The 56853-nt window shown below is 53.5% G+C and carries 51 protein-coding genes, 1 tRNA gene and 3 pseudogenes (1 of these 55 only partly in view); 32 read left to right on the forward strand and 23 right to left on the reverse strand.

Annotated features, from left to right (window positions below):
* Nucleotides 1-173: 173 nt before the first annotated feature.
* A complete protein-coding gene (gene pgl, locus FHR87_RS11335) occupies nucleotides 174-887 on the reverse strand; it encodes a 6-phosphogluconolactonase (RefSeq protein WP_183166846.1) in 714 nt (237 codons plus the stop codon).
* Between the two features lie 289 nt (nucleotides 888-1176).
* Between pgl and FHR87_RS11340 the strand changes: the two genes are divergently transcribed.
* The 3 genes from FHR87_RS11340 to FHR87_RS11350 all read left to right on the forward strand — a co-directional run bounded on the left by FHR87_RS11340 (nucleotide 1177) and on the right by FHR87_RS11350 (nucleotide 3801).
* Complete coding sequence (locus FHR87_RS11340) at nucleotides 1177-1872, forward strand: glutathione binding-like protein (RefSeq protein ID WP_183166847.1); 696 nt, start codon at nucleotides 1177-1179, stop codon at nucleotides 1870-1872.
* 138 nt (nucleotides 1873-2010) lie between these two features.
* Nucleotides 2011-3003: a L,D-transpeptidase family protein gene (locus FHR87_RS11345; protein ID WP_183166848.1), complete on the forward strand. Its 993-nt coding sequence runs from the start codon at nucleotides 2011-2013 to the stop codon at nucleotides 3001-3003.
* A 267-nt stretch (nucleotides 3004-3270) separates the two neighbouring features.
* Nucleotides 3271-3801 (forward strand): flavodoxin, encoded by a 531-nt coding sequence (locus FHR87_RS11350; protein WP_183166849.1) that lies wholly within the window; start codon nucleotides 3271-3273, stop codon nucleotides 3799-3801.
* A gap of 93 nt (nucleotides 3802-3894) precedes the next feature.
* Here FHR87_RS11350 and cspD read toward each other — a convergent pair whose 3' ends face one another.
* Nucleotides 3895-4149 (reverse strand): cold shock domain-containing protein CspD, encoded by a 255-nt coding sequence (gene cspD, locus FHR87_RS11355; RefSeq protein WP_183166850.1) that lies wholly within the window; start codon nucleotides 4147-4149, stop codon nucleotides 3895-3897.
* Between the two features lie 242 nt (nucleotides 4150-4391).
* Between cspD and clpS the strand changes: the two genes are divergently transcribed.
* Complete coding sequence (clpS, locus tag FHR87_RS11360; RefSeq protein ID WP_183166851.1) at nucleotides 4392-4757, forward strand: ATP-dependent Clp protease adapter ClpS; 366 nt, start codon at nucleotides 4392-4394, stop codon at nucleotides 4755-4757.
* A gap of 29 nt (nucleotides 4758-4786) precedes the next feature.
* Complete coding sequence (gene clpA, locus FHR87_RS11365) at nucleotides 4787-7057, forward strand: ATP-dependent Clp protease ATP-binding subunit ClpA (protein ID WP_183166852.1); 2271 nt, start codon at nucleotides 4787-4789, stop codon at nucleotides 7055-7057.
* A 55-nt stretch (nucleotides 7058-7112) separates the two neighbouring features.
* On the opposite strand, the gene infA is transcribed toward clpA, so the two are convergent.
* From infA to trxB, 4 genes are all read right to left on the reverse strand, one after another.
* Nucleotides 7113-7331, reverse strand: a complete 219-nt coding sequence (gene infA / locus FHR87_RS11370; protein WP_002553999.1) for a translation initiation factor IF-1 — start codon at nucleotides 7329-7331, stop codon at nucleotides 7113-7115.
* Between the two features lie 99 nt (nucleotides 7332-7430).
* A complete protein-coding gene (locus tag FHR87_RS11375) occupies nucleotides 7431-8138 on the reverse strand; it encodes an arginyltransferase (RefSeq protein ID WP_183166853.1) in 708 nt (235 codons plus the stop codon).
* Nucleotides 8139-8263: 125 nt separating this feature from the next.
* Nucleotides 8264-8947: a leucyl/phenylalanyl-tRNA--protein transferase gene (gene aat, locus FHR87_RS11380; protein WP_183166931.1), complete on the reverse strand. Its 684-nt coding sequence runs from the start codon at nucleotides 8945-8947 to the stop codon at nucleotides 8264-8266.
* A 7-nt stretch (nucleotides 8948-8954) separates the two neighbouring features.
* Nucleotides 8955-9923 carry a thioredoxin-disulfide reductase gene (gene trxB / locus FHR87_RS11385; RefSeq protein ID WP_183166854.1) on the reverse strand — a complete coding sequence of 323 codons (969 nt, stop codon included), beginning with the start codon at nucleotides 9921-9923 and terminating at the stop codon, nucleotides 8955-8957.
* Between the two features lie 202 nt (nucleotides 9924-10125).
* Here trxB and FHR87_RS11390 point away from each other — a divergent pair, with 202 nt between their 5' ends.
* From FHR87_RS11390 to FHR87_RS11415, 6 genes are all read left to right on the forward strand, one after another.
* Nucleotides 10126-12639 (forward strand): DNA translocase FtsK, encoded by a 2514-nt coding sequence (locus tag FHR87_RS11390; protein WP_183166855.1) that lies wholly within the window; start codon nucleotides 10126-10128, stop codon nucleotides 12637-12639.
* 15 nt (nucleotides 12640-12654) lie between these two features.
* Nucleotides 12655-13281 (forward strand): outer membrane lipoprotein periplasmic chaperone LolA, encoded by a 627-nt coding sequence (gene lolA / locus FHR87_RS11395; RefSeq protein WP_183166856.1) that lies wholly within the window; start codon nucleotides 12655-12657, stop codon nucleotides 13279-13281.
* A gap of 51 nt (nucleotides 13282-13332) precedes the next feature.
* The gene (locus tag FHR87_RS11400) at nucleotides 13333-14658 is read left to right on the forward strand and encodes a replication-associated recombination protein A (RefSeq protein WP_183166857.1); all 1326 of its coding nucleotides are present in this window, start codon (nucleotides 13333-13335) and stop codon (nucleotides 14656-14658) included.
* A 233-nt stretch (nucleotides 14659-14891) separates the two neighbouring features.
* Nucleotides 14892-16172 (forward strand): serine--tRNA ligase, encoded by a 1281-nt coding sequence (gene serS / locus FHR87_RS11405; protein ID WP_183166858.1) that lies wholly within the window; start codon nucleotides 14892-14894, stop codon nucleotides 16170-16172.
* A 94-nt stretch (nucleotides 16173-16266) separates the two neighbouring features.
* The gene (gene cysG, locus FHR87_RS11410) at nucleotides 16267-17673 is read left to right on the forward strand and encodes a siroheme synthase CysG (RefSeq protein ID WP_183166859.1); all 1407 of its coding nucleotides are present in this window, start codon (nucleotides 16267-16269) and stop codon (nucleotides 17671-17673) included.
* 228 nt (nucleotides 17674-17901) lie between these two features.
* Nucleotides 17902-18501 carry a hypothetical protein gene (locus tag FHR87_RS11415; RefSeq protein WP_183166860.1) on the forward strand — a complete coding sequence of 200 codons (600 nt, stop codon included), beginning with the start codon at nucleotides 17902-17904 and terminating at the stop codon, nucleotides 18499-18501.
* A 47-nt stretch (nucleotides 18502-18548) separates the two neighbouring features.
* On the opposite strand, the pseudogene FHR87_RS11420 reads toward FHR87_RS11415, so the two are convergent.
* Both FHR87_RS11420 and FHR87_RS11425 read right to left on the reverse strand, forming a co-directional pair.
* Nucleotides 18549-18824 (reverse strand): annotated as a pseudogene (locus FHR87_RS11420) (termination factor Rho); the annotation flags it as partial.
* 98 nt (nucleotides 18825-18922) lie between these two features.
* Nucleotides 18923-19069 (reverse strand): hypothetical protein, encoded by a 147-nt coding sequence (locus FHR87_RS11425; protein WP_183166861.1) that lies wholly within the window; start codon nucleotides 19067-19069, stop codon nucleotides 18923-18925.
* A gap of 176 nt (nucleotides 19070-19245) precedes the next feature.
* Between FHR87_RS11425 and FHR87_RS11430 the strand changes: the two are divergent.
* Nucleotides 19246-19344, forward strand: a pseudogene (locus FHR87_RS11430) (IS66 family transposase); the annotation flags it as partial.
* Between the two features lie 74 nt (nucleotides 19345-19418).
* Nucleotides 19419-19676: a DUF2789 family protein gene (locus FHR87_RS11435; RefSeq protein ID WP_183166862.1), complete on the forward strand. Its 258-nt coding sequence runs from the start codon at nucleotides 19419-19421 to the stop codon at nucleotides 19674-19676.
* Nucleotides 19677-20030: 354 nt separating this feature from the next.
* Here FHR87_RS11435 and FHR87_RS11440 read toward each other — a convergent pair whose 3' ends face one another.
* Nucleotides 20031-21722, reverse strand: coding sequence for a cation:proton antiporter domain-containing protein (locus FHR87_RS11440; protein WP_183166863.1), 1692 nt, complete (start codon nucleotides 21720-21722; stop codon nucleotides 20031-20033).
* Between the two features lie 206 nt (nucleotides 21723-21928).
* On the opposite strand from FHR87_RS11440, the gene acuR reads away from it, so the two are divergent.
* The 3 genes from acuR to FHR87_RS11455 all read left to right on the forward strand — a co-directional run bounded on the left by acuR (nucleotide 21929) and on the right by FHR87_RS11455 (nucleotide 24906).
* The gene (gene acuR, locus FHR87_RS11445; protein ID WP_183166864.1) at nucleotides 21929-22561 is read left to right on the forward strand and encodes an acrylate utilization transcriptional regulator AcuR; all 633 of its coding nucleotides are present in this window, start codon (nucleotides 21929-21931) and stop codon (nucleotides 22559-22561) included.
* 48 nt (nucleotides 22562-22609) lie between these two features.
* Entirely contained in the window at nucleotides 22610-23593 is a 984-nt protein-coding gene (gene acuI / locus FHR87_RS11450; protein ID WP_183166865.1) for an acrylyl-CoA reductase (NADPH), read from the forward strand.
* 338 nt (nucleotides 23594-23931) lie between these two features.
* Nucleotides 23932-24906, forward strand: coding sequence for a L,D-transpeptidase family protein (locus FHR87_RS11455; protein ID WP_183166866.1), 975 nt, complete (start codon nucleotides 23932-23934; stop codon nucleotides 24904-24906).
* A gap of 80 nt (nucleotides 24907-24986) precedes the next feature.
* Here the strand turns inward: FHR87_RS11455 and FHR87_RS11460 are convergent, their stop codons facing one another.
* Nucleotides 24987-25247, reverse strand: a complete 261-nt coding sequence (locus tag FHR87_RS11460) for an Lpp/OprI family alanine-zipper lipoprotein (protein WP_183166867.1) — start codon at nucleotides 25245-25247, stop codon at nucleotides 24987-24989.
* A gap of 432 nt (nucleotides 25248-25679) precedes the next feature.
* Here FHR87_RS11460 and FHR87_RS11465 point away from each other — a divergent pair, with 432 nt between their 5' ends.
* Nucleotides 25680-25955 carry a GNAT family N-acetyltransferase gene (locus tag FHR87_RS11465; RefSeq protein WP_246336015.1) on the forward strand — a complete coding sequence of 92 codons (276 nt, stop codon included), beginning with the start codon at nucleotides 25680-25682 and terminating at the stop codon, nucleotides 25953-25955.
* A gap of 50 nt (nucleotides 25956-26005) precedes the next feature.
* Here FHR87_RS11465 and FHR87_RS11470 read toward each other — a convergent pair whose 3' ends face one another.
* Nucleotides 26006-27082: a 3-deoxy-7-phosphoheptulonate synthase gene (locus tag FHR87_RS11470; RefSeq protein ID WP_183166868.1), complete on the reverse strand. Its 1077-nt coding sequence runs from the start codon at nucleotides 27080-27082 to the stop codon at nucleotides 26006-26008.
* A 375-nt stretch (nucleotides 27083-27457) separates the two neighbouring features.
* Between FHR87_RS11470 and cysB the strand changes: the two genes are divergently transcribed.
* Complete coding sequence (gene cysB / locus FHR87_RS11475; protein WP_183166869.1) at nucleotides 27458-28432, forward strand: HTH-type transcriptional regulator CysB; 975 nt, start codon at nucleotides 27458-27460, stop codon at nucleotides 28430-28432.
* Between the two features lie 91 nt (nucleotides 28433-28523).
* Here the strand turns inward: cysB and zipA are convergent, their stop codons facing one another.
* From zipA to FHR87_RS11490, 3 genes are all read right to left on the reverse strand, one after another.
* Nucleotides 28524-29363 (reverse strand): cell division protein ZipA, encoded by an 840-nt coding sequence (gene zipA, locus FHR87_RS11480; protein WP_183166870.1) that lies wholly within the window; start codon nucleotides 29361-29363, stop codon nucleotides 28524-28526.
* Between the two features lie 181 nt (nucleotides 29364-29544).
* Entirely contained in the window at nucleotides 29545-33036 is a 3492-nt protein-coding gene (smc, locus tag FHR87_RS11485; protein WP_183166871.1) for a chromosome segregation protein SMC, read from the reverse strand.
* Nucleotides 33037-33219: 183 nt separating this feature from the next.
* Nucleotides 33220-33747, reverse strand: a complete 528-nt coding sequence (locus FHR87_RS11490; RefSeq protein WP_183166872.1) for a hypothetical protein — start codon at nucleotides 33745-33747, stop codon at nucleotides 33220-33222.
* 126 nt (nucleotides 33748-33873) lie between these two features.
* Between FHR87_RS11490 and FHR87_RS11495 the strand changes: the two genes are divergently transcribed.
* The 3 genes from FHR87_RS11495 to FHR87_RS11505 all read left to right on the forward strand — a co-directional run bounded on the left by FHR87_RS11495 (nucleotide 33874) and on the right by FHR87_RS11505 (nucleotide 37367).
* On the forward strand, nucleotides 33874-34368 hold the full coding sequence (locus FHR87_RS11495; protein WP_183166873.1) for an LEA/WHy family protein: 495 nt from the start codon (nucleotides 33874-33876) through the stop codon (nucleotides 34366-34368).
* A 5-nt stretch (nucleotides 34369-34373) separates the two neighbouring features.
* On the forward strand, nucleotides 34374-34574 hold the full coding sequence (locus FHR87_RS19220) for an SEC-C metal-binding domain-containing protein (RefSeq protein WP_183166933.1): 201 nt from the start codon (nucleotides 34374-34376) through the stop codon (nucleotides 34572-34574).
* A gap of 243 nt (nucleotides 34575-34817) precedes the next feature.
* The gene (locus FHR87_RS11505; RefSeq protein WP_183166874.1) at nucleotides 34818-37367 is read left to right on the forward strand and encodes a penicillin acylase family protein; all 2550 of its coding nucleotides are present in this window, start codon (nucleotides 34818-34820) and stop codon (nucleotides 37365-37367) included.
* A gap of 10 nt (nucleotides 37368-37377) precedes the next feature.
* Here FHR87_RS11505 and tsaA read toward each other — a convergent pair whose 3' ends face one another.
* On the reverse strand, nucleotides 37378-38082 hold the full coding sequence (gene tsaA, locus FHR87_RS11510; RefSeq protein WP_183166875.1) for a tRNA (N6-threonylcarbamoyladenosine(37)-N6)-methyltransferase TrmO: 705 nt from the start codon (nucleotides 38080-38082) through the stop codon (nucleotides 37378-37380).
* 79 nt (nucleotides 38083-38161) lie between these two features.
* Nucleotides 38162-39511 (reverse strand): 30S ribosomal protein S12 methylthiotransferase RimO, encoded by a 1350-nt coding sequence (gene rimO / locus FHR87_RS11515; protein ID WP_183166876.1) that lies wholly within the window; start codon nucleotides 39509-39511, stop codon nucleotides 38162-38164.
* Nucleotides 39512-40263: 752 nt separating this feature from the next.
* Between rimO and FHR87_RS11520 the strand changes: the two genes are divergently transcribed.
* The 6 genes from FHR87_RS11520 (at nucleotide 40264) to FHR87_RS11545 (ending at nucleotide 45159) form a co-directional block, all read left to right on the forward strand.
* Nucleotides 40264-40530 (forward strand): phage holin family protein, encoded by a 267-nt coding sequence (locus tag FHR87_RS11520; protein WP_183166877.1) that lies wholly within the window; start codon nucleotides 40264-40266, stop codon nucleotides 40528-40530.
* Between the two features lie 463 nt (nucleotides 40531-40993).
* On the forward strand, nucleotides 40994-41869 hold the full coding sequence (locus FHR87_RS11525) for a YihY/virulence factor BrkB family protein (protein WP_183166878.1): 876 nt from the start codon (nucleotides 40994-40996) through the stop codon (nucleotides 41867-41869).
* A 147-nt stretch (nucleotides 41870-42016) separates the two neighbouring features.
* Nucleotides 42017-43132 carry an N-acetylglucosaminyl phosphatidylglycerol synthase gene (locus FHR87_RS11530; RefSeq protein WP_183166879.1) on the forward strand — a complete coding sequence of 372 codons (1116 nt, stop codon included), beginning with the start codon at nucleotides 42017-42019 and terminating at the stop codon, nucleotides 43130-43132.
* The gene (locus FHR87_RS11535) at nucleotides 43125-43889 is read left to right on the forward strand and encodes an N-acetylglucosaminyl phosphatidylglycerol deacetylase (protein ID WP_183166880.1); all 765 of its coding nucleotides are present in this window, start codon (nucleotides 43125-43127) and stop codon (nucleotides 43887-43889) included. The genes FHR87_RS11530 and FHR87_RS11535 overlap by 8 nt, the downstream gene beginning before the upstream one ends.
* Nucleotides 43886-44878 (forward strand): glucosaminyl phosphatidylglycerol flippase, encoded by a 993-nt coding sequence (locus tag FHR87_RS11540; protein WP_183166881.1) that lies wholly within the window; start codon nucleotides 43886-43888, stop codon nucleotides 44876-44878. Before FHR87_RS11535 ends, FHR87_RS11540 begins: the two co-directional genes overlap by 4 nt.
* 89 nt (nucleotides 44879-44967) lie before the next feature.
* Nucleotides 44968-45159 (forward strand): CsbD family protein, encoded by a 192-nt coding sequence (locus FHR87_RS11545; RefSeq protein ID WP_183166882.1) that lies wholly within the window; start codon nucleotides 44968-44970, stop codon nucleotides 45157-45159.
* A gap of 102 nt (nucleotides 45160-45261) precedes the next feature.
* Here the strand turns inward: FHR87_RS11545 and fdxA are convergent, their stop codons facing one another.
* A complete protein-coding gene (gene fdxA, locus FHR87_RS11550; protein WP_183166883.1) occupies nucleotides 45262-45585 on the reverse strand; it encodes a ferredoxin FdxA in 324 nt (107 codons plus the stop codon).
* Between the two features lie 119 nt (nucleotides 45586-45704).
* Complete coding sequence (gene mutS / locus FHR87_RS11555; protein ID WP_183166884.1) at nucleotides 45705-48290, reverse strand: DNA mismatch repair protein MutS; 2586 nt, start codon at nucleotides 48288-48290, stop codon at nucleotides 45705-45707.
* Nucleotides 48291-48790: 500 nt separating this feature from the next.
* Between mutS and gacA the strand changes: the two genes are divergently transcribed.
* The 5 genes and pseudogenes from gacA to FHR87_RS11580 form a co-directional block, all read left to right on the forward strand.
* Entirely contained in the window at nucleotides 48791-49435 is a 645-nt protein-coding gene (gacA, locus tag FHR87_RS11560) for a response regulator transcription factor GacA (protein ID WP_183166934.1), read from the forward strand.
* Between the two features lie 3 nt (nucleotides 49436-49438).
* Entirely contained in the window at nucleotides 49439-51262 is a 1824-nt protein-coding gene (uvrC, locus tag FHR87_RS11565) for an excinuclease ABC subunit UvrC (RefSeq protein WP_183166885.1), read from the forward strand.
* Between the two features lie 30 nt (nucleotides 51263-51292).
* Nucleotides 51293-51844, forward strand: a complete 552-nt coding sequence (pgsA, locus tag FHR87_RS11570; RefSeq protein ID WP_183166886.1) for a CDP-diacylglycerol--glycerol-3-phosphate 3-phosphatidyltransferase — start codon at nucleotides 51293-51295, stop codon at nucleotides 51842-51844.
* A gap of 64 nt (nucleotides 51845-51908) precedes the next feature.
* A tRNA-Gly gene (locus tag FHR87_RS11575) sits at nucleotides 51909-51984 on the forward strand.
* Nucleotides 51985-52210: 226 nt separating this feature from the next.
* A pseudogene (locus FHR87_RS11580) lies at nucleotides 52211-52381 on the forward strand (Arm DNA-binding domain-containing protein); the annotation flags it as partial.
* A 54-nt stretch (nucleotides 52382-52435) separates the two neighbouring features.
* On the opposite strand, the gene FHR87_RS11585 reads toward FHR87_RS11580, so the two are convergent.
* From FHR87_RS11585 to FHR87_RS11605, 5 genes are all read right to left on the reverse strand, one after another.
* Nucleotides 52436-52903, reverse strand: coding sequence for an SDR family NAD(P)-dependent oxidoreductase (locus tag FHR87_RS11585; protein WP_246336016.1), 468 nt, complete (start codon nucleotides 52901-52903; stop codon nucleotides 52436-52438).
* A 208-nt stretch (nucleotides 52904-53111) separates the two neighbouring features.
* Nucleotides 53112-53396: a hypothetical protein gene (locus FHR87_RS11590; protein WP_221189823.1), complete on the reverse strand. Its 285-nt coding sequence runs from the start codon at nucleotides 53394-53396 to the stop codon at nucleotides 53112-53114.
* Between the two features lie 85 nt (nucleotides 53397-53481).
* The gene (locus FHR87_RS11595) at nucleotides 53482-55020 is read right to left on the reverse strand and encodes a methyltransferase regulatory domain-containing protein (protein WP_183166888.1); all 1539 of its coding nucleotides are present in this window, start codon (nucleotides 55018-55020) and stop codon (nucleotides 53482-53484) included.
* A gap of 218 nt (nucleotides 55021-55238) precedes the next feature.
* A complete protein-coding gene (locus FHR87_RS11600; protein ID WP_183166889.1) occupies nucleotides 55239-56672 on the reverse strand; it encodes an NTP/NDP exchange transporter in 1434 nt (477 codons plus the stop codon).
* Nucleotides 56669-56853: the end of an oxidoreductase gene (locus tag FHR87_RS11605; protein WP_420826739.1), read on the reverse strand. 805 nt of this gene lie beyond the right edge of the window; 185 of the gene's 990 nt are visible here — the last part of the coding sequence; its start codon lies beyond the right edge, outside the window — the gene reads right to left on this strand; its stop codon occupies nucleotides 56669-56671. Before FHR87_RS11605 ends, FHR87_RS11600 begins: the two co-directional genes overlap by 4 nt.

Below are 56853 nucleotides of genomic sequence, written 5' to 3' on the forward strand. Positions count from 1 at the left end.
AAGGCTTCGCGCATGCTGAAGTGGTGCAGGCTTTGGCGGTGATCGTGCAGGGCTTTCCAGGAGGGCAGGCCGGTGACGTCGAGCGGATTCTGGTAGTAACTCATGGAGAAGGGCTTCCTTTGTTCGTCTTGTTATCGGTGTTGCACGACTAACGCTTGGCAAGGGTGGCTACGTCAAGGGCACCAGTAGATTTCCAGAGGCTGATCCAGAAACGCACGAATGGGCATTTGCAGGGGATCGCTACGCAGGGCCTGACGCAAGGTTTCCAGCTTGGCGCTGCCCTGGATGGCCAGATAGCGGCGACGTGCCGAAGCCAGAACAGGATAGCTCAGGCTAATGCGCTCATAGGGTGCAACTGGTGCTCGCATCGGTACGCAGGAATCCAGGCATTGGCTGTCGAGTGCAGCGGCCAAGCCGGGATTGCCGGGAAACAGAGATGCGGTATGTCCATCTTCACCCATGCCTAGCACTACCACGTCGATAGGACGGCGTAGCTCGTTTATCGACTGTCCGGACAGTCGGGCAGCTTCTTCATGAGTGGGCGCTTCACGATAGAGGCCGACGAAGGTTGCCGCTGCTGCTTGGTTGCGCAGCAGGTATTGACGCACCAATGCTTCGTTGCTGTCTGCTTGGTCGACTGGCACCCGGCGCTCGTCGACCAGACCGATCTGGACGTGGCTCCAATCCAGAGGGCGACTGGATAGAGCTTCGAAGAAGGCGATAGGACTGCGTCCACCGGAAACCAGCAGACTGGCAACACCACTTGCTTCGATAGCAGCGCTCAGGGTGCCGGCTACGTCATCGGCCAGCTGCGTCGCTAGCCGAGTGGCGTCGGTCAATTCGTGGGTGCATATTTCTTTGGGCAGATCGAGATCGGAAATCGTCATGCCGAAGCCTCTTGCAGTGGAAGCTGCCTGATTATTGTTAACGAGAGAACTGCTGCCTAATAAAACATTGATGAAACGTTTCATCAAGTTTTTGTTATTTGTTTGGACTGAAAGCTTCATTACCGATGAGCCTATTGGCGATGCTGTGGGCAATAGGAAATGCTCATATTGATAGGGCGATAAATGGTCGGTTGTGCTCGATAGTGTGACTATTCGAAGAAGGGATGTTCTACGCTTTTCAGGATCGAATCTGCGTATTACCCACCGACTGATCGAACAGGTGAATGCCATGCTCAAGCTTTTCTACTGGACGACACCCAATGGCCACAAGCCGGTCCTCTTTCTCGAAGAAACCGGACTTCCTTATGAAGTGGTTCCAGTCAATATTTCCAAAGGAGAACAGTTCAATCCTGATTTTCTGAAGATAGCGCCCAATAATCGAATTCCCGCATTAGTCGATCTTGAGCCGATTGGAGGCAAAGAGCCGCTATCTTTGTTCGAATCTGGCGCAATTCTATTGTATTTGGCCGAAAAGACCGGACAGTTCATTTCCGGCAATATTTACCAGCGTGCCGAAGTGCTGCAATGGCTCTTTTGGCAAATGGGTGGCCTCGGACCGATGGCGGGACAGAATCATCACTTTGTGCAATATGCGCCGGAGAAGATTCCTTACGCGATCAAGCGCTACGTAGATGAAACCAATCGGCTCTATGGCGTGCTGGATCGGCGCCTGGCGGATCGCGAATTCGTTGCCGGTGGTGACTACAGTATTGCCGACATGGCGATCTATCCTTGGATTGTGCCTTATCAAAGTCAGCAACAGGATCTCAACGATTTTCCTCACCTGAAGCGTTGGTTTGAAACCATCAAGGTGCGGCCAGCAACTGTCCGAGCTTATGACCTGGCTAACCGAGTCAACCAGAATTCTACGGTATCACCAGAGTCCAGATCGATCTTGTTCGGACAAACGTCTCGTCGGAAGTAAAGCGTCTCAATGGGTAAAATTTAGACGCAGTTGGCTTAATGCAGGCGAATACCTCAACCCAACAGCTCTAGCGCAGTAAAATGGATCATCGAAAACCGTTTGTAGAAATTATCCGTGATCCATCGTGGAGTTTGCTTGATGAGTAGCCTTTCAGCAGGAGTTCAAGTGATATCGCCTCGTATCGCTGCACTTTCTTCCATCCTGCTACTAGTCGGAACATGTCTGGCCGGTCAGGTCGCTGCGCTGGAACTGCCGCTGCCGCCGCCGGGCGAGGATTTAGTCGGCACAGCCCAGGTCATCGATGCCAAGTATGAGGATACGTTCGCTTCGCTCGGCGAAGTCTACGATCTGGGCTATACGGAGATGCTGGCGGCCAACCCCAAGGTCGATCCCTGGCTGCCGGGCGTCGGCACCAAGATCCTGATACCGACGCGCTTCATTCTGCCTTCCGGGCCTCGTGAAGGCGTGGTAATCAATCTGGCCGAGTATCGCCTCTATTATTTTCCCAAGGACAAACCGGTGGTTTACACCTATCCGATCGGTATAGGTCGCGAAGGTTGGGAATCACCGGTTTCGACTACTAGGATTGCCGGTAAGGTCGCCAATCCGGCTTGGTATCCACCAGAATCGATCCGTGCAGAGCATGCCGCCGATGGCGATCCTTTACCAAAGATCGTCCCGCCAGGGCCGGATAATCCGTTGGGGCCATTCAAGTTGCAGCTGGGGTTGGCTGGTTATCTGATCCATGGTTCCAATAAACGCTTTGGTATCGGTACGCAAACCAGTCATGGTTGCTTTCGTTTGTATAACTTTGATATCGAAGAATTGTTCGGCCTGATTCCCGTTGGTACGCCGGTGCGCATCGTCAACGAGCCTTACAAGTATGGACGTAGTCAAAATCTGCTTTATCTGGAAGCACATGCACCACTGAACCGTGCCAACGATCCCTCTCAGACGGATCTGCAGAATCAGGCGGTCAATGCCTTGCTCAAACGCAGCGAGGCTGACCACAACCTATATGTGAATCTGGAGAAGGTTCGCGAAGCGGTGAATGCCGAAACAGGTGTTCCGGCGGAAGTCGCACAGCCGACGGAATACATCGATGTCCAGGCCAGTGAGTATCCGCACTGACGGATACCATTGAGAGTGTATGAAGCGGTTTTCTGTGCGCGACTATTACCGCTTCCGCCAGTGGTTTCGGTATTGTTGCCGAGACGAAGCGATTGATCCTTGCTGGCGAAGCGGGCGTGGCGCTATGTGGCGGCACTAAAATGAGATGAGCTAACGCGACGTATTGGCCGAGTCCAATATTCATATCGGTTGCAGTATTATTTCTGGCCACGCTTGTTCGTCTTCCGAGGCAATGCGTTTCGTTACCCCCTCACAAGGAAACTAGGTATGTCAAATATTGGTATCTTCTACGGCAGTAGTTCTGGCGTAACAGGAAAAGTGGCCGAGAAGCTCGCTGAGTTGTTGGGTGAAGATCGTTGCGATCTTTACAATATGGAAGAAGATTTTGTCGATTTCGACGACATGCTGAAATACGACCACCTGTTGTTCGGTTGTTCCACTTGGGGATCGGGCGAAGTGCAGAACGATTGGCGCGATCCGTTACTGGATCTGGATAACGAAAAACCGGATTTTTCAGGCAAGACTATCGCTTTGTTTGGCGCAGGCGACTACAAGGCGCATGGTGAGCAGTTTGTCAGTGCACTTGGCGTGCTGTACGACAAGTTTAAAGCTCGCGGAGCAACTCTGGTCGGAGCTTTTCCGACCGATGGTTATACTTACGAATACTCTTTTGCTGTACGTGATGAGAAATTCGTCGGGTTGCCTTTCGACAAAATAAATGAAGCGGGCAAAACCAAGGAACGCCTTGAGCGTTGGGTTGCCATCCTCAAGGAAGAGTTTCTGCCTGCAGGCGAATAGGACGATATGAGCCTGGTGCCATCCTGATCACTTGAACAATGGCAGCCGGCCAAGATCGGCTGCCATTGCCAAAGTGAATACCGTATGTTGTCTCTAGACATCCACCATGCTTCTTTGCGAAACGGCGGGAGTTTCTCTAGTACTCTCTGCCGAACATATATTCGTCGCATGCAGACCCTTGGGTCCCTGCAGAATATCGAACATGACCGCCTGCCCAGCTTTCAGAGTCCGGTAGCCGTCCATCTGAATAGCTGAATAATGGGCGAACAGGTCTTCATCCCCGCCATCTGCTACTATGAACCCATAGCCCTTGGCGTTGTTGAACCACTTGACCTTACCGCTAAGCATGCTGTTATCCCTCTGCAAAAGACCCCATTGCTGGGGTGGTATCCACTGAATTATCAAGTTATGAAGCATGTCCGCCTGTTGGACATGACCTCCAGATTGAGGTGCCCTGGATGGTTACTATGTTTGTATCATCATGTTACTTTCAGTCAAGGCTTCTTGTCGGGTTTATCTAGCCCACCTTACATTACATTGAATATTTCATATTCGACCCCATAATTCCTGTGATGGAAAATACTGTAGCGATGCGTGCGATTTTGCCGATTCGACTAATATGCAACCAAGATCGCCCCGATGCAGACGAGGATAGCGACGGTTCTGGAGTGGCTTTGCAAGAGGCCAAGCCAGACCTTCAGGCACCTCCTCTGTATCGTGTTGTCATGTTTAATGATGATTACACGCCTATGGACTTCGTGATCGAAGTACTGGAAGGTATCTTCAACCACGACAAAGAAGTGGCTACAAAGATCATGTTGACTGTTCACACTCAAGGTAAGGCGGTCTGTGGCCTGTTCACCCGCGATGTTGCTGAAACCAAGGCAATGCAAGCGAATCAGTATGCGAGGGAGTGCCAGCATCCGTTGTTATGCGAAATTGAGAAGGATGGTTGACCCGACTGCTTGGGTAAGAGGTGAAGGTTATGTTGAACCGTGAGCTCGAAGTCACTCTGAATTTGGCTTTCAAAGAGGCACGTACCAAGCGCCATGAATTCATGACGGTTGAACACCTCTTGTTGGCTCTACTCGACAATGAAGCAGCTGCAACAGTCTTGCGTGCCTGTGGTGCGAGCTTGGATAAGCTACGCCATGACCTGCAGGAATTTATTGAATCTACAACTCCATTGATTCCTCAACATGATGAGGAGCGGGAAACCCAGCCGACTCTTGGGTTCCAGCGCGTTCTACAGCGTGCGGTATTTCATGTTCAGAGTTCCGGCAAGCGGGAAGTTACCGGAGCCAATGTGCTGGTCGCGATCTTCAGTGAACAGGAAAGCCAGGCTGTCTTTCTGTTGAAACAGCAGAATGTTGCCCGGATTGATGTCGTCAACTATATCGCCCATGGAATTTCCAAGGTTCCTGGACAATCCAGCAACTCTGACAACGAGCCTGATGTGCAGGAAGAGGAAAACAATGAAGCCGCTTCCGCAAATCAACCGCTCGATACCTATGCCAGTAATCTGAACGAGCAGGCCCGCCAGGGGCGTATCGACCCGTTGGTTGGTCGCGAGCGTGAAGTCGAACGCGTTACCCAGGTACTTGCCCGTCGTCGCAAGAATAACCCGCTGTTGGTTGGCGAGGCTGGGGTAGGGAAAACAGCTATTGCCGAAGGGTTGGCCAAGCGAATAGTCGATAAGCAGGTCCCGGAGTTGCTTGCGGAAAGCGTAGTCTATTCTCTGGATATGGGGGCCTTGCTAGCAGGCACCAAATATCGTGGCGACTTCGAAAAACGTTTTAAAGCTCTCTTGAATGAGCTGCGCAAGCGTCCACACGCAATTCTTTTCATCGATGAAATACACACGATCATTGGTGCTGGAGCTGCTTCAGGTGGAGTTATGGATGCATCCAACTTGCTCAAGCCGCTACTCTCTTCTGGTGAAATCCGCTGCATAGGTTCCACTACCTTTCAAGAATACAGAGGCATTTTCGAAAAAGATCGTGCCTTGGCTCGTCGCTTCCAGAAAATCGACGTAGTCGAACCTTCGGTAGAAGATACTATTGGTATTTTGAGAGGGTTGAAGTCTCGTTTCGAGCAGCATCATGGTATCGAATATAGTGATGAATCCTTGCAGGCTGCAGCAGAACTGGCTTCTCGGTATATCAATGACCGACACATGCCAGACAAGGCCATTGATGTAATCGACGAAGCTGGTGCTTTCCAGCGTCTGTTGCCAGCGGCGGATCGGGCCAAGTGTATCGATGTATCCCAAGTCGAGGATATCGTAGCGAAAATTGCGCGTATCCCACCAAAACACGTCAATAGTTCAGATAAGGAACTGCTGCGTAATCTGGAGCGTGATCTCAAACTCACAGTCTTTGGCCAGGACGAAGCAATCGACTCTCTTGCAACTGCAATTAAATTGTCGAGAGCAGGGCTCAAGGCTCCGGATAAGCCAGTTGGGTCCTTTTTGTTTGCCGGTCCTACCGGCGTTGGCAAGACCGAGGCTGCACGCCAGCTTTCCAAGGCCCTTGGGGTGGAGCTGATTCGCTTCGATATGTCCGAGTATATGGAGCGTCATACAGTGTCGCGCCTGATTGGTGCTCCTCCTGGATACGTTGGTTTCGACCAAGGGGGATTGCTGACCGAAGCTGTTACCAAGACACCCCATTGTGTTCTTCTGCTCGATGAAATCGAAAAGGCACACCCGGAAGTCTTCAATTTGCTTTTACAGGTCATGGATCACGGCACTTTGACCGATAACAACGGACGTAAGGCTGATTTTCGTAACATCATCCTGATCATGACCACCAATGCGGGCGCTGAAATCGCATCACGTGCTTCAATAGGTTTTACTAAGCAGGATCACAGCACGGATGCGATGGAGGTAATCAAGAAGAGCTTTACGCCAGAGTTCCGCAATCGGTTGGATGCTGTCATCCAGTTTGGTCGTTTGAGTCATGAGGTGATCAAGAGCATTGTCGACAAGTTTCTTGTTGAGCTGCAGGCTCAGCTTGAAGACAAGCATGTAATGCTGGAGGTGACCAACGTGGCGCGAGGATGGCTGGCCGAGCGAGGTTATGATGCCCAGATGGGAGCTCGTCCAATGGCTCGATTGATTCAGGAAAAGATCAAGCGGCCTTTGGCTGAAGAAATACTGTTTGGCGATCTTTCAGAGCATGGTGGAGTGGTACACATCGATATTAAGGACGATGATCTGGTTTTCGATTTTGAAACAGCTACTGAAATGGCCTGATATGACAAGCCCAATAAAAAGCCCAGCATATGCTGGGCTTTTTATTATCTGCAAATCAGCGTGCACGATAGGTTATGCGCCCCTTGCTCAAATCGTAGGGGGTCAACTCCACCCGAACCTTATCACCAGTAAGAATTCGAATATAGTTCTTGCGCATCTTTCCAGAAATATGTGCAGTAACGACGTGCCCATTTTCCAACTCCACACGAAACATGGTGTTGGGTAGGGTGTCGACGACAGTACCTTCCATTTCGAAGCTGTCTTCTTTCGACATGCAGTAGGGTCCTCGGTATCGAATGATTATCCAAGCTTACTTTCAGGGCTTGAAAAACGCGCAGTATTTTGCCTGATTATAAAAGCCAAGGCCAATTTTTCAGGTCAGCTTGATCCAGCGCTGATTGATCAAAAGTTCAATAGGGCGATATTCGGTCTTGTAGTTCATCTTGCGGCAATTTTTGATCCAGTATCCTAGGTATACAGCTTTCAAGCGGAGGCGTGCGGCTTCGCGGACTTGCCAGAGAATAGCGTAGCGACCAAGGCTGCGACGCTCCTCGTCAGGATCGTAAAAGGTATAAACTGCTGAGAGCCCATTCGGCAGAACATCGGTTACCGAAACAGCAAGCAGTTTTCCTTCATGGCGAAACTCATAAAAGAAGGAAAATGGCAGTTCTCTGACCAAAAAGGTATTGAATTGATCCTTGCTGGGGGGGTACATATCGCCATCAGCATGCCGCTTCTCGATATAGTAGGCATAGAGCGAATAATATTCTTCAGTGAATACTGGGCGTACAGCTTTCACCTGAAGATCGGTGTTTCGCTTGAGAATGCGTTTTTGCTGACGATTGAGAACAAGGCTGGCCGAGGGGATCCTGGCTGGAATACAAGCAGTGCAGCTTTGGCAATGAGGCCGATAAAGGTGATCGCCACTTCGCCGAAAACCTATTTCGGAAAGATTTGCATAGACATTTGTATCCATGGGTTGGCTAGGATCCAGAAATAGGGTCGTAGCTTGCTCGTCCGGCAAGTAGCTGCAGACATGCGGCTGTGTCGCATAAAATTTGAGGCGAGCCAGTGAAGTCATGGTCAACCCTCGAACCTTTTCCAAAGCAGTTTAAGCCAGCTGGCAGATGACGACTAGAGAAAGCCTGCCATGCCCGTATTGGCGTCGACATGATAAGTCGGATTCGATCGTAATAAGCATTTCATTCAACGAAGCTTCCAGTTGCTTTCTCCGGGTTTTCCCAGATATTCATTCAGTACACACTTGAATTGACCGCGCGAAATCGAGCGAGCTCCGAAGCTAGTCAGATGCTGCGTATGCATCTGACAATCGACCAGCATAAAACCTCTCGCCTTTAGGTATTCAATCAGGGCTACGAATCCAACTTTTGACGCATCGTTAGCTCGGCTGAACATCGATTCGCCAAAAAAAAGCTGCCCCATCGCCAAACCATACAAGCCTCCGACAAGGCGATCTTCTTGCCAAACTTCGACGGAATGCGCTATCCCCATTTCGTGTAGTTGCTGATAGGCGACTTGCATTGCGTCGGTTATCCAGGTTCCATTGGTATAGTTACGTGGTCCCGCGCATTCGCAAATGACTTCGCTGAATGACTGATCAAAACTGACTTGGTAGCTTCCGCTGCGAATACGCTTGCTCAGGCTGCGAGAGATATGCAATTCGTCAAGGCCCAAGACAGTTCGAGGGTCTGGAGACCACCACATCAACGGCTGTCCTTCCTGATACCAAGGAAAGCAGCCGTGCCGGTAAGCAGCAATGAGTCGCTCTGGAGACAGATCACCGCCGGCTGCAAGCAGGCCATTGGGTTCGGCCAAGGCTGCTTCCAGCGGTGGAAAATGTAGGTCGTTGCATTTTAACCAAGTTAGCATAGGATTTTCAGGATAAGGAGTGCGGAAGAATGCCATCCAAGTAGCGCTCTGCATCCAATGCCGCCATGCATCCAGCACCCGCAGAGGTAATAGCCTGGCGGTAGACATGATCGGCTATATCACCTGCGGCAAACACGCCTTCTATGCTGGTACCGGTGGCGTTGCCTTCGCTGCCCCCTTTTATCTTGAGGTAGCCATCCTTCATTTCAAGCTGATTGTGGAACAATTCGCTATTCGGTTTGTGCCCAATGGCAATGAATACACCGGTCAGCTCGAGTTTCTGTTCCTGTCCATGCCCAGTGCTTTTCAGACGAATTCCAGTGACGCCGCTGGCGTCGCCAAGTACTTCTTCGAGCGTATGGTTCCAGTGCACGCGTATATTGCCACTAGCAACTTTCTCGCGAAGCTTGTCCTGCAGAATTTTTTCGGCGCGCAGTTTGTCACGGCGATGTACCAGGTGGACTTCCTTGGCTATGTTCGCCAGATACAAAGCTTCTTCGACAGCTGTATTGCCGCCACCAATGACAGCGACGATCTGATTGCGATAAAAGAATCCGTCGCAAGTAGCGCAGGCTGAAACACCTCGTCCTGCGAAAACCTCTTCCGATGGCAGGCCCAAATATTGTGCGGATGCGCCGGTGGCAATGATCAGTGCGTCACAAGTATAGGTAGCGCTATCGCCTTCGAGGACGAAAGGGCGTTGCTGCAGCTTGGCTGTATGGATGTGATCGTGAACGATTTCTGTAGCGAAGCGCTCGGCGTGCGCCTGCATGCGCTCCATTAGGCCCGGTCCAGTCAGCCCCTCGGTGTCGCCAGGCCAATTATCCACTTCCGTTGTAGTTGTCAGTTGGCCGCCGGGCTGGATGCCGGTAATGACTACCGGTTTGAGATTGGCGCGAGCTGCGTAGACGGCAGCAGTATAGCCGGCGGGGCCCGAACCGAGGATGATCAGTCGAGAATGCTTGACTTCATTCATTGAAAAAGCCTCATAACCATTTGTCGCAAACTGATGGAACTTGCCCTGATCGAGCATTCGTCAAACTTGCCGGGTATGCTACACCGAAGCCTGGTAAACCCCTAATTGCAGGGAACCGACCTGACGTAAAATCGACAACCTCGTACAATACCTAGTCCCGGACAGTAGATCTGAAGCGTCGAAGACGCAGGAAGCACGTGTTTTGAAGAAGTCCTCTCCCAGTACATCCGTGTCGGCACTCGACTGGCAGCAGCAATTGCAGTATCGCCTGAAAGAAGGAGCGCTGATCATTCTGAGCGCTTTGTGCGCTTACCTCTGGATGGCTTTGCTATCCTACGACCCGGCTGATCCTGGCTGGACTCATACTGGCAAGGCCGATCAGGTTCACAATGCTGCTGGGCGGACAGGGGCATGGTTCGCGGATATTCTTTTCATGGCTCTGGGATATTTCGCTTATCTCTTCCCTATATTGCTGATGTTCAAAGCTTGGCAGATGTTTCGTATTCGCCATCAGTCATGGCAGTGGAATGGCTGGCTGTATTCCTGGCGGCTGGTCGGACTGATATTTCTGATTCTTTCCGGAACTGCGTTGGCCACCATTCATTTTGGCTCCACTAGTCCGCATATGTCTGCGTCGGCAGGTGGGGCTCTGGGAGAGAGCCTCGGTCGATTAGCGGAAAATGCTTTCAATATTCAAGGCAGCACTTTGCTGTTCATCACGTTGTTTCTGTTCGGGTTGACAGTCTTTTCCGATATTTCCTGGTTCAAAGTGATGGATATGACCGGGAAATTTACGCTTGATCTTTGCGAGCTGGTTTTTGGGTTTTTCAGCCGCTGGCGTTTGGCCAGGAGCGAACGCAGGCAACTGCTTGCAAAATTGAAAGCTGCCGATGTGGCGATAGACGACGAACCTCTTCCTGTCGTTTCCAGACAAGAACGTGGTCGAGCCAGGAAGCCTGTGGTCGAGACCTTTGATGAAGAGAATTTCGCTTTCTTCGAAGATGAAGAGCTGTTGCCATTGCCACCGGCCAAACCTGTACCAGAACGCGAACTACCGCGTCCTGCTCCAATCATTCAGCCGCCGGCGGCTACCGTTGTTGCTCCTGTCGTACCGAAGCCTGTCGAAGTGTCCATGCCGGTTGAGACATCCAGGCCGGTCGCGGCTATCAAGAATTTCTGGAATAAAAAGCCATCAGCGCCATCTATCGATATAGATATCGAAGGTGCTTTACCACCTCTTTCACTGCTTGATCCCGCTGAAAAACAGCAGAAGCAGTATTCGCCTGAAGTATTGGAGAACATGTCCCGTCTGCTCGAAATCAAGCTCAAGGAGTTTGGTGTCGAGGTTATAGTGGAAAGCGTTCATCCAGGTCCGGTTATTACCCGTTTCGAGATCCAGCCGGCACCAGGCGTCAAGGTTAGCCGTATTTCCAACCTGGCCAAGGATCTGGCACGTTCTCTTGCAGTAATCAGTGTTCGGGTCGTGGAAGTTATTCCTGGTAAAACCACTGTAGGTATCGAAATCCCTAATGAGGATCGGCAGATTGTTCATTTCTCGGAGGTTCTATCTTCCGAAGCCTATGACGAAGCAAAGTCTTCTATCACGATAGCTCTGGGCCATGATATTGGTGGCCAGCCAATCATCACCGATCTGGCCAAGATGCCGCATCTGCTTGTTGCCGGCACGACCGGTTCGGGCAAGTCGGTAGGGGTCAACGCTATGATTCTTTCGATCCTGTTCAAGTCGACGCCGGAAGAGGCCAGGCTGATCATGATCGACCCCAAGATGCTGGAGTTATCCATTTACGAAGGTATCCCGCATTTGCTCTGTCCGGTGGTCACCGATATGAAAGAGGCGGCCAATGCCTTGCGTTGGAGCGTCGCCGAGATGGAACGGCGCTACAAACTGATGGCGGCAATGGGAGTGCGCAACCTTACCGGATTCAACCGCAAAGTGAGCGAGGCGGAAGAGGCAGGACAGCCTTTGACCGACCCTCTGTACCGGCGCGAAAGTATGGATGACGAGGCGCCGTTGCTGAAGCAATTACCGACTATTGTGGTGATCGTCGATGAATTTGCCGACATGATGATGATTGTCGGGAAAAAAGTGGAAGAGCTTATCGCACGTATTGCCCAGAAAGCGCGGGCCGCTGGGATCCATCTGATTTTGGCCACCCAGCGACCTTCTGTGGATGTCATTACTGGTCTGATCAAGGCCAACATTCCTACTCGGATTGCCTTCCAGGTTTCAAGCAAGATCGACTCGCGGACGATTCTGGATCAAGGCGGGGCAGAACAATTGCTTGGGCATGGTGACATGTTGTATTTACCGCCAGGAACCGGTCTGCCGATTCGAGTTCATGGCGCCTTCGTTTCGGATGATGAAGTGCACCGAGTCGTCGAGGCCTGGAAAGCCCGCGGCGCACCGGACTATATCGAAGATATCCTGTCCAGCGCGGATGAATCCTCCGGCGGCTTCGATAGTGGTGGCAGCGATGGTGGAGAGGGTAGTGAAGAAGATCCTCTGTATGACGAAGCAGTACGTTTCGTTACCGAAAGTCGCCGTGCCTCCATCTCGGCGGTGCAACGCAAACTCAAGATCGGTTACAACCGGGCCGCGCGGATGATCGAGGCCATGGAAGTGGCTGGTGTGGTGACCTCGATGAATACCAACGGCTCGCGTGAAGTCATTGCGCCGGCTCCTATGCGAGACTGATTCGTGAAAAACCCTATGTTCCTGCTACGTTTGCTGCTGTTGCCAGTATTGTTGTCGATTGCTTCGCTGGGGCATGCCCAGCAGGCAGGATCCGTCGAGCGCCTTACTCAATTGTTGAGCCAGGCCGAAACCATGACTGGGCGCTTTTCCCAGCTATCGCTCGACGGTAGCGGTACTCGATTGCAGGAAACTTCCGGTGAGCTTGTTCTGAAGCGTCCTGGTCAGTTTCGCTGGCATACCGATAAACCAATGGAACAGTTGCTGGTTTCCAATGGCGAAAAAGTCTGGTTGTTCGATCCCGATCTCGAACAAGTTACTATCCGCAAGCTGGATCAGCGTCAGACCCATACGCCTGCCCTGTTGCTTTCGGGCGATGTATCCACGATCAGCCAGAATTTCAGCGTAAGTCACAAGCAGACAGGCGAAGTAATTGAATTCACCTTGAAGCCCAAGGCCAAGGATACGTTGTTCGATAGCCTGCACCTGACATTCCGCAACGGCGTGGTCAACGATATGCAACTGATCGATGGCGTCGGCCAGCGAACCAATATCCTGTTTTCCGGCATAAAGATGAATCAGAAGCTCAAGGCCGATACCTTTACTTTCAATATTCCACCCGGTACCGATGTGATTTCCGAATAATGGATTTCGATAATTCCTGATTGGCTCATTTTGCGAAGCGTTTTGGCTCCCATGGACCTCTTTCCTCAAGACCCTGTTACCCAACCGCTTGCCGCACGCTTACGCCCACTCAGTCTCGATGAATATTTAGGCCAGGATCATCTGCTGGCGCCAGGCAGGCCGCTACGTGAAGCCTTGCAGCAGGGTGTGTTGCATTCCATGGTTTTCTGGGGACCACCAGGCGTTGGAAAAACAACCCTGGCTCGCTTGTTGGCTGGTATTTCGAATGCACACTTCGAGACGCTTTCTGCTGTATTGGCCGGTGTCAAAGAGATTCGTCAATCTGTAGATATCGCCAAGCAACAGGCGGCTCAGTTTGGTCGGCAGACCATTCTGTTTATCGACGAGGTCCATCGTTTCAACAAGTCACAGCAAGATGCCTTCTTGCCCTATGTCGAGGATGGCACTCTGATTTTTATCGGTGCTACCACCGAAAATCCTTCTTTCGAATTGAATAATGCCTTGCTCTCGCGGGTACGTGTATATGTCCTGAAGGACTTGGATGAAAATGCGTTGCGCAAGCTTACCCTCCGTGCTCTGACCGATCCAAAGGGCTTGGGCGAGCAGAACCTGAAATTGCCGGAAGAGGGTTTGCGCGTATTACTGGCTGCCGCCGATGGTGATGGCCGGCGATTGCTCAACCTCTTGGAAAACGCTGCCGATCTGACGGAAAAAAATAGTGAAATCAGTGTGGATCTGCTCAGGGATCTGCTTGGCAACACCCGCCGCCGCTTCGATAAGGGAGGCGAAGCTTTCTATGATCAGATTTCCGCTTTGCACAAGTCTGTACGGGGCTCTGATCCGGACGCCTCGCTCTACTGGTATGCCCGGATGCTGGATGGTGGCTGTGACCCGCTTTATCTGGCCCGCCGCGTGGTACGAATGGCCAGTGAGGATATCGGCAACGCTGATCCGCGGGCACTTGGTCTTTGTCTGAATGCCTGGGATGTACAGGAGCGCCTTGGAAGTCCTGAGGGTGAGCTGGCGGTTGCCCAGGCGATTGTCTACCTCGCTTGTGCGCCGAAAAGCAATGCGGTCTACAAAGCTTTCAAGGCTGCTCGGCAGGATGTTGCCAGCAGTGGTTCGCTGGATGTGCCTTTGCATTTGCGCAATGCACCGACCGTGCTGATGAAAGAGTTAGGTTACGGTGAGCAATACCGCTATGCCCACGATGAACCGGAAGCCTACGCTGCCGGCGAAGATTACTTTCCCGAAGCATTGATGCCGCGCAGGTATTATCTGCCGACGCCGCGGGGGCTCGAATTGAAAATTCGTGAAAAACTGGAGCATCTGGCAGTACTTGATCAGGCCAGTCCCAGGCAGCGAAAGAAACCCTGATAAGTGGCTTATTAGACGCCTTTACTACATTTTCGAGCTTTTCCTTGGACGCTTCCTGCACTTGCTGGAAAGTGCAGAGGTTCTGACAGCGTTTGGCTATCTTGCTTGGTGTCAGCGTGGGGGCTGGTCCATTGGCTCCATTTGATACCTTCCCGGTTGTGAAAGCCGGTCGCAATCCAAGTAAACTTTCATCTACATTTTCCTAATCCAAGCTCAATAGAACGAGAATCCTCATGCTTGATCCAAAACTGGTACGTACCCAGCCAGAGGCCGTGGCGCAGCGCCTCGCCACTCGTGGTTATCAGCTGGACGTGACGCGTATCGAAGCGTTGGAGTCGCAGCGTAAAACCGTGCAGACACGTACCGAGCAGCTTCAGGCCGAGCGCAATGCTCGCTCCAAAAGTATTGGCCAGGCCAAACAGCGAGGTGAAGACATTGCCCCGCTACTTGCTGAAGTGGATCGCATGGGTTCTGAACTGGATTCGGCCAAACGTGAGCTGGAATCCATCCAGGCGGAGCTGGATGCGCTGTTGCTGGAAATTCCCAATCTACCTCATGAATCGGTACCCGTCGGCAAGGATGAAGAGGAAAACCAAGAGGTTCGCCGCTGGGGTACGCCGCGTCGTTTCGAGTTCGAGGTCAAGGATCATGTTGCCCTTGGTGAGCAGCATGGCTGGCTCGATTTCGAAACTGCCGCCAGGCTTTCTGGTGCGCGCTTCGCGTTGCTGCGCGGTCCGATCGCCCGTTTGCATCGGGCGCTTGCCCAATTCATGCTCGACCTGCATATACGCGAGCATGGTTATGAGGAAGTCTACACGCCGTATCTGGTACAGGCTGCAGCGCTTCAAGGAACAGGTCAGCTGCCGAAGTTCGAGGAAGATCTGTTCAAGATCAGCCGGGAAAAGGAGGCCGATCTTTACCTGATTCCAACGGCTGAAGTTTCACTGACCAATATCATCGCGGGCCAGATTCTCGATGCGAAGCAGCTACCCATGAAGTTTGTGGCCCACACTCCTTGTTTTCGTAGCGAGGCGGGGGCTTCCGGACGGGATACTCGTGGCATGATTCGCCAGCATCAATTCGATAAAGTCGAGATGGTGCAAATCGTTGAACCGGACAAATCTTTCGCTGCGCTCGAAAGTTTAACAGCCAACGCCGAGCGGATTCTCCAGGCACTGGAGTTGCCTTATCGGGTTCTGGCTCTTTGTACCGGTGACATGGGGTTCGGCGCTACCAAGACCTATGATCTGGAAGTCTGGGTTCCGAGCCAGGATAAGTATCGCGAAATTTCTTCCTGCTCCAATTGCAGTGACTTCCAGGCGCGGCGTATGCAAGCGCGTTACCGTAATCCAGAGACCGGTAAACCGGAGCTGGTGCATACCCTCAATGGCTCGGGCCTGGCCGTTGGTCGGGCACTGGTCGCAGTGTTGGAAAACTACCAGCAAGCCGATGGCAGCATCCTGGTGCCGCAGGCCTTGCAGCCTTACATGAACAATCTGGATGTTATCGGCTGATAGCCGAAAAGGGCTGCTGAACACAGCATCGACAATCCTGGCCGGACACAGCTGTCTTACAGCTTTTCTGGCCCCAGCCAGCCAGCGAACTTCCATGAATTACCTTCCGCTTTTTCATAATCTGCAAGGACGTACCGTTTTGATCGTTGGCGGTGGCGAGATTGCTTTGCGCAAGGCGCGGCTCCTGGGCGATGCCGGTGCAGTACTGCGTGTAGTCGCACTCGAAATCGATCGGGAACTGGTGGGACTTGTAGCCTTGCAGAAGGGAGAATGTCGGCAGCGAGAGTACGCTCCTCAGGATCTTACCGGATGTACCTTGGTTATTGCGGCTACCAATGATCATTCGTTGAATCGCCAGCTTTATGAAGATGCGACTGCTCTTTGTATTCCGATAAACGTAGTGGATGCACCAGCCTTGTGCACTGTAATTTTCCCCGCCATCGTCGATCGTTCCCCATTGTTGATCGCCGTTTCCAGTGGCGGTGAAGCGCCGGTATTGGCTCGACTGATCCGGGCCAGAATTGAAAGCTGGATTCCAGCGGCCTATGGCCAGTTGGCTGTACTGGCGAGTAAATTCCGGGCTCAAGTAAAAGCTTCGCTGTCCAATGTTCAGCAACGGCGAATTTTCTGGGAAGAGGTTTTTCAAGGCAATATTGCCGAGCGTGTCCTAGCCGGACGGCAAGCTGAAGCTGAGCGTCTGTTGGTAGAGAAGCTTACTGGAGCTGGTGTGCAGCATGCCGGCGAGGTGTACTTGGTTGGTGCCGGGCCCGGTGATCCTGACCTGCTGACGTTCCGGGCCCTGCGACTTATGCAGCAAGCTGATGTAGTGCTCTATGATCGATTGGTGGCACCAGCCATCATCGAATTATGCCGTCGCGATGCGCAGCGAATCTATGTTGGCAAGCGTCGTGCCGATCACGCCTTGCCGCAGGAGCAGATCAATCAGCAATTGGTTTGCCTGGCTCTGGAAGGCAAGCGGGTTTTGCGCCTCAAGGGTGGCGACCCTTTCATTTTCGGAAGAGGTGGCGAGGAAATCGAAACGCTGGCTGCCCACGGCATCCCATTCCAGGTCGTGCCAGGCATCACAGCAGCCAGTGGTTGCGCTGCTTATGCTGGTATTCCACTGACTCATCGGGATTATGCGCAGTCGGTGCGCTTCGTCGCCGGACATTTGAAGGATGGTAGCTGCGATCTGCCTTGGAACGATCTGAGTACGCCTGGGCAGACTCTGGTCTTCTATATGGGGCTGGTAGGACTGCCTTTGATCTGTCGTCAATTGATTGCCCATGGCCGTGCTGCCGCCACTCCCGCCGCTCTTGTGCAGCAAGGTACTACCACCAGTCAACGAGTCTTCAGCAGCACACTCGCGGATCTTCCCGAACTGATCGGCAAGCATGACGTACGTGCTCCGACGTTATTGATCATCGGTGAGGTCGTCAGCTTGCGCGATAAACTCGCCTGGTTCGAAGGAGTGCGCTCATCCGCTTCTTTGGGAGAATGACCAAGCGCTTTTTGAGGTCACTTGAGCGCTTCGCCAGTTGTTGATATCGAATGCCCAGACGACAGAGCTTGATCAAAGCATCAACTAACTTAAAAGCACTGCTGTCCGATCTACTAAGGGCAAGGCCAAAATGGCAAGAAATACGAAGGTGAATTTAGCTTGGCCTACCCTGATATTGATCTGATTTTTCAGGTGCAGCGCACTTGATTTCGAGTTTATGGGAGGGCTATGAGTGAGTTCGCCACGTTTTGGATGGCCAATTGGCTGGGTTTTTTCCTTTTTATTTTGATATTGGCGATAGCAGGGTATCTATACAAAGCATCTCGAGAAGCATCAACGAGGTCGATCAAGGATTATCACGCCTTTAAGGATACGTATCGGCGCGATTTCTCTGCGCTTGGCACGAAAGTCAAGAGTCTCGAAGAGAAAAGCGAGAGTTATCAAGACGACCAAAAACGTATAGAAAGACAAATTGCCGAGCTACAAACATCCATTGAGGATTTGGCTATACGCTTTGCAGCCGATGAAAAAGGTTATCGAAGCCTCAAGGTCGGCGTTAAAGAGCACGTTACCGAGCTGAAAACGCTCATTGAAGTCCTTGGCTCAGAAGTGGATAAATCATACGAGCGTTTCAACAAACTCAGCGATGCGCTTGAAGATGTTGAAGTGACTATTCGAAGCCCTGATTTTGCGCAGGTTGAAAGCTGGAAGTTGGTCAATAGCGCGCTTGATAGCCATGGCCTTCACCTACAGAATATCGACAAGCTTGTGCGGGATATATCTCGACGGGTACCTTTGATTATGTCGGAGCATGAGCATAACGAGTGAATACGGTATTAAAAGCTCGGTCGCTATGTTTTATTTTATCAGTCATTTTTGTTTTGCGTTTGCGCTGCAGTATTTGGCGAGTGCCCATGTTTGGTTGCTGAGGCGCGCTGGACAGAATCCTTGCGATCAGCACTTTTAGCCGCATCACTCTTTTGAGTGCCAGAGCCGTTTTTTTCTCCACCCCCCGATTGTTTGTTAACCGTAGCCCAAGCGCGTGCTTCAGCTTCATTTTTCGAAATGCCTTTGGCTTCATAACTTTCTTCAATGTGTTCGGCTTGGCGTTTCTGTTTATCGCTATAAGCTGATTTATCTCCACGTGGCATGGTGGTTTCCTCTCTCAATCATTTCTCTTACTTCTCTAACGATAACAGTGCCGTGCCTGCCACTGAAGGGCAGCGGCAGGTGCAGGCGTCACTGACCGCTACGGTGAAATAGGATCACTGGCTGGAAAAGTATCTTCCAAGGCTTTATCGAGCTGATCTTCCGTGTCCTTTTCTGGTTTTCGCTCAAGGTTTTTCTTTTCTTTTTCGCTTGGTTTATGCGTCTTCCGCTTGCTGCTGTCGTTCATGCTGTCCCCCTCAATAGAATGAACCTGATCTTTAGGCCATTGATCATGGTTCAGAGTTCGAGGAAAAGTGCGATTAGCTCCGCCAAACCGTTCAGGCGGCTTGTAAACCCAATGACAAATGAAGCAATAGTGCCGATGGGATGAAGATTTTGTGGGAATGAAAAAAGAAGAACCTTTGGAACCGGTTCGAACGCTACGTGGAAGTCGGACACTTGTCGATCGACAACAACCGTGTCGAGAGTGCCATCAGACGCTTCGTCAACTGGCTACTCAGCGAATGGAGGTTATGAGCGCTGATTAGATATGGATGGTGTAACGATCCCTTCGTGATAACGATGAAGGAATAATTATGGAACTTCTAAATAAAAACCTCGGTACGCCGTTCGATCAACTTGGATTGGATTCCGACGCAGTTAGTATCGACACTTTTATTAGTAGCCATGTGACATTACAGAACGATATGAAAATATCGGAAGCTCCATTCTGGGCTGAAGCGCAAGCAGCTTTGCTGGAGGGCGATCTGGATGAAGACGCTGAATGGGCGCCTGTAGTGGATGATTTAAATGTACGCTTGCATGAGGTGCCTGCTTCTGTAAAGCATGTATAAGCTAGAGCAATGGCAAGAGTTTAGTGCGATACGGTTACTGGATCGAAATGGCTATTTGTAGCAGTTCGGTTTTCGTGTGCCCTGTTAATGGGGGAGATAATCTGTGAAAAATAGCTCACAGATTAAGCGTAAGCGCAGAGCATCTGACAGCGATTTCAAGCCGTGCAGATGCTCAAGGGGTAAAACCTGAAAATCCCCTGGTTCTGCGGGGACAGACAGTAGTTCGATGTCGAATCCAGCGATCTTGCCTTTGCTTGTCGGCTTTTACAACTGCACCAAGCCAAGGGAGGTTTTGTAATATTCCCTTTGCTCGGCATATAGCCGCACTTGTAAGAGCTATTGCGACACTACGCTTCAGGAAGCAAAACGCTCCAGAATATAGCTTCGCATGCTGCGAGCCAGCTCGTCATCGTCGAAAAAGACCTTGCCGATCGCCGATTTCTTGAAGATCTGCGCTGCGTCCGCGCTGTCTGTGCGGATTACGATTTCGATCTGCGGATTTAGCGTTTTGGCCGCATCTATCATGCGAGTTACATCGATCGGATCGGGAGTGGCGATTACCAGCATTGCGGCATCGGTGATATGGGCCTGAATCAATGTTGCCGGATCGGCAGCATTTCCGGTTACTGCGGCAATGTCCAGTTTTCGGATGGCCTCGACCAGTTCGCGGTTCTGTTCCGCAACCACAAATGGAATATTACGCGATTGCAAAGCTTCGGCGATGCGCTGTCCCACACGGCCATAGCCTACGATAACCACTTGACCACTCAAGTATTTCTGTTCGGTAGCCATTGGCAGGACGGCTAGGGGATCTTCACGATGTTCCATGCGTCGCGCTAGGGCCGAACGTCGCAGAACCATATCGTTCAGAGGTTCGATGGCTTTGAAGAGTAGAGGATTGAGTGCGATAGAGATCAGCGCACCGGCAAGAATCAGACTCAAGCCTTCCTGAGGCATCAGGCCGAGGGAAATGCCGAGGCCTGCCAGAATAAAGGAAAACTCGCCAATCTGCGCCAGGCTGGCGGATACGGTGAGTGCCGTATTCAGCGGATAACGGAACAGTATGACCAGGACAGCGGCAGCTATTGCTTTGCCTATTATGATGATGGCAATCACAGCCACTACACTCAGCGGTTTTTCTAGCAGTATATGTGGGTCGAATAACATGCCGACGGATACGAAAAACAGCACTGCGAAAGCATCTCGCAGTGGTAGTGATTCTTCTGCGGCACGATGGCTCAGGTTCGATTCGCGCATTACCGTACCGGCAAAAAATGCGCCGAGGGCGAAGGATACGCTGAATAGAGCTGCGGCTCCGTAGGCAATGCTGATGGCTGTGGCAATAACGGACAAGGTAAACAGTTCCCGCGAACCGGTACGGGCAATCTGCAGGAGCATCCAGGGTAGTACACGGCGTCCGACAATAAGCATTAGTGCGATGAAGGCAGCAACCTGTAGGAGGGTTTGCCCGAGCGTCAACCAAAGTGGTTCGGTGGTTTCCTCTACTGCGACTCCACCCAGGACGCTAGCCAGGGACGGAAGCAGCACAAGGACCAGAACTGTAGCCAGGTCTTCCACCACTAACCAGCCGACCGCAATTTTTCCATTTATCGAATCGAGCAGGTTGCGGGCTTCCAGAGCTTTGAGCAGCACCACTGTGCTGGCACAAGAAAGCGAAAGGCCGAAAACCAGCGCGGCACCCATATTCCAGTCCCACCAGGTCATCGCCAGCCACATACCTAGAAGCGTGGCGAGCCCCATCTGCACCACCGCGCCAGGAAGGGCAATCTTCTTTACTGCCAGCAGGTCATCGAGAGAAAAATGCAAGCCCACACCGAACATCAACAGCATTACACCGATTTCCGCAAGCTGGGAGGCTAGGTGTACATCAGCAACGAAACCGGGGGTGAAAGGGCCAAGGGTAATGCCGGCCAGCAAGTAACCGACTAATGCCGGAATATTCAATTTTTCTGCGGTAAAACCGAAAATCAAGGCCAGGCCAAAGCCTGTTGCCAAGGTGGTGATGAGGGGTACGTTATGTTCCATTCATGCTCCTTCGTCCTCTGAGTAATTATTAAAGAGACCATAACAGACCCATTTCGAGGCGCAATCTGTCCGGAAAAACTGGTAAAGATATTTCCACGCCGTTGCAAGGCACCTATTTGCTTGGCCCAACGGACAGGCAAGTCAAGAAAAGGGAGCCGATTTACTGCTATTGGTATTTTTAGGTGATCGGTCTATATTTATTCCCTATGAATACTCATGGTTCTCTACCTCGACGCGGCCGTCCTCCCAAGGTTTCCAGGGAGTATTCCGACACTCGCGAAGCATTGATTCGGATCGGTACTGCAGTGTTGACCGAGCAGGGGTTCGTCGCTACCGGGCTCGATGGTCTGCTCAAGCAGGTTGATGTGCCTAAGGGGTCTTTTTACCACTATTTCAAAAGTAAGGATGCCTTCGGCAGGGCGGTACTGGAGAGCTATGCCGTTTACTTTGCCCGCAAACTGGATCGCCGCCTGCTGGATGAATCCATGTCTCCATTGGAGCGAATCGGTACCTTTGTTGAAGATGCCAAGGCAGGCATGGTCAAGCACCAGTTTCGGCGTGGTTGTCTGGTCGGAAATCTCGGTCAGGAAGTAACTGTTCTGCCAGAAGGCTATGGTGACTTGCTGGAAGCTATTTTCGCAAGCTGGCAAGGTAGGATAGCGGCTTGCTTGAGCTTGGCCCAACAGTCCGGTGATCTGTCTGAAAAAGCCGATTGTATGGAGTTGGCTCAGTTTTTCTGGATTGGTTGGGAAGGTGCCGTCATGCGCGCAAGGCTCGTACAAAAAGTTGATCCACTGGATGTCTTTTTCAAGGTTTTCATGGCAGGCCTGCCACGCTGAGTTTTGATATCTGTTAATAGACGATCGGTCTAAATTGAGAGGATTCTAATGTTCAAAGCAGTCTTGATTGAAAAAGATGCCGAAGGCTATCGTCCTCATCTCGCCACGCTGGATGACACCCGCTTGCCGGCCGGCGATGTAACAGTGCGCGTGGAATACTCAACGCTCAACTATAAGGATGCCCTGGGGATTACCGGCAAGGGGCCTGTGGTGCGCGAGTTTCCAATGGTGCCGGGAATCGATTTGGCCGGTACGGTGGAAGACAGCAGTCATCCTGAATTCAAGAAGGGCGATGCAGTACTACTCAATGGTTGGGGGGTAGGTGAAAAGCATTGGGGTGGTTTGTCACAGAAGGCACGTCTGAATGGTAGCTGGTTGATTCCGTTACCCGAGAAGTTTTCTGCACGTCAAGCAATGGCCATTGGTACTGCCGGCTATACGGCTATGTTGTCGGTGCTGGCGCTGGAGCAGCATGGCGTTACTCCGGACAAAGGAGAAATCCTGGTGACCGGGGCCAATGGTGGGGTCGGCAGTTTCGCCATCGCATTGCTTGCCAGGCTGGGTTACAAGGTAGTGGCTTGCACCGGGCGCGTGAACGAAACGGAGTATCTGAAGAAGCTTGGTGCGGTAGAGATTCTGGATCGTGCAACCTTATCAGAGCCGGGGCGACCGCTTGGCAAAGAGCGCTGGGCCGGAGCTATCGATTCAGTTGGCAGTCACACCTTGGCCAATGTTTGTGCCTGCATCCGTTATGGCGGAGCTGTGGCTGCCTGCGGACTTGCGCAGGGCATGGATTTTCCTGCCAGTGTTGCGCCGTTTATCTTGCGTGGAGTGGCATTGCTAGGAATTGATAGTGTGATGCGCCCACGTGCTGATCGGATTGAGGCCTGGAAACGTTTGGGGGAAACGCTGGATCCTGCCCATTTGGAATATATTGGTCATGAAGTCGGGCTGGAGCAATCAATCCAATTGGCCGCAGATATGATTGCTGGCAAGGTACGTGGCCGAGTAGTTATCGATGTGAATCGTTAGTCTTTATTTGCCATTGCGGGATTTAAAGCCACCACCCATTCTCGAGTAACTACTCAACTATTACCAAGACAATCGAGTATATGTGGGGCAGGAGCCTATTTGTGGCAAGAATAAAGACCCGATAACAGCGTTGGAGGTTTGAGGCTGGACGAAAATGCAGTAGCTGGGACTTTTCGTTCAGCCTTCAGGCACGCAAGCGATATGGCTTTGCGTGTTTTCAGGATTCGACGCACAGGACAATCATTGGCGCCATATGTCTGGTAATGTCCGAGCCTTTACTCGGTGGTCGACTTATTGCTTACAATCCTCCCATTGCTACCGTGCCAAAGGTTTTCCCAATGCTGTTTCGTACTTCTTCAATCGCTTGCTGTCTATCGCTGGCTGCTTCGCTTCTGGCTGATCCTGCTATGGCATTGGAATTACAGTTACCGCCACAGGGCGATGACGTTGTTGGTCAGATACAGGTTGTCCAAGCGCAGTACAAAGATACTTTTGCCGAACTGGGTGAGCTCTACAATCTGGGCTATACGGAAATGGTTGCTGCTAACCCTGGCGTCGATCCATGGCTACCAGGGGAGGGGACGGATATCGTATTGCCGACCCGCTTTATCTTGCCACCTGGCCCGCGTGACGGCATTGTCATAAATTTGGCGGAGTATCGACTCTATTATTTTCCAAAGGGGGAAAATGTCGTCCATACTTATCCATTGGGAATCGGGCGGGAAGGTTGGTCGTCGCCTATAGCCATAACTAAAATTACCGCTAAAACACCTAATCCGGCATGGTATCCACCGCAATCGATTCGAGACGAGCACGCAGCCGATGGAGATCCACTGCCTAAGATCGTTCCGCCCGGGCCGGATAATCCCCTGGGGCCTTTCAAGTTCAATCTAGGCCTGCCTGGCTACCTTATCCATGGTTCCAATAAGCAATTCGGGATTGGCACGCGGGTAAGTCACGGATGCTTTCGAATGCTCAACTCTGACCTTCTTCACCTGGCAGGGATAGTCGGTGTAGGTACCAAGGTTCGTATCATCAACGAACCATACAAATTCGGGATGAGGGAGGGTAAGCTTTACTTGGAAGTGCATGCTCCTTTACAAGGGAAAGAGGGAAAAGAAGCCTCTTCTTTAATGGATAAGCATGCAAGCGTAGCCAATGAGCTACTTAAATATGATCAGGCGAAATCCAGCTTTCATCTGGATTGGGAAATAGTCCGCGATATTGTAGCAACTGAAGATGGATTGCCTGTTTCAATTGCCGAGCAGTCGCCTACCACCTTTGCTGGACAGGTCGCTACGCCCGGTACTTAGGCTTTTTACCGCTGTTTATCGGGTTACCGAAAGAAAAGCCGATCTTGCAGATCGGCTTTTTTATAAGCAGATAGCCTGGCTTATTTGCGGCTAGCACGATCCAGCATACGTAGAGCGCGCTCGTTGGCTTCGTCGGCAGTTTGTTGTGCTCTTTGGGCTGCAGACAAGGCTTCATCAGCTCTGCTGTAGGCTTCGTCGGCGCGAGCTTGGGCGCGGGCAGCGGCATCCTCGGTAGCAGTCAGACGAGATTCGGCTTCTTGTTTTGTTATGGTGTCGCTGCTGCAACCAGCAGCTAGAGCAGCAGCCAGAGCCAAGGCAGAAAGTTTAAAAACGTTATTCATTGCATTCCCCTTTTTCGTGGAGTTCCTAAAGCAACTTCTCATCAAGGAAGTTGGCGAGCCAATACTACCTATAAGTTTTAGTAAGTAAACTGAGGTAGTGCTCTGACAGGCTATTTTTCCTCTCCAAATCTTGACTTGATTAAAAAGTATTCAGATAACAACAAAAATACCAAAAATTTTCAAGAATATCTTGTCTTGGATTGCGATCCATATCAACGAATAAAGTTCATTTTTTATATAGTGCTTCGCTAGGTTTTAATATGTTCACATCTGGTTTTCGTCTATTTATTTCATTTTTGATTAAAAAATATACTTTTTGATCGATGTCTACCTGGCACGTCGAGTCGTAACATTTGTCCAAGCCTAGAGTGAGAATGGCGCTATTAATTATGCTAAACGAGGCTTTGTGCGGGCTGGTCTGCCAAAGGAGCGATGATGCAAAATTCAATAAGTCACAACCGCATAACCCATCAATTCGAGACGGTTATCGATGGGCACCGTGCTTATCTGGCGTATATGGATTTAGGAAAACAGACTCTGGACTTCTACCGAACATTTGTCCCGGATGAGCTGCGTGGCCGTGGCATCGCAGCTGCGCTGACAAGGGCGGCGCTGGAGTTTGCCGAGCAGGAAGGATATATCGTCATTCCCTCATGCTCGTATGTGGAACGCTACCTTGAGCGGGTGGAAAAGCGACTTAGTAAATAAGTCGATTGCGAAGATGCCAGGCAAGCTGGCACATTCCGATTTGAAGGTATTCAGTTACGCTTGCGTTTGACTAGCACGTCCTTGAGCTTGGCATGCATATCAAGCACGGCTTTTTCGGTCGTTTCCCAGCCGATACAGGCATCAGTAATCGATACCCCATACTTGAGTTGTGAGAGATCTTTTGGAATCGACTGGCTTCCCTGGCCTATATGGCTTTCTATCATGAGCCCGACAATCGAATCGTTGCCTTCGCAGATCTGGTTGGTGATATTGGTCATGACTAATGGCTGTAAAGCCGGGTCTTTGTTGGAGTTTGCATGGCTGCAGTCGATCATGATGTTCGGCTTGATTCCTGCTTTGGTCAGTTGTTGTTCGCAAAGCGTCACACTGACCGAGTCATAATTCGGTTTGCCATTACCTCCCCGAAGAACGACATGGCCGTAGGGGTTCCCCTTGGTTGTGACAATCGAGACGCTACCTGACTGGTTTATGCCAAGGAAGCGATGAGGGCGTGAGACTGACTGCAAAGCATTGATCGCTACCGTCAGGCTGCCGTCCGTACCATTTTTAAAGCCTACCGCCGAGGATAATCCCGAGGCCATCTCCCGATGAGTCTGGGATTCGGTCGTGCGTGCTCCGATAGCCGCCCAGGTAATCAGGTCTTGTAGATACTGCGGTGAAATAGGGTCTAATGCTTCAGTTGCAGTGGGTAAGCCCATTTCTGCGAGCTCGAGCAGTAAGCGGCGAGCAATGCGCAAACCGTCCTGAATCTTGAATGAATCATCCATATAAGGATCGTTGATAAGCCCTTTCCAGCCAACGGTGGTACGAGGTTTTTCGAAGTAGACGCGCATGATGAGAAACAGGCTGTCGGAAACCTGTTCCGCTAATGCTTTGAGTCGTTTGGCATAGTCATGGGCCGCTTCGATATCATGAATGGAGCATGGGCCGATCACGACGAAAAGCCGGTGGTCTGTGCCATCCAGAATGTTACGAACCACTTGGCGAGCCTGAGACACGTTTGCCTCGGCTGGTTCGCTTAAGGGAAGCTCCGCTTTCAGTTCTTCCGGCGTGATCAGTGTTATGTTGGAGTCGATGTTCAAGTCATTGATTGGTAAGTCAGCCATTATGTTACTCATCAGGTCGCGATAGCCTTATATGGGCTAGCTGAATAATTCGAAAAAATGACCCTATGGGTAGAGCCGGACGAGCCTCAAGATGATACTCGTTTGCCCTGTCAATAGGGGAAACCGATCTATGAGTGATACTAGGTGAGGCAGTTTGCGCAGTGCCTGGCCTTGGCGTAATTCTCTGGGGTTCTGCTACGCTCTTTGAATAGATGATTTGGCAAATATAGTTTGCTGGAGTTCGGTTGTCACAGCCGGTTGGAGCGCTGGACTCGCATTATTTTTAAATTTCAAACAGATATAATATTTACAAAAAAACTCTCTAAGGGTTATAAGTGGGCTCGCAAACGATTCATCATATTTTTGGGAGCCTCTATGAAGCTTCAGCAGTTGCGTTATATCTGGGAAGTTGCACACCATGATCTGAATGTGTCGGCTACTGCTCAAAGCCTTTATACGTCCCAGCCTGGTATCAGCAAGCAGATACGGCTTCTCGAAGATGAGCTCGGAGTAGAGGTCTTTGCCCGGAGCGGAAAACACCTTACCCGCGTTACGCCAGCAGGGGAGCGCATTATCGCGACAGCGGGAGAAATTCTGCGTAAATGCGAAAGTATCAAGCAGATCGCTCAGGAGTTTTCCAATGAGAAGAAGGGTACCCTGAGTATCGCCACTACTCATACTCAAGCTCGCTATGCGCTGCCGTTGGTCATCGGCGATTTCATCAAGCAGTATCCCGATGTTTCTCTGCATATGCATCAGGGAACGCCTATGCAGATAGCCGAGATGGCTGCTGATGGAACCGTGGATTTTGCCATCGCTACCGAAGGGTTAGAGCTTTTCGGTGACCTGATCATGATGCCTTGCTACCGTTGGAATCGATGCGTCATTGTCCCCAAGGGGCATCCTCTAAGCCAGATCGAAACCTTGACTCTGGAGGCCTTGGCCGAGCATCCGATTGTTACTTATGTTTTTGGATTTACTGGCCGTTCCAAGCTTGATGAAGCATTTTGCCGACACAACCTCGTTCCTAAAGTAGTCTTCACAGCGGCAGATGCGGATGTGATCAAGACTTATGTTCGCCTTGGGCTGGGTGTTGGGATCGTTGCCCGTATGGCAGTGGATAGCGAGCTTGATTCGGATCTGACCATACTGGATGCCAGTTCGCTTTTTGAAGCCAGCATTACCAAAATCGGCTTTCGCCGTGGAACCTTCCTGCGTGGGTTCATGTATGACTTCATCAAGAATTTCGCTCCACATCTGACTCGCGACGCAATCGACGGGGCTATCAAATGCCATAACAAGACCGAACAGGAAGAGCTTTTCAGAAATATAGAGCTACCTATCTACTGACGATATCCAGGCCTCAATACTTAATAATTGCTGATTTCGTAAAATCAGGTTTCCGCGTTGAATAAAGGGTGATCTAGATGACGATTACTCATTAACGTTTCAGCGTCATCTGGCGGCGTTCGAATTCGGCGATACGTTGGCGATAGTGTTCGATGGTCTGGGCCGTCAGAACACTGCGCTGATCGTCCTTCAGTTCGCCGCTGAGCTCCTGGGATAGCTTGCGAGCTGCAGCGATCATGAGATCGAACGCTTGCTTGGGATGGCGCGGGCCTGGCAATCCAAGGAAGAAACTGACGGCTCGTGTCGTGAAGTGATCGATATCATCCAGATCGAACGTACCTGGTTTGACTGCATTGGCCATAGAGAACAGGATTTCGCCATTGCCGGTCATGCTTTCATGGCGATGAAAGATATCCATTTCACCGAAACGCAAGCCACTTTCCAGAATATTCTGCAGTAGGGCAGGGCCTCTGAAGCCAGTCGGCTCGCGAGAAATTACATTGATGACAAGTACTTCCTCTATTGGTGAGGGGCCACTCTTGTCGTGTTCTTCCTTTTCTTCGTAATCGTGAAAATGGTCGTTCTGAATCGGTTCAATTCGCATGGACGAGGTTTCATTATGCGTGCCGATACGATATTCATCATGCTTGCTGGATTCGCTGCTGTGAGATCTTTGATGACCATGGGTGCTCAAGGAGGGCATGTCATGAATGTCGAGAGTGGGGTCTTGCTGGCGGACTATCCGAGCCGGCCCCAGCAATTCGTCTGTATTCTCGCCACTATCTTCCTCTTGCTGGTCGGCAACGTTGCGCTCAAGCTGGAATTTCAATTTTCCCTTTCCGCCTCTCATGCGACGCCAGCCATCGAAAAGAATGACTACGATGACCACTATACCGACAACGATCAGCCATTCGCGCAGACCGATTTCCATTAATAACCTCTGAATCCAATGATGATTGCGCCACAACGACCTCATCCAAGAGGGGCCTGCGCAGGAAATTATTTCTAAACTAGCATGGCAAACGGCTCTTTTGTACCGTTTGGATGGCCTCTGAAGATTGCTCCAACAAGAAAATATTAACTTGGTGAACCATCTATGATCGACGTTGCCTTCATTGGTTCGATGCCAGAGAGGCTGCTTCTTCGATATCGACCGTTACCAGGCGAGAGCAGCCCGGTTCATGCATGGTTACCCCCATCAGCTGATCTGCCATCTCCATGGCGATCTTGTTATGAGTGATGTAAATAAATTGCACAGTCTGCGACATCTCTTTCACCAATTTTGCATAGCGACCAACGTTTGTGTCATCTAGCGGCGCGTCTACCTCATCCAGCATGCAGAAGGGAGCTGGATTCAGCTGGAAGATAGCGAACACCAGCGCTAAGGCCGTCAGGGCTTTTTCTCCTCCTGAAAGCAGGTGAATGGTGCTGTTTTTCTTGCCGGGAGGCCGTGCCATGATCGCAACTCCGGTATCGAGCAAGTCTTCGCCGGTAAATTCCAGGTAGGCCGTTCCTCCACCGAATACCTTGGGGAAAAGCGCTTGTAGCCCACCGTTGATTTTGTCGAAGGTATCCTTGAAGCGGTTGCGAGTTTCCTGATCGATCTTGCGGATTACATTTTCCAGGGTCTGCAAGGCCTCGACCAAATCGTCGTTCTGCATATCCAGATACTGCTTGCGTTCGGACTGTTGCTGGTATTCGTCGATAGCTGCCAGGTTGATGGGGCCGAGGCGCTGGATACGCATGGCCAGGTTTTCCAGCTCGGTTTTCAGGTTGCTTTCTGTGCTATCTGGCGCGAGGTTGACGAGTACGGTGTGTAGGTCGTAGCCCTCTTGGCGCAATTGTTCTTGTAGTGTCTTGCCTTGGATATCCAGAGCTTGCCATTCCAAGCGCTGTTTCTCCAATTGGCTGCGCAATAACTGGGCCTGCTGTTCGGCATTGGTTCTTCGCTTTTCGTCATCGCGCAGCTTGAAATCGATATTTTCCAGCGTTTGGCGGGCCTGTTGCACCTCTTCCTCGGCAACCATGCGGTGTTCGAGAAGTTCCTCCAGCTTGATCCGCAGCTCTTCCAGTGGTGCATTGCCTTCATCAAGGCTCAGGCAGAGCTGTTCATGCCATTCATTGGCTCGTTCGAACTGTTGCTGCAAACGTTCCAGCGATTGCCTGAGCGAGCCGTACTGCGCCTGCAGTGAGCCGAGGCGAACCGCAAGCTGATGAGCATGATCTTTGTGCTGTCGTGCTTCCTGGCGGATGCGATCCAGATGCTCACGCAGTCGCTCCCGCTCGGTTTGCAGTTTTTCGCGTTGTTCGCAGGCTTGCTCCATTGCATCCAGGGCCGCTTGCAATTGCAGGCGAGAGTCGCCTAAATGTTCGGTTTCCGTAATGCGTTGTGTCGCTATTTCCTGTAGTTCTTCATCCAGACGCTGCTGGCGCAGGGTCAGTTGTTCGTAGCGGGCCTGATGGGCGGATAGCTGCGCTTTGATTTCAGCCTGGCGTCGCGATTCCTGTTGGATGCGCTGGCGCAATTGTTCGCGCATTTCCTGATGGTGCTGTTGTATTTCGCGTAACTCGGCCAGATTCTGTTCGAGGTCTTCCTGCCTGAGGCTGCGCGTACTGCGTTCTTCGTGCAGATGCTCAAGCTCTTGTCCTCGTGCCAGTAAACCGGATTCTGCTCGATTCGCACGTCGTATGCACAGCGAATACCGACCGATCCAGTGACCATCGCGAGTGATCAACGTCTCGCCGTCACGTAGTGAAGCGCGTTCGGCGATGGCCTGTTCCAGCGATTCCACCGGTCGTATCTGGGCCAACCATGGCGACAGGTCATGCTGCGAGTCGACTTGACCCAGCAAGCCATTCACTGGTCGCAGAATTCGTTCGGCGGGGCTGAGCAGCCGCAGTTCGCCTTCTTCGAAAGTGGACAGATCGAATGCCGTGAAGTCGTCCAACAGAACGGCCTGAAGATCGTTGCCCAGCACGGTTTCAACAGCCAGTTCCCAACCAGGCTCCACTCGTAGCTCTTCGGCCAGGCGCGGATGTTTGGCCAAACCGTTGTCCTGTAGCCATTCAGCAACTCCCTTGCCGGGATTCAATGCCGCTTGCTGCAAGGCTTCCAATGAAGCAATACGACCCTCCAAGCGTTGCAGTTCTCCCAGGTTGTCCTGTTGGGTCTGCGCTGTTTCACGCAAGTTGTTGTGCAATTGCGCAAGATGTTCTTCCTGATCAGCTTCGGTAGCAGTCAGTTCCTCAAGATGCAATTCGCTGATTGCCAATTGTTCGCGCGATTCGGTGATAGCCGCATCTTCAGGATCGGCGCCCAGCAAGCCGCGCTCGTTCTCCAGGCGATGTTGCCGATTGGCCAGTTGCTCAAGGTTTTGCTCCAGTTGGCGGATCAATGACTGCTGGACTTCGGCGGTTCGTTGCGGTTCGGCACTGTGCTGGCTGAAGCTATCCCAGCGTTCCTGCCAGCTGTGCATGGCTATTTCTGCCTCATCGAGGCTGGCTGAGGCTTCCTCTGCCGTCGCCTTGGCCAACTCGTGTTCGGGTTCGAGGGAATGTATTTCCTCTTCGAGCGCTGCCAGTTGGAGGTGATCCTGTTCCAGATGAGCGGTGGTTTCCTGGCGTGCTCGTTCCGCTTCGCGCAAATCTTCCGCCAGTTGGCGCAAGCGCTGCTGCCCATGCTGGATATTCTGTTCGACCCGGGCGATATCCCCGCCAACTGAATAAAAGCGGCTTTGGGCTTGATTGAAGCGTTCAGATAGTTCGTGATGACTATCGCGTATATGCTCGATGCTGGCATCGGCATTACGCTGTTCGGCAATCAGGGCTTCGAGCGCTGTTTCCTGCCCGATGATGACTTGCTGATACTGGTGGCTTTGCTCGTCGAGAGTGCGCCAACGCAAGGCGATCAATTGGGCGGTGGCCTGGCGTTCGTCTGCCTTGTACTGCTTGTATTTCTCGGCCGCTTGGGCCTGGCGGTGCAGGCGTTCGAGCTGTCGTTCCAGTTCTTCGCGCAAATCGCCCAGGCGCGCCAGGTTTTCCAGGGTTCGCCGAATGCGATTCTCGGTTTCCCGGCGGCGTTCCTTATATTTGGAAATGCCGGCGGCTTCCTCGATGAAGTTGCGTAGATCCTCTGGTTTGGCTTCGATCAGTTTGGAGATCATGCCCTGTTCGATGATCGAGTAACTACGCGGACCGAGGCCGGTACCCAGGAAGATATCGGTGATATCGCGACGCCGGCATTTGATGCCATTGAGAAAGTAGGTGTTCTGCGCATCGCGGGTGACCCGTCGGCGAATGGAAATTTCCGCAAACGCTGCATATTCGCCGACCAGTGTGCCGTCCGAGTTGTCGAAAACCAGCTCGATACTGGCCTGGGTAACCGGTTTGCGGGTATTGGAGCCATTGAAAATGACATCAGTCATCGACTCGCCCCGCAGGTTCTTGGCCGAGCTTTCGCCCATGACCCAGCGCACCGCATCGATGATGTTGGATTTTCCGCAGCCATTGGGACCGACCACTGCGGCCATGTTGCTGGGGAAGTTGGCCGTAGTGGGATCGACGAAGGATTTGAAGCCTGCGAGTTTGATACTTTTCAGGCGCATGGGGTCGTTTCGGTAACAATCAGCATGCGGTGGAAAACCGGGTAGTCGTCGCCATACGGGTCGTGGGATCTTGTGCAAGATGATGCGTGGGGGCGCAGTCTAGCATGGTGGTTTTTGCTTGAAGAATTTGTATGGAAAACCTGGGCCAGGGCCGGTTTTGGCACGGTTGACAGGTCTTTCCCATTAATCCAGAAGATGCAAGTGGCTGATATCTGGAAGCGGCATGCTTGATGCCAGAGGCAGCTGGCCCAGGTCGCTGCCGACAGGCGCCAGGGTGAACCCGGAAAGATCCAGTTGCGGGCTTGCCACAAGCGGTTGTTGCCGCTGTAGATCGCTATCGGCTGGGGCAAGGCCGAAGTCGGGAGCGATGACGTTCCGAAAGGCAGCCATATACTCATCCCGGGGTATAACTTCGAGGTGGCCATCGTTCGATGAGGTCGATCTCGAGGTTTCAACCGGTGGCGCAGTGAGTTCGATAGGCGTAGGCATGACGCAGACATCGACGTGTGCGCCGGCGCGTTGCAAGGCAGCGTGGTATTTTTCGGCGGATTCTTGATCCAGGTTATGTTTGATCACGACCCTGTGCCCGGAAAATAGCGCTTCGATTCGCTGTGCATCGCATTGGAACAAGCGCATCAGGTTAGCTTTGACTTGTTCTGGCTGTACTTTGGGTAGCAATTGGCCGGAAAAAGCAATCTCATAGCGAGTCATATCCTTGTTCCTTCGATACTTTGGTGGCGGCAACTTGTCTCAGGGCTGACGCATGCGCAAACTATTTTTTTCCTGTAAGCCGATTGTAGCCTCTTGATAAACTGCAGCACTGCTCGGAGTAGGTAAATGCTGGCCATGCTACAAAAACGACTATTGAAAACATGGCTCCTGCTTGGTTTGCTGTTATGCCTTCCGGGGTGTTCCGGTTGGCTTTCCGGGCGCTTTGAGAACCCGAATGTCGAGTTGACGGATGTCGACGTGATCAAGGCTCGCCTGCTGGATCAGGAGTTTCTACTGCGCTTTCGCATTGATAACCCCAATGATCGTAGTCTGCCGATACGTGGGCTTAATTATGTGGTAAGGCTTGGTGAAGTGAAGCTTGCCAGTGGTGAAACTGATTCCTGGGCCTATATTCCTGCCAATGGCCACGCCTTTTATGAGGTGCCGGTGCATACTTCGCTCTGGAAAGACCTGAAGCATCTGGTACGGCAACTGGAAAAACCCAAACAGCCGATTCGCTACACACTGGATGGCGAGCTGAAAACCGGTTTGATGTTTCGTCGCCAGGTACCCATCAGCCGGAGTGGGGAAATAACTCCCGGCAAATTCATCCCGAAGTGATCTGCATAAACCAGAAACACCCTGTACATGGTCAGGGTTGCGACCATGAACAGGATCATCACCATGCCCATGGTCCACATTGCAAGCATGACCAGGAACCAGTGCGCAATCCGTTGAGAGATATCGGGCGTAGCGATCTCTGTCCATGTGGCAGCCAGAAGACATTCAACCTTCAAGAAATATCACGGTACCTGATTCGTTCATGAGCTTATGCGTCGATTCTCGCTCGGCGATTACCTGGACTCGGCAGCCGGGTGCGGTATGAATTCCCGGTCCGCTTGAAGCGCTGATATTTACCCATCGCCCGAAAACTGCCTCTGTATTTCACATGATTTCTCCTGCACGGGTCCGTCCTGGCCGGGTGAGATTGTGAACTGTGACCAAGTCTCGCGACGGTTCGTCGTTTTCCCGCTTTCCTTACCTGCCAACCCGCACAGGAATTACTCCCGATGCTCTTGCGTGTGTCTTCTGCCCTGAACCGCCTTACCTTGGCGACTGCATTCAGTGTGTTTGGTCTGTCCGGTTGCGAAAACTATCTGGACAAGCGTTACGAGAGCACTCTGCCTCCCGACCAGGGTTCCTTGGCGCTGGTCGGCCTTGAAGATGCAGTGAGCGTTCGGCGCAACACTTTTGGCATGCCGCTGATCGAAGGCAAGAGTTTTCACGACGCGATATTTGCTTTGGGCTATGTGCATGCCAGTGATCGTCTGAGCCAGATGATTACCTTGCGCTTGACCGCTGAAGGCCGCCTGGCCGAGATGGTTGGTCCGGGTGTGCTGGATCTCGACCGCTTTATGCGTGCGCTGAATCTGAAACAGAGCGCAAAGATCCTTTATCGCAATGCTTCGCCACGCTTGCGCCTGTTGTTCGAGGTGTATTCGCGGGGGGTCAATGCCTACATCTACCGCCACCAGGATAAGTTACCAATGGATTTGGCTGCTTCTGGCTACCATCCGGACTATTGGCAGCCTGAGGACTCGGCACTGGTGTTCTGTCTGCTGAATGTCGGTCTCTCGGTGAATCTGCAGGAAGAAATTGCTGCGTTGATTCTGGTGCAGAGGGTTGATGCGAAGCGGCTCGCCTGGTTGTTGCCGACTTATCCCGACGAACCGCTACCCTTCGCTGAAGCGGAGAAGCTTGAAGGGCTCACGCTGTCCGGGCAAGTTCCCGGCCTTGCTGCGCTTGAGCGAACAACTGGGTTAATGGCGCAATTGAATCCTCTGGGGGTTGCCGCTTCCAATGCCTGGGCGATTGCCGGGCGCAACAGCACCAGCGGCAAACCGATTCTGGCCAACGATACTCATTTGCTGCTATCCATGCCGTCGTACTGGAATTTCGTGCAGATCCGCTCGCCCATTTTTCAGGGAGCAGGTATCACTATTGCCGGTATTCCAGCCATCATTGCCGGTTTCAACGGCAAGGTCGCCTGGGGCATGACCATGGTCATGGGTGACAATCAGGATCTGTTTCTCGAACAAGTCCGCCGGGAGGGTGGTCGCCTCCTGTATTTGGCTGATGGTGAATGGCAAGCGGCGCCCGAGCGTCAGGAAACTTTTTTCATCAAGGGGCAGCAGCCGATTCGCGAAACGCTTTATGAAACCCGCAATGGCCCGTTGCTCAATGACGTTCTGGGGGCACGCCAGCACGCCATCCAACCGCTGCCACTGGCCAGCAGCTACGGTCTGGCGCTCAAGAGCGTTCCACTCGATGATGACCAATCGCTGGATGCTTTCTTCGATCTGTCACGCACAAAATCTCTCGAACAGGCTTTTGCCGCCGCTCGCAGGATTCGCACGCCAGCGCTGAACATGCTGCTGGCCGATGAAAACAGCATCGGCTGGCAGATCACCGGGCGTTTTCCCAATCGCCGCCAGGGGCTGGGATTGGTTCCTTCGCCCGGTTGGGACGATCGTTACGGCTGGGATGGTTTTGCCGACCCCATGCTGCATCCCTACGATCAGGATCCGCCGCAGGGCTGGCTCGGCAACGCCAACCAGCGCAGCGTCGCTCGTGGCTATGGTATGCAGTTGTCCGCCTCCTGGTATTACCCGGAGCGCTACGAGCGTCTGGCCGAACTGGCTGCAGCGGGCAAGCAGGACATGCGCAGTACGATTGCCATGCAATATGACCAGGTCACGAGCTTTGCCGGCAAACTCAAGACGATGCTGCAAGCACCGGGCATGGCGAAGCCGCTCGCCCAGGCCATTGCCGCGCTGCGCGAGGATGAAAGGCACAAAGCTGGCGAAGCGTTGGATAGGCTGTTGTCTTTCGATGGCAGGTTAGCGGTGGCCTCGGCGGACGCTGCGTTGTACGAAGCCTTCCTTCACCAGAGTGCGCGCGAGATCTTTCTCGATGAGCTTGGTCCGGAAGATTCGCCAGCCTGGCGGGCGCTGGTACAGGCCTCCAGCTTTTCCTACTCGGCGCAGGCCGATCATTTATTGGGGCAGGAAGACAGCCCGTTCTGGGATGATCGGAAAACCTCGCAACAAGAAGACAAGCCGGCCATCCTGGCTCGCAGTCTCGTTGCCGCAGTCACCTTCCTGGAGACACGCTTGGGCAGCGATCGCAAAAGCTGGCAGTGGGGCAAGCTGCATACCTATACCTGGGCCAGCGGCCCGACCCAGCTTGCACCTCACATGAGTGCGACCCAGCGCGCCGGCATTCAGGCGATTCAGGGCTATCTCGACCGCGGTCCGTACCCGGCTGGAGGCGATCATGACACGTTGAATGCATCGGCCTATCGCTGGGGTGAAAGCTTCGATACCTGGTTGATCCCGGCGATGCGGATCATCGTCGATTTCGGTCGCGACGAGCCATTGGTGGGTTTGAATAGCTCCGGCCAATCCGGTAACCCGGCGAGTCCGCACTATGCCGACGGTATCGACGCCTGGATGAAAGGGCAGTACATGAGCTTTCCATTCAAGCCTGGCAATCAGGAGCGGATCTATGGCAGCAAGCGTCTGTTGCTGATGCCGGAACAACAGCCCGCACGGCGCTGATTTTGGAGCGTCACCGCTGCGGTGCAGCGTCGATCACTTCCAGTACCTTGATTCGCTCCGGCGACGGATAATGCCAGCGCACGTCCACATCCCAGAAGCGGGTACCGTAGCGCCGCTGCGGTTCGGGAGTCTGATAGGCGGGGCGCGGGTCCTGGCTCAGGCATTGTTCGATCAGTTCCACCAGCGGCTCGCCCAGGCGCTGAGCTACGGCATAAGCCTGGAATCGGGCGTTTTCGTCCCACTCGACGCTGATTCGCTCAGGCTCGCGTTCCGCCATGCCGTTATGCGCATTGGGTAAAGCATCGGCATACGGCACGTAGGGCTTGATATCTAGTACAGGTGTGCCGTCCAGCAGATCTATGCCAGATAGCCAGAGCCTGCCGGGTTCGATTCGTTCCAGTTTGACGACGGACTGGCCGATACCGTTGGGGCGATGCGTCGAACGTGTGGCGAATACCCCGACCATACGATTGCCGCCCAGGCGCGGAGGGCGTACCCGCAAGCGCGGCTGGCTTTCCAGCGTCTGGTGAAAGAGAAACAACAGCCAGACATGGCTGACCTGTTCAAGCCCTTCCAGCGCCTGTGCCTGGTCGAAAGGAGCGATCAATTCCAGTACGCCACGGGCAGCCGGAGCCAAGTGTGGCTGCCGGGGAATCGCGAATTTCTCCTGAAAGCAGGAACGCACATAGCCGATGGGGGAAACGCTATGGATCATGGCTGTGGTTTCGTGGAATTTGCCGGGCTTGCGTAACGGCGGGAAAGCCCAGGAATAGTTGGGCTTTGATTGTGGAGTTTCAGATCATGTCGGCCCAAAGATCGTACTCGTCGGCATCGAAGACCCGGGCCCAGACCATGTCGCCAGGTTTCAGATTCAGGTTGTCGATATAGACGTTGCCATCGATGTCCGGTGCATCGCCCCAGGAACGGCCAATGGCGCCTTCGTCGTCGACTTCGTCGATCAGCACCTGGATTTCCTTGCCGATCTTGCGCTGCAGGCGTGCAGCGCTGATGGTTTGCTGATGCGCCATGAAGCGTTCCCAGCGCTCCTGCTTGACCTCTTCCGGCACTGCACCTTCGAGCTCGTTGGCTGGCGCACCGTCCACGGCGGAGTACTGAAAGCAACCAACCCGATCCAACTGCGCTTCGCTCAGCCAGTTCAGCAGATACTGGAAGTCTTCCTCGGTTTCACCGGGAAAGCCGACGATAAAGGTGGAGCGGATGGTCAGATCCGGGCAGATCTCTCGCCATTTTTTGATGCGCGCCAGCGTCTCGTCCTCGAACGCCGGGCGTTTCATCGCCTTGAGGATTCTTGGGCTGGAATGCTGGAAGGGAATATCCAGATAAGGCAGGAGCTTGCCGGCCGCCATCAGCGGAATCACGTCATCCACGTTGGGGTAGGGATAGACGTAGTGCAGGCGCACCCAGACGCCCATGCGCGCCAGCGATTCGCATAGCTCCAGCATGCGTGTTCGGGTCGGCTGGCCGGCCCAGAAATCAGTCTTGTACTTGAGGTCTACGCCGTAGGCACTGGTGTCCTGCGAAATCACCAGCAGCTCCTTGACGCCTGACTCGACCAGGCGTTCGGCTTCGACCAGCACCTCGCCGGCCGGTCGGCTGACCAGCTTGCCACGGATCGATGGGATGATGCAGAAGCTGCAGCTATGGTTGCAACCTTCGGAAATCTTCAGGTACGAGTAGTGCCGTGGAGTCAGCTTGATACCTTGCGGCGGAACCAGATCGACGAAGGGATCGTGATCGGCTTTCGGCGGTATCACTTCATGCACGGCATTCACTACTTGCTCGTACTGCTGTGGCCCGGTAACGGTCAATACGCGAGGATGGACATCGCGAATGGCGCTTTCGGATACCCCCATGCAGCCGGTGACGATCACCTTGCCGTTTTCTGCCAGCGCCTCGCCGATGGCATCCAGCGATTCCGCCTTGGCGCTGTCGATAAAACCGCAGGTATTGACCACTACTACATCGGCATCCTGATAACTCGGGACGATCTGGTAGCCCTCGACGCGCAGCTGCGTCAGGATGCGCTCGGAGTCGACCGTCGCCTTGGGACACCCGAGCGATATCATACCTATACTGCCCACATATCCGTTTTTTGGCTTTTGGGAGTCGGTGGGTTTGGTCATGATAGGTACTGTCTCGAGTGTGATGTATGAATGAAATTGGCGCGAGAGTATATAGCTATTTACGGTTTTCAGATCCGCGTCAGGCGACGGGTCACAGCGCCGATCGTCAGATGCAATATGTGCTGAGAGGGGCTCAGGATAAGGGTTTGGCGCTTGATGAATCACTTTTGCTGTGCGATGAGAGGCTATCGGCCTATTACCATCGGCACCTAAAGTAAGGTGCACAGGGAACTTTTTTACAAGCTATTGATCAAGGACGGATTGCGCCGGGATCGATTCTGGTGCTTGAGAGGTTGGTCCGACTGAGCCGAGCAGAGCCGAGATACAAGCCTATTTTATTTTTTATGAATCTGAACGGTGCGTCTGTCTGGATGCGACAAACCAAAATAGTGCGCTAATCCGTCTTCAGTTCGCGGGATCGTGAGTTGTGTTTTCGATTTGAAATACCCAAAGCGGGTTTAGTTAACAAATCTATCCAGGCCTCGCCATCGTGCGGGGCTAATGAGAGGGTCCCCCACACCCTGCGAGGGTTACGCTTTCGCAGGGTGTTTTATTTATCAATCTTGGCAAGCACAGCTTCCATCTGCATGGGCAAGCCAAACACCCACAGCCGGAATGTTCGGCGCAGGTGTTGCCGGTTTTAGCCGGGATCGAACCAATTGATCTCTCAGGTCTATCAGCATTTATTGCATCTGCCTTGGTCGTAACTGTAACGCTCGCGCGGGCAGTTCCGGAGGAAAAGGAGGAGACCAATGGCTAGCCTGCTGACCTGGATCACTGTCGTACTGGGCATCGTTACGTTTATCCGACTGCTCGCCTACCAGAGACGTGGAGCCAGATTCCGCTGCGACGTGAATATCATGGCGATCATGGCCTGCATAACTGCAGCGGTGGAGATCCGGATCGGGACGTTCGTGGTTCTGGTCACAGCATGGCTGATGATTGTCATGCATACAGTGTTGGCTATCGGGTTATTTAAGATTAGGGGAAACCCGGCTCCGGTGTTTGGTGGCTCGTGATGGCTCAGTCTAATTTTGCAGTTCGCCTAAAAGTGGCCTGGTGGGTAAAGCCTTACGTACGCTTGATCACGCTTATGCATCGGCTGACTGGACGCGAAGTGGATTTGAACCGCATGGCGGAGCAATGCAGGCGTGGAATAAAGGTCGAGATAGAGGCCTGATGGATGATCGAGATTGCATCAAGCGACGGACGGAGCAGTGCGCTTTCGCGTTGAGGCCAAGGAATTCCGAGGGCAGTTGGCGAAGCTAAAGAGCTGGAGCGTAACCAATTGCCGTTTGCCATGGCGCTGGAATTACCTTTACGCCGGATTCGAATATCGCGATGACAATTTTGCTGCCACGGCAAAGCTGTGGCTTCGAACAGCGTTTCGCCTTGGGTGGTCCACTGTTCTAATAGCGAACTTCCGTCGTTGGGCAACCGTCCGATTCAAGGTTGGAACAAAAATCAGATAGAGAAGATGAAATGGCTTTCCTGGATACGCGCAACCTTGGTATGCAGAAGCTGATCAAGCGGACATTCAAAGGTTTCAGTGAAGATGACATGTCGACTTATGCTGCTGCATTGGCATTTTCGATCCTGTTTTCGATGTTTCCTTTTTTTCTGTTCTTGATTGCTCTGCTGGGCTTTCTGCATTTGCCGCAATTCTTTAGCTGGTTGCGAGAACAGGGTGAACTGTTTTTTCCACCAGTGGCGATGGAGCAGATCAATCCGGTCATCGACCAGTTGCAGCGGCAGGAAAGCGGGCTGCTTTCTTTTGGCATCCTGCTCGCCCTGATATCAGCTTCCCGGGGCGTACGTTCGCTGATGCAGGCTATGAATGTTGTGTATGCGGTCAAGGAGGCACGCCCGATCTGGAAACTTTATCTCCTTTCGCTGGTGTATACCGTGGGGCTTGCCATGATGATGCTCACGGCTGCCGGACTGATGATCGTGGGCCCGCAAGTCTTGGAGTGGTTAGCTGCGCGAGTAGGGCTGCAGGAAGTCGTGATAACGCTCTGGACCTGGTTGCGCTGGCCGGCAGTGATCCTGCTGCTGACCTTTTCAGTTGCGGTGATGTACTACGTCATGCCTGATGTCGAACAGTGCTTTCGCTTCATCACGCCTGGATCGATCCTGGCAGTTACGATCTGGCTGATCGCCTCGCTTGGTTTCGGTATATATGTACAGAACTTTGCCAACTATAACGCGACTTACGGCAGTATCGGCGCGATCATCGTGCTCCTGCTTTATCTCTATATCTCGGCGTCGGTGCTATTGTTCGGTGCCGAAATGAACGCAGTGATCGAACATGCCTCCGTAGACGGTAAAGACGAAGGTGAAAAAATCATCGAAGAGTGAAGGGCGTAGATCTTCGTCAAACAGGCTGACAATATCATTGTCTGTTTACTTATCTAGCACGAACATCTGCGCTGCGTTACGGTCCATTGGTTTCTCGGTGCTGGCTCCGTCCTGAGCTGCATACGAATCGAGCGGAGAATCCCTGTCTTGCATATCGCCGATATGACCATGTTCTATGCCCCTGCCAGTGGCGGTGTGCGTACCTACCTGGAAGCCAAGCATCGCCGCTTGCGCTTGTATCCCGGCGTCCGGCACAGCATGTTGGTACCGGGTAGTGCTTACCATCACCGTGAAGGGCTTTATGAAGTGCCGGCTTTCGCCTTACCTTTTGGCAAAGGGCAGCGTTTTCCGTTACGGCGAGCACCGTGGAGCAATCTGCTTGGTAGCCTGCGGCCGGATTTGATCGAAGTCGGTGATCCCTATGTGACAGCCTGGGCAGCTTTGGATGCCGGTCGGCAATTGAATATCCCGGTGATCGGTTTCTATCATTCGGATCTGCCGCTGTTGGTCAGCAATCGTTTCGGCTCCTGGGTTGGTGGTAACTTCAATCCCTATATTCTCAAGCTCTACAGCAGTTTCGACCGGGTTCTTGCGCCCAGCCAGGTAATGGCGGATAAGCTGGCCGGGCTTGGCGTGCGTAATATCTTCGTCCAGCCGCTGGGTGTGGACCTCGAGATTTTCCATCCCGATCGATGCAATCCCGACCTTCGCCGGGAACTGGGGCTGGAGGATAAAACCCGTCTGCTGATCTACGCGGGGCGGGGCTCACGAGAAAAGAATCTGGATATTCTTCTGCAAACCATCCAAATGCTGGGCAAACCCTATCATCTATTGTTGGTTGGCTCGGGGATGCCTAGGCGTGTGCCGGATAATGTGACGGTTATCAAGCGTTTCTGCCCGGCAATAGAGGTCGCGCGGTTGATGGCCAGTTGCGATGCGCTGTTGCACGCTGGTACCCAGGAAACGTTTGGTTTGGTAGCACTGGAGGCCATGGCCAGCGGTATTCCGGTCGTTGCGGCGCGTTCTGGAGCCTTGCCCGAGCTGGTGCCGTTCCATTGTGGCCGGCTTTGCCGCCCGTTGGATGCGCTGGATATGGCCGGTAAGATCCGTGAGTTGTTCGAAAGTGATACGCGCTTGATGGGCATACAGGCCCGCCAGTATGTAGAGGCACAGCATGCCTGGGATGCGGTCGTTGCGGGGCTGCTGGCGCATTATCAGGCAGTACTTGGTCAGTCCGAAATGGCAGTTGCCGTCCATGGTTGAGCGGACCTTGATGCTGGTGCTGCATGATGTGGCGCCGGAAACCTGGAGGGATTACCAGCCTCTGGTCGAGGCAGTGGATGCGCTTGGACATATTCCCATGAGCTGGCTGGTCGTTCCGGATTTTCATCATCGCAATCCATTGGACAAGTTTCCCGGTTTTTGCCGAATGCTCGACCAGCGCATCGCCTGCGGCGACGAACTGGTGTTGCATGGCTATTTTCATTGTGATGACGGACCGGGGCCGCGAACGCTTCCGGATTGGTTCATGCGGCGCATCTATACGCATGAAGGTGAGTTCTATGTCCTGAACGAGACGGCTGCCTTGGAACGCCTGGAACTGGGCAAGGCACTGTTTCAGCGGCATGACTGGCCGTTGCAAGGATTCGTGGCACCAGCCTGGTTATTGAATGAAGGCGCGCGACAGGCGCTGATAAAATCCGGGCTGAGCTATACCAGCGATCCACATCATCTCCATTTACTACCGAAGTTCACTGCCATCAAGGCGCCTTCGTTTGTCTGGAGTGCCCGCAGCAACTGGCGTCGTGGATTATCCTGGCTGCTTAGCGAAAACCTGGCATGGCGGTGCCGGCAGATGCCACTGGTACGTTTAGGCTTGCATCCAGTGGATATGCGTCATGATTTCTCACGTACTTACTGGTTAGAGCTGTTACAGCGACTGTTGGCGGATGGCCGTCGGCCCATGACCAAATCTGCCTGGCTGCGCCAGTACCTGGAGCAGCCAAGGTCGGCCGCATGAAGCATGGCGTATGGTTGCTGCCGGGCGCTTTGCTTGCTGCCGCACTGATCCCTTTGCTGCTGGGTGGTAACGGTCTGTTTGAGCGCCTGCTATCGTTTCCGGTCGATCTGTTATGCGGCATGCTTGGTATGGTAGTTCTCTGCTGGTTCTGTAATGCGCTGCGCTTGCGCTTGCTGCTGGGGTATCGCCATTTGGGGCAGAGACAGGCGCTAGGTATCGTGGTGGCTACCGAATTCGCCATGTGCGCGACTCCCGGCGGGGCCGGTGGACCTCTGACGATGATGGCTTTGCTGATGCGCCAGGGAATCGCACCGGCCAAAGGGACCGCAATATTCGCCGTGGAGCATTTTTGCGATCTGCTGTTCTTCATGTGTGCCTTGATTGGTGTGCTGATCTATGCGCTGACTCACACGCTCAATCCGCATCTGGCCGGATTGCTGAGCCTGAGTACCGCTTTACTGTGCGCGGTCCTGATTCTGCTGGGGATGCTTGGGCGCTTTCACCGTCAGGTATTCAGGCTTAACGGCTGGTTGATGGCTCGGTTTGGTATGCAGGCTCGGCGCAAGATTCGCTGGGCGCGCCGGTTGCTGGGCTTTCGCAATGCATTGCTGGAGACCTTCCGTCTACCGCAAGCGATCCTGCTCTGGGCCTTTTTATTGACCGTCATGCATTGGCTGCTGCGTTTTAGCATTCTCTACTTGGTTCTGCATGGGCTCGGCCACGAATTGGCTTGGGCCTGGACCCTGCTGGTGCAGATGCTGGCGTTGACTGCAGGGCAGCTCAGCCTGTTGCCTGGCGGCGCAGGCAGTGCCGAGTTGGCTGCGGCAGCGCTATTGGCGCCGCTCGTAGGAAAGTCCAGCGCAGCGGCGGCTATCCTGATCTGGCGGTTCGTCACCTATTATTTCTATCTGATTGCGGGAGCGCCGGTATTTCTGCAGTTGGCCGGACGGCCCTTGCTGAAGCGACTGATCCGCTACCGGCAGACCTGAGCCATTTGTCCAATACTTGCAACTACTGTTTTTTTCACAGGTCGATTGAGGGGTAACGTTCAGCTTCTTGACGATAAGGGGAAACTCAAATGGGTAGCACTACGGACAAGATCAAGGGTAATGCAAACGAAGCAGCGGGTAAGGTCAAGCAAGGCGTTGGTGAGGCTACAGACAACGAACGTTTGAAAAACGAAGGCCGTGGCCAGGAAGCCAAAGGTAAGGTTCAGCAAGTAAAAGGCGATGCCAAGGATGCGGTCAAGAATCACGTGGACCGGGCCTGATTCCTTCGAGCATTCGATTTGCCAGCGAAAGACAGGTAGCCTGAACATAACGATGCCAGCGTGTGCAGGCATCGTTGTGTTGAGCCGAGATATAAAAGCATCTCAGCGTTCCAGATGCTTGAGCTTGTTATCCACTCCATCCCAGTCTTCTGCATCCGGTAGCGCATCTTTCTTTTCCGTAATGTTGGGCCAAATACCCGACAGTTCGGCATTCAATGCCACAAATTCCTGCATATCTTCAGGTACTTCGTCTTCCGAGAAGATCGCCTGAGCTGGACATTCCGGCTCGCAAAGTGCGCAATCGATACATTCGTCAGGATGAATCACCAGGAAGTTCGGACCTTCGTAGAAGCAGTCCACTGGACAGACTTCCACGCAATCGGTGTATTTGCATTTGATGCAATTGTCGGTAACGACGAAAGGCATTTCTAGTTATCTCCTCATTTTTAAAAGCCTTGCCGACAAGGCTTCCTGGGCGGCTATGGCAGGCTAATTACCACAGATCCATGCTATGAAATTCTAGCAGATTTTGTTTTACCAGCGCCTCATAGTCGGGCTTTCAGGTTATATAGCAATTCCAGCGCCGCACGTGGTGTCAACTCATCGGGATTGATCTGCGCCAGGTCTTCCAGTATCGGATGCGGCACGTTGGCAAATAGGTCGGTTTGCATGGGCATCATTGCTGTCCGCGGGCCGGGCTGTTGCTTTGGTAGGTCATGGGACAGGCTGGTTGCTTCCAGACGCATCAAGTGGTTTCGCGCTCGCTGGATCACCTCGTCTGGCACGCCGGCCAGTTGTGCAACGGCCAGGCCGTAACTCCGGCTGGCAGGCCCTGGCAGTACATGGTGCAGAAAAACGATCCGCTCGTTATGCTCGGTAGCGCTGAGATGCACGTTGGCTACCACTGGCTCATTTTCCGGCAAGACGGTCAGCTCGAAGTAGTGCGTAGCGAACAAGGTATAGGCGCGCAATTTTGCCAAGTGTTCGGCGGCCGACCAGGCTAGGGATAGGCCATCGAAAGTACTGGTCCCGCGTCCGACTTCATCCATCAATACCAAGCTACGATCGCTGGCATTGTGCAGGATATTGGCGGTCTCGCTCATTTCCACCATGAACGTGGAGCGGCCGCCGGCCAAATCGTCGCTCGAACCGATGCGAGTGAAGATTCTGTCCACCAGCGATAGCTCACAAGTGGTTGCCGGCACGAAACTGCCGATTTGTGCCAGAAGCACGATCAAGGCCGTTTGCCGCATATAAGTGGACTTGCCGCCCATGTTCGGCCCGGTAATGATCAGCATGCGCGTCTCGTTATCCAAAGCCAGGTCGTTGGCCACGAAGGGGGTTTCCAATACCTGTTCGACTACTGGATGCCGACCTTGCTCGATTCGCAGGCAGGGTTCTTCAGTAAAGCGCGGTCGATTCAGATCGAGATTCAGTGCCCGTTCGGCCAGATTACTCAACACGTCCAATTCGGCGAGGGCACCGGCAGTTTCCTGCAGCGGCGCCAGCTGTTCAATGAGCATGTCCAATAATTGCTCGTAAAGCGCCTTTTCCCTGGTCAGTGCCCGGCTCTTGGCAGACAGGGCCTTGTCTTCGAAGGCTTTCAACTCGGGTGTGATAAAGCGTTCGGCACCTTTGAGCGTCTGGCGGCGGATATAGTCGGCCGGTGCCTGTGCGGCCTGCACACGCGGTAGCTCGATGAAGTAACCATGGATACGGTTGTAGCCGACCTTGAGATTAGCAAGGCCGGTACGGACTTTTTCCCGCGCTTCGAGATCCATCAGGAATTGCCCGGCGTTCTCGCTCAAAGACTGCAGTTCATCCAGCTCAGGATCATAGCCGCGTTTCAGCACGCCGCCATCGCGGATCACCGCCGGTGGATTGTCGATGATCGCGCGCGCCAGCAAGTCGGCCATTTCCGGATAGGTGCGAATACTGCTTGCCAGATCGTTCAGATGTGTGGCGACCAACCCCTGCATCGTAACCTGCAGACCCGGGAGCGCTGCCAGCGCATCGCGCAGGCGTGCAAGGTCGCGCGGCCGAGCGTTGCGCAGCCCGATCCGGGCAAGGATGCGTTCGATATCGCCGATATCTTTCAACAGCGGCTGAATGTTCTCGAAACGATAATGTTCCAACAGACAGGTAATGGAATCCTGGCGCGCTTCCAGCACCGCACGGTCGCGCAACGGGCGGTTCAGCCAGCGCGTGAGCAGACGGCTACCCATCGCCGTCTGGCAGCGGTCCATCACCGATTGCAGTGTATTATCGCGCCCACCGGAAAGGTTAGTGTCCAGCTCCAGGTTGCGTCGGCTGGCACCGTCCAGAATAACGGTGTCGTCGAGTCGTTCGTGGCGCAGGTTGCGCAGATGGGGCAGGGCGGTGCGCTGAGTATCTTTCGCATAGGTCAGCAGGCAGCCGGCTGCGCCGATGGCAAGGGTCAGTCTCTCGCAACCAAAACCCTTGAGATCTTGCGTACCGAATTGCTGGCAGAGACCTTTGAATGCGGTATCTCGATCGAACTCCCAGGGTGCCCGACGTCGCACGCCACGGCGTTTTTCCAGTGGCAGGTTCTGAGGCCAATCATCGGGAATCATCAGCTCGGCAGGATTGAGTCGCTCCAGCTCGGCCAGCAAGGCTTCCCAGCCTTTTATTTCCTGCACACTGAAACGCCCGCTGGTGATATCCAGCACCGCCAGGCCAAATAGCTTTTCATCACCGAGCACCGCTGTCAGCAAGTTGTCCCGACGTTCGTCCAGCAAGGCCTCGTCGCTCACCGTGCCGGGGGTGATAATGCGTACTACCTGACGTTCCACCGGCCCCTTGCTGGTTGCCGGATCGCCAATCTGTTCACAAATGACCACTGATTCGCCGAGCTTTACCAGTCGAGCCAGATAGCCTTCCGCTGAATGAAACGGAATGCCAGCCATGGGAATCGATTTGCCGGCCGACTGACCGCGGGCAGTCAAGGTTATATCCAGCAGACTGGCGGCGCGTTTGGCATCCTCATAGAACAATTCGTAGAAGTCACCCATACGGTAGAACATCAGCTGGTCCAGGTGCTGGTTCTTCAGCCGCCAATACTGTTGCATCATCGGGGTGTGTTGCGATAAATCTGATTTTTGATTATTCATCAACTGCTTAGAAAGTTTTCTGGAATTTTTGGGACAGATCTGGAGCATTTCGCTTTTGATTTTCGGGGCTGTTCCAGATGAGCAGGAGCTCGTTCGGCGGCTCGTTGTCCACCCATTTTGCGTAGACTTCGACCAGCATCGTGAAGTCTTTAATGGCCTAATCGCATGGCAATGAAAGCAAGATTACCACGGGCGCTCAGACACCTGCAGGCATAGGTGTGGCGAGGCTGATAGCTACACGGACGCCAAGTGATTTTACCTTGACCCGTGCCCTGAGCGTCTGATTTTCTATTAACTGCCGTTTATCAAACCCATGGCTCTACAGCTTGCTTCAGGCATGTGGGCTACAGAGGTTTTTGTTAGAATTTACTACTTGGATCCAGGCGTCATTAAAGGTAGTGACTGTACTTGAGCTCAAGATTGCTCTGGTTTATCCAGTGGAGCGAGGTTATGTAACTTGGAGTTCCGCGCTGGTCTTCTTGTGTAACGAGGTATCCGATTTGATTAGGGTGCTGGTGGTCGATGATCACGATTTAGTACGTACTGGCATTGCTCGAATGTTGGCCGATATCGACGGTTTGCTTGTGATTGGACAGGCTGATTCGGGCGAGGAGGCTATCAGGGCGGCAAAAGAATTAAAGCCAGATGTAATCTTGATGGATGTTAGAATGCCTGGCATTGGTGGGCTGGAAGCTACTCGAAAGCTCTTGCGAAGCCATCCGCATATGCGAGTCATTGCTGTTACGGCATGTGAGGAAGATCCTTTTCCTACCCGATTGCTGCAGGCTGGTGCGGCTGGCTATCTGACCAAAGGAGCAGCATTGGGGGAAATGATTCAGGCTATCAGGCTGGTTTTCGCTGGCCAGCGCTATATAAGTCCCCAGATTGCGCAACAGCTGGCGTTGAAGTCTTTTCAACCCCAGTCCAGCAATTCACCTTTCGATCTGTTATCCGAGCGGGAAATCCAGATTGCCTTGATGATTGCGAATTGCCAGAAGGTGCAAGCCATTTCCGACAAGCTCTGCTTGTCACCCAAGACGGTCAATACTTACCGATACAGGATTTTTGAAAAACTCTCGATCAACAGCGATGTTGAATTAGTGCTGTTGGCTGTGCGCCATGGCATGATCGACAACTTGAGCTGATCGATGGCCGTTGTCTTCGATTCGTCTGCTTTTCTTGCATCATGCAGTGCGAGACCAGGCGTTTATCGCATGCTGGATGAAAAAGGCAAGCTGCTCTATGTTGGTAAGGCCCGCAATCTCAAAAAACGGCTGAGCAGCTATTTTCGAAAATCTGGCTTGGCGCCCAAGACTGCAGCTCTGGTTGCAAAGGTTGCCCAGGCTGAGGTGACTATCACTTCGAATGAGACGGAAGCTCTCTTGCTTGAGCAGACGCTGATAAAGCAATGGAGACCGCCTTATAACATCCTGCTGCGTGATGACAAATCATATCCCTACGTCTTTTTGTCTGCGGGTGACTACCCTCGCTTGAGTCTTCATCGTGGCGCTAAAAAAGAAGCTGGCAGATATTTTGGTCCCTATCCCAGTGCTGGAGCGATTCGAGAAAGCTTGGGATTGCTGCAAAAAGCTTTTCTTGTTCGCCAGTGTGAAGACAGCTATTTCAAAAACCGCACACGCCCTTGTCTGCAGTATCAGATCAAGCGTTGCAAGGCCCCTTGTGTAAAATTGGTCGATTCAGTCGAATACGCTCAGGATGTTCGTCATTCCGTCATGTTTCTTGAAGGACGTAGCGATGTTCTGACTCAAGAGCTTTCTGTCGATATGGAGCGCGCTGCAGCCAGCCTGGACTTCGAGCAGGCCGCATCGATACGCGATCAGATAGTTTTTCTTCGGCGAGTACAGAACCAGCAAAGCATGGAAGCAGGCTCTGGCGATGTAGATATCGTTGCTGCTGTAGCCAGCCCGGGCGGCGCTTGTATCAATCTGATCAGCGTAAGAGGTGGACGGGTACTGGGGAGCAAGAATTTTTTTCCTCGCGTGGGTATTGAGGAAAAAACTAGCGAGATTCTTCTTGCCTTTCTCGAACAATATTATCTTGGCCTATTCGAGCGCGATTTGCCTGAAGAACTGATCGTCAATGTTGTACACGAAGATTTTTCTACCCTGGTAAATGCCATCCTCGAATCGCAAGGCCGCGAAATCAGTATCAGCCATCGAGTGCGGGGTACGCGATCGCGCTGGTTGCAATTGGCCCTGACTAATGCAGAACAGGCCCTGACTGCACGGTTAAGCAGTAAACAACAGTTATTGGCGCGTTTCGAAGCATTGCGTCTAGCTCTGCAATTAAATGAGGTTCCCACACGCCTTGAATGCTTTGATATAAGCCACTCGAGTGGTGAGGCTACCGTTGCTTCCTGCGTGGTATTTGGAAGAGAAGGGCCGATTAAGACCGATTACCGTCGCTATAACATCGACGGAATTACCGCAGGCGATGATTATGCGGCGATGCGCCAAGCATTAACCAGGCGCTTTAGCAAAGCGAGGGAGGGTTCAGGAAAATTACCTGACATTCTGCTTGTTGATGGCGGCAAGGGACAGCTTGGTATGGCGCGCGAAGTGATAGATAAATTGGCTATTTCTGGTTTTACTCTTTTGGGGGTTGCCAAAGGGGTTACGCGCAAGCCGGGATTCGAAACCTTGTACCTGAATGATGCTACAAATGAGTTGTCTTTGCCGGCGGACTCACCGGCTTTGCATTTAATTCAGCAAATTCGTGATGAGGCGCATCGCTTTGCTATTACAGGCCATCGGGCACGTCGAGCCAAGGTGCGACGGACATCGAGCTTGGAGGATGTGCCCGGAATTGGACCCAGACGAAGAAGGGAGTTACTCAAGCATTTTGGTGGCCTTCAAGAGTTGAACAGAGCCAGTGTAGACGAGATAGCAAGAGCTCCAGGCATCAGTAAAAAACTGGCGGAATCGATTTATGCGATTTTGCACAGTGAGTAAAATGCTTGCAAACCAGCGGATTAGGCTCAAATGAACATACCGAATTTTCTTACTGTATTACGTGTTCTGCTTATTCCGTTATTTGTTTTGTTGTTTTCTATACATGCACATTGGAGTTATTTGGCGGCTAGTACGGTTTTCACTATCGCTTCATTGACAGATTGGCTGGATGGCTATCTTGCAAGGCGCTTGCAGCAAACGACATCCTTAGGAGCTTTTCTTGATCCAGTAGCGGATAAGCTAATGGTTACTACCGCCTTGGTCTTGCTGGTTGAAGAACACGCTAATCTTTGGTTGACAATGCCGGCAATAATCATTATTGGGCGTGAAATCGTTGTTTCGGCGTTGCGTGAGTGGATGGCTGAGATAGGAGCCCGAGCAAAAGTAGCTGTCTCCCGCCAGGGAAAATGGAAAACAGCTGCCCAAATGGTTGCCTTGATCATTCTTCTTGCTAATACCCCAGTTTTAACTTTTTGGGTTGGCCTCGGATATATGCTACTGACAGTAGCCGCCGTTTTGACTTTATGGTCGATGCTTTTGTATCTGACAGTTGCCTGGCCATATCTGAAAAACGGTAAATAAACTTTTTTAATCAAGGGCTTGACGTAAGCTATTAAAGTTATAGAATGTCGCCCGTCAAGACGACGCGGGAATAGCTCAGTTGGTAGAGCACGACCTTGCCAAGGTCGGGGTCGCGAGTTCGAGTCTCGTTTCCCGCTCCAATTTATGATTTACAGACGTCCACTGACGTCTGTAAATCCTTGAAATAAGGACCGAAAGGTCCTTTTTTCGTTCCAACGCAGTTTACGGAAATCCATCTGTATTCAGGACTTTTTAGTCCATTTTTTATTTCATCAAGCCGAGTGCGCAGGGTTCCGCATTATTGCTGGGATAGTGCGGTAGGCGAGATGAAGATCTGGCTCTAACACGATGTTAGGAGCTGGAACGATGGCACTCTCGGACGCGGCCGTTCGCCAGGCAAAGGCGACGGGCAAGGCATACACTCTCGGCGAGATCGACGGCCTCTCCCTCGACGTCTCAGAACAAGGCAGCCGGTCCTGGCACTTCCGCTACTGCTGGGCGGGCAAGCAAAAGCGCATGTTCCTGGGCACCTACCCGTAGGTGGATCGTAAGCACAAGCGTCAGGCGGTGCGCCTGGCCAATTCGACGCGCTTAGGCGGAGTTGAAGCCGCGATCAGCGAGTGACAAAGGCGGCAAGAATGAGTATGCAAAAAATGCCGACGTTGAGCTTTGGCTCCCGTCAAGGCTGCCCTGCGAATGTCGCAGCCGCTCGGCGAATGCCGCGATGGAATCGAGGCTGGCGAGATCCAGCGCCTCGAAACTCACATTCGCGCTAGGAATGCTTTGGCGAATCCGATTGACGGCTGCCGCCCCTTTTGACTGGCTTCGACCTGCAATGATGACGTTTGCGCCCGCACGGGCCAGCGCCAAGGCGTCTTGGAACCCAAGGCCGCCGGTTCCAGTGACGACCGCCGTGCGGCCATGTTGGGAGGGGATGTCGGAAGCTGTCCAGTTGGTCATGATCATTGCCTGGCGGGGGATAGGGAGGTACGCTTGACGCGAAAAATTCAGCACTTGGCGCATGATTTGGTGCACTAAGTGCAGATTAACAATAGCCATTCGAACCCCGGGAACCCGCCCCAGCCGGTGTTGTGCTCCCCCGGCTCAACTCCTGTCCCGAGTGTGCATCAGGTCACCGTGCACGCTTTTCTCCTCTTGGATTGCGGTGATTCCTCATGCGCTTGGAACCCGGGCGGCCTCGCTGCGCCTCTGCGTTGGTCGCGAACTGCATCTCGAAGCTGTCGGGCGGCCATGACGGCTGATCGGCCTAGAACGATGCTTCCAGGAGGCCGCTGGCCATCCTTCTTCCCCAAGCGCCGTTGGTGAAGCTCCATGTCACGACCATGACGAAGGCGCTCGCAGCCAACAGCAGCGCAGCCGATCCCAGGTTGACGAGCGCGCCGCGTTCCTTCCGGCGCGAACGGATGAACTGTTCGGCGATAACGAGATTGGGGATGTAGAAGAAGAACGCCATGATCATGTCGAACCAGCCCGTGAAGCCCCTGCCTACACCGAGACCGCCGGACAGCAGGAACCACGTGCCGTATTCCATCCGATAGAGCCAGGAACCGACGGTCAGCGCGAAGAGCCGGATCGCCCTGGCACGGTGTTGTTCATAGCGTCCGGCCCGGGCCGCGTCAGATCACCTGCAGCGCCTTGAGCATGGGTAGCATCGAGGTCAGGAAACGCTCGGCCAACGGTTCGATCGCGGCGAGGTTGTCCTCGTGGAATTCAATTTTCTTATCGTCCTTTCTCATGCGCTCGCCGATAGCTTCAAGAAATTTCCAGACGTACAGCGACAGTTCTTTCACCGTGCTGCGACCTTGGCCGATGGCATTGAGGAACAGCATGCAGGTGTGGGATACGTTGATGGCTCCACCGGTAATCGGGGAAGCCAGGTACTCGACCTCTCGGACGACCAGTGCGCGGTCACACACGTAGCGATTGAGATTCTTGCAACGGGCAACGATCTCGGCCGTGGGTACCTGGGCGGTGCTGGCATGGCCTGCGCCTACCAGAAGGATCATCGTTTTGATGACCTCCTCGATTCTGGCGTAGGCCAGTTTCGGGTGTTCGCTGATCTGTGCGATGGTCTTCGGCGCATAGTCGTTTTCGGCCAGAGCATCGATGACGTCCGCCGGAACCTTCTTGTAGAGAAGGATTGTCCCGAGCGGAAGAACGACTTCCTGTGGGATTTCGTTCTTGTGCGTGGTCAGCACGAACAACTGTTCCTTCCAACGCTGGATGAATTCGCCGTGTGGAATGCGGCGCGTGCCTTTTACGTACACGTCGCGTCGGAAAATCTGGTTGGTCAGAAAGTCCTTGGTGGTTTCCTTAAGCAGAGGATCGCCGATCTGGCCCAGGATCTTCTGTCCATCTGGCGTGAAACGGAACAGTTCGATGTTGTCCAGGAGGTGGGTTGAGCCCGCATAGGTGAGTTTGGCTTCGCCAAGTTGGGCGGACACTTCGGCGAACGTCGATATCTTCCAGTCAGCGTTCAAGTATTCATGGGCGATGTAGGCACTGTTGCGGACGTTCAGGGTTTCAAGATGCCGGGCCATCGCCGGAACGTTCCTGTAATAGTCGGCGCCCGCGGCGAACACGTCCTTGGCGAACTGCAGCACCCCGGAGATGGTGCCTTCCGCTCCCGAGCTGGCCCCGGCCTGGTCCTTGAAGAGCGACATCAGTTGGCGAATGGGGACATGGGGCGCCCAACCGGGGTAGACGTTGTAACTGACATAGGCGATGCCCCCGATTTTGAGCTTGCGGCGGATCAGATCGACGATGACGTCCCGGTTCTCGTCCGAGATCCAGCTCCAGATGCCGTGAAGCACGATGTAGTCGAAATCTGGCAAATCGGTTCGGAGCGCGAATTCCTTGAACGAATCATCGGATAGATGGGTGCGTGCACCGGAGGCAGCCGCCAGTTCGATCGCATTCGCCGCGTGAGCGGGATTGAAATTCGTTCCCCAGTACGTCCCGCTGGTTGCCGCGGCGTGGAAGCTGACCGAGACCCCCTGGCCGAAGCCCAGCTCTAGGTAATTGTAGTCGTCGTTGCACCTGGGGGGGTCATAGCCACTCGCGAGGACTGCTAAGCGGAGCATGGAGGGGGTGAGTTGCTCGTAGTACCCGTACGTGTAGTTGAGGCCGGTGAAATAACCTTCGGACCAGTTCATTGTTTCTTTCCAGTGAGATCGATTGGGTCAGACAAGAAAGAGCAGAGGTAGGTGAATGACACGAGGCGATAGTCGCTGCGGAATCTGAAGAGTGGCAGCCATCCGTCCGCGTTTGACAACCCCGACTCGTTGGCGGTGTCGTCGTGCGGGTATCGGGTGATCCAGTGTTCAATCTTGATGTCTTCGTTGTTCATTGGAAGAGGCCGGGTAATTGGACGTCATCGCCGCGGAAGCCGGCAGCTCACTGCCTGCGCAGGGGAGGCTGTGGCGTGCACCACGGATTGGCCAGGATCGTCATGCGCACCCTTGGAGGCCGCAGGCGCGGCGCTTGCCGGCGGCGGCTTCACGCGCTGTGCCTGCGCGCGCCCCAGCCACAGGCCCAGCGCGACCCAGGCCAGCGCCAGCGGCATGACCACGCTGGCCAGTCCGTCTATAGCCAGGCCCAGCCGCCCGAGCGCACCTTCGGTCTGCGCACCGATGACATCGCCGGCGCGGTACATGAAGGTGTCGACGAAAGCCTTGGCCTTGTACTTCTCCTCGCGGCTGACCACGGTGAACAGCGCCTCGCGCGCCGGCCGGGTGATGCCGCGCTGCACGGCGCGGTTGGCGGCCTCCAGCAGGATCAGCACCACGAACGAGCCGTAGATCGCCAGCCCGATGAAGCCGAGCGCGGTGGCCACCGGCAGGATCGCCAGCGCCACGCCGAGGCCGAAGCGCGTGATGATCTTCCCGGTCAGGGTGAGCTGCAGGACCAGCACCGCGACCTGCGTCCACATGTCGATATTGCCCAGGAGCGCCGTGCGCGCGTCCATGCTGTCGGCCATCGCTGTAATCATCTGCAGGCGGGTGAAGTAGACGAAGGTCACGAGTACGGTCATCAGCAGGATGTAGCCGGCGATGCCGGTCAGGTAGCGCGAGCGGAACACCGCGCGCAGGCCCGCCCAGGTGCTGCCGCCGATGCGCTCGGCCTCGCCGGCGAATCCGGCCGTGGCGTCGGACGTATCGGTGTCGGCCCGGTCCGGCGCCACGCGAACCAGAAGCCAGGCCATGGCCAGGGCCAGCAGCAGGAATCCGCCGGCGACCAGCAGCAGGTTGGGCGTGCCCAGCGGCTCGGCCAGTTGCGAGGTCAGCCAGGGCCCGAAGATCGCGCCAAGTGTGCCGCCCATCGAGATCAGGGCGAACAGGCGCTTGCCCTGATCGCTGGTGAAGCGGTCGGTCAGCAGCGCCCAGAACACCATGGTGACGAACAGGTTGAACACGCTGAACCAGACGTAGAACAACTGGCCGCTGCGCTGGCCGACCGCGCCGGGCGCGAACATCAGCAGTACCCAGAAGCTTACGAGGCTCAGTACGAAGAAGCCGTAGGTCGCGCCGATGAACTGCAGCCGCCGCAGGTGGCTGACCAGCCAGCCGTACAGCGGGTTCACCGCCAGCGTGACCAGCGCGGTGCCGATGAACAGCCAGCGGATGCTCTCGATCCCGCGCTCCATGCCCAGCGCATCGCGCACCGGCCGCAGCAGCATCAGCGCAGTCAGCACGCAGAAGAAGAATAACCCCGCGATCAGTACCGGCCCGACCTCCTCGCGGCGAAGGTTGAACAGGATCTGCAGCAGGCGTGGGCGACGCGGCGCCGGTGGCGTGATTCGGCTCATGGGGAGAGGGGCCTGGCTTGGAGTACGCCGGTGTCCGAGACGAGAATGGAGATCAGGTCGATCGCAGGTCGCGGCAGCGCCACGGTGGCCGCGGCACTCGACGGGAACCGCGTGCCACTGAGCGCTTCGCTGACCGTCCAAAGGCGGGCGGCTGCCTCGGCATCCGTCGCGGCGGCGGGCA

This window comes from Azomonas macrocytogenes (assembly GCF_014191985.1).
GTDB classification, from domain to species: domain Bacteria; phylum Pseudomonadota; class Gammaproteobacteria; order Pseudomonadales; family Pseudomonadaceae; genus Azomonas; species Azomonas macrocytogenes.

Bases quoted from the DNA above. Each gene is read 5' to 3' on its own strand.
- FHR87_RS11350 (WP_183166849.1), top strand. From the start codon at position 3,271: ATGTCAAATATTGGTATCTTCTACGGCAGTAGTTCTGGCGTAACAGGA.
- FHR87_RS11595 (WP_183166888.1), bottom strand. From the start codon at position 55,020: ATGAACTGGTCCGAAGGTTATTTCACCGGCCTCAACTACACGTACGGG.
- cysB (WP_183166869.1), top strand. From the start codon at position 27,458: ATGAAGCTTCAGCAGTTGCGTTATATCTGGGAAGTTGCACACCATGAT.
- pgl (WP_183166846.1), bottom strand. From the start codon at position 887: ATGACGATTTCCGATCTCGATCTGCCCAAAGAAATATGCACCCACGAA.
- rimO (WP_183166876.1), bottom strand. From the start codon at position 39,511: ATGACCAAACCCACCGACTCCCAAAAGCCAAAAAACGGATATGTGGGC.
- FHR87_RS11535 (WP_183166880.1), top strand. From the start codon at position 43,125: ATGGTTGAGCGGACCTTGATGCTGGTGCTGCATGATGTGGCGCCGGAA.
- FHR87_RS11600 (WP_183166889.1), bottom strand. From the start codon at position 56,672: ATGAGCCGAATCACGCCACCGGCGCCGCGTCGCCCACGCCTGCTGCAG.
- FHR87_RS11540 (WP_183166881.1), top strand. From the start codon at position 43,886: ATGAAGCATGGCGTATGGTTGCTGCCGGGCGCTTTGCTTGCTGCCGCA.
- smc (WP_183166871.1), bottom strand. From the start codon at position 33,036: ATGCGCCTGAAAAGTATCAAACTCGCAGGCTTCAAATCCTTCGTCGAT.
- acuR (WP_183166864.1), top strand. From the start codon at position 21,929: ATGAATACTCATGGTTCTCTACCTCGACGCGGCCGTCCTCCCAAGGTT.
- clpS (WP_183166851.1), top strand. From the start codon at position 4,392: ATGCGTGCGATTTTGCCGATTCGACTAATATGCAACCAAGATCGCCCC.
- FHR87_RS11435 (WP_183166862.1), top strand. From the start codon at position 19,419: ATGGAACTTCTAAATAAAAACCTCGGTACGCCGTTCGATCAACTTGGA.
- FHR87_RS11340 (WP_183166847.1), top strand. From the start codon at position 1,177: ATGCTCAAGCTTTTCTACTGGACGACACCCAATGGCCACAAGCCGGTC.
- trxB (WP_183166854.1), bottom strand. From the start codon at position 9,923: ATGAATGAAGTCAAGCATTCTCGACTGATCATCCTCGGTTCGGGCCCC.
- zipA (WP_183166870.1), bottom strand. From the start codon at position 29,363: ATGGAAATCGGTCTGCGCGAATGGCTGATCGTTGTCGGTATAGTGGTC.
- FHR87_RS11400 (WP_183166857.1), top strand. From the start codon at position 13,333: ATGGACCTCTTTCCTCAAGACCCTGTTACCCAACCGCTTGCCGCACGC.
- uvrC (WP_183166885.1), top strand. From the start codon at position 49,439: ATGGCCGTTGTCTTCGATTCGTCTGCTTTTCTTGCATCATGCAGTGCG.
- FHR87_RS11490 (WP_183166872.1), bottom strand. From the start codon at position 33,747: ATGACTCGCTATGAGATTGCTTTTTCCGGCCAATTGCTACCCAAAGTA.
- FHR87_RS11440 (WP_183166863.1), bottom strand. From the start codon at position 21,722: ATGGAACATAACGTACCCCTCATCACCACCTTGGCAACAGGCTTTGGC.
- mutS (WP_183166884.1), bottom strand. From the start codon at position 48,290: ATGAATAATCAAAAATCAGATTTATCGCAACACACCCCGATGATGCAA.
- aat (WP_183166931.1), bottom strand. From the start codon at position 8,947: ATGCTAACTTGGTTAAAATGCAACGACCTACATTTTCCACCGCTGGAA.
- acuI (WP_183166865.1), top strand. From the start codon at position 22,610: ATGTTCAAAGCAGTCTTGATTGAAAAAGATGCCGAAGGCTATCGTCCT.
- clpA (WP_183166852.1), top strand. From the start codon at position 4,787: ATGTTGAACCGTGAGCTCGAAGTCACTCTGAATTTGGCTTTCAAAGAG.
- FHR87_RS11495 (WP_183166873.1), top strand. From the start codon at position 33,874: ATGCTGGCCATGCTACAAAAACGACTATTGAAAACATGGCTCCTGCTT.
- FHR87_RS11520 (WP_183166877.1), top strand. From the start codon at position 40,264: ATGGCTAGCCTGCTGACCTGGATCACTGTCGTACTGGGCATCGTTACG.
- FHR87_RS11460 (WP_183166867.1), bottom strand. From the start codon at position 25,247: ATGAATAACGTTTTTAAACTTTCTGCCTTGGCTCTGGCTGCTGCTCTA.
- serS (WP_183166858.1), top strand. From the start codon at position 14,892: ATGCTTGATCCAAAACTGGTACGTACCCAGCCAGAGGCCGTGGCGCAG.
- FHR87_RS11375 (WP_183166853.1), bottom strand. From the start codon at position 8,138: ATGACTTCACTGGCTCGCCTCAAATTTTATGCGACACAGCCGCATGTC.
- FHR87_RS11470 (WP_183166868.1), bottom strand. From the start codon at position 27,082: ATGGCTGACTTACCAATCAATGACTTGAACATCGACTCCAACATAACA.
- pgsA (WP_183166886.1), top strand. From the start codon at position 51,293: ATGAACATACCGAATTTTCTTACTGTATTACGTGTTCTGCTTATTCCG.
- FHR87_RS11455 (WP_183166866.1), top strand. From the start codon at position 23,932: ATGCTGTTTCGTACTTCTTCAATCGCTTGCTGTCTATCGCTGGCTGCT.
- FHR87_RS11465 (WP_246336015.1), top strand. From the start codon at position 25,680: ATGATGCAAAATTCAATAAGTCACAACCGCATAACCCATCAATTCGAG.
- lolA (WP_183166856.1), top strand. From the start codon at position 12,655: ATGTTCCTGCTACGTTTGCTGCTGTTGCCAGTATTGTTGTCGATTGCT.
- FHR87_RS11505 (WP_183166874.1), top strand. From the start codon at position 34,818: ATGCTCTTGCGTGTGTCTTCTGCCCTGAACCGCCTTACCTTGGCGACT.
- FHR87_RS11585 (WP_246336016.1), bottom strand. From the start codon at position 52,903: ATGGCTATTGTTAATCTGCACTTAGTGCACCAAATCATGCGCCAAGTG.
- FHR87_RS11345 (WP_183166848.1), top strand. From the start codon at position 2,011: ATGAGTAGCCTTTCAGCAGGAGTTCAAGTGATATCGCCTCGTATCGCT.
- FHR87_RS11425 (WP_183166861.1), bottom strand. From the start codon at position 19,069: ATGAACGACAGCAGCAAGCGGAAGACGCATAAACCAAGCGAAAAAGAA.
- infA (WP_002553999.1), bottom strand. From the start codon at position 7,331: ATGTCGAAAGAAGACAGCTTCGAAATGGAAGGTACTGTCGTCGACACC.
- tsaA (WP_183166875.1), bottom strand. From the start codon at position 38,082: ATGATCCATAGCGTTTCCCCCATCGGCTATGTGCGTTCCTGCTTTCAG.
- FHR87_RS11590 (WP_221189823.1), bottom strand. From the start codon at position 53,396: ATGGAATACGGCACGTGGTTCCTGCTGTCCGGCGGTCTCGGTGTAGGC.
- fdxA (WP_183166883.1), bottom strand. From the start codon at position 45,585: ATGCCTTTCGTCGTTACCGACAATTGCATCAAATGCAAATACACCGAT.
- FHR87_RS11525 (WP_183166878.1), top strand. From the start codon at position 40,994: ATGGCTTTCCTGGATACGCGCAACCTTGGTATGCAGAAGCTGATCAAG.
- FHR87_RS11545 (WP_183166882.1), top strand. From the start codon at position 44,968: ATGGGTAGCACTACGGACAAGATCAAGGGTAATGCAAACGAAGCAGCG.
- FHR87_RS11415 (WP_183166860.1), top strand. From the start codon at position 17,902: ATGAGTGAGTTCGCCACGTTTTGGATGGCCAATTGGCTGGGTTTTTTC.
- cspD (WP_183166850.1), bottom strand. From the start codon at position 4,149: ATGCTTAGCGGTAAGGTCAAGTGGTTCAACAACGCCAAGGGCTATGGG.
- cysG (WP_183166859.1), top strand. From the start codon at position 16,267: ATGAATTACCTTCCGCTTTTTCATAATCTGCAAGGACGTACCGTTTTG.